Below are 56984 nucleotides of genomic sequence, written 5' to 3'. Positions count from 1 at the left end.
TATAGATCAGTGCGGCATAGCGGGGCATCAAGTCGTCCTTCAGGTGCGCGACTTCACGGTCTAGCGTGATGGATTCGATGGCGCGATGACCGCGCAGCATAATCGTTCCACCCGGTGTTTCGTAGCATCCGCGAGATTTCATACCCACATAGCGGTTCTCCACCAGGTCAAGCCGGCCAACGCCATGCTTGCCGCCAAGCTCGTTCAGTTTGGTCAGCACTTGGGCTGGTGTGAGTTTTTCGCCGTTAATGCCGACAATATCGCCTCGTTCGTATTCCAGATCGACATATTCGGGCGTATCGGGTGCCTGCTCGGGCGAGACCGTCCAGCGCCACATGCTTTCTTCTGCTTCGGCCTTGGGGTCTTCCAGGTGGCGGCCCTCGAAGCTGATATGCAGCAAATTGGCGTCCATGGAATAGGGCGCGCCGCCGTTCTTGTGCTTCATGTCGATTTCAATGCCGGCTTTTTCTGCGTAGGACAGCAACTTTTCGCGGGACAGCAGATCCCACTCGCGCCATGGCGCGATAACCTTGATAGCCGGGTTCAGTGCGTAGTAACCCAGTTCAAAGCGAACCTGATCGTTTCCTTTGCCGGTTGCCCCGTGCGAGACGGAATCGGCGCCTACCTGATTGGCAATTTCAATCTGGCGTTTGGCGATCAGCGGACGGGCAATGGAGGTGCCCAGCAGGTATTCGCCTTCGTAAACGGCGTTGGCGCGAAACATGGGGAACACGAAATCTCGCACGAACTCTTCGCGCAGATCGTCAATAAAGATGTTCTCGGGTTTAATGCCGAATTTCTCGGCCTTGCGACGTGCGGGCTCAAGCTCTTCGCCTTGTCCAATGTCGGCGGTGAATGTAATGACTTCGCACTGATAGGTGTCTTGCAGCCATTTCAGAATGACAGAGGTATCAAGGCCGCCGGAGTAGGCGAGAACAACTTTTTTGACTTCGCTCATTGGGAACTCGTATATTTAGCAGGTTGTAATAGGAATAGCGCTATGGTCTGGACTGACGCCCGCTGCCAAAAGTCGGGCAGCTCGTGACATTGCACCAGGCAGTTGTGGCAGACGAGGCCGTCTTTGCCTGGTGCAGTGGGTGTTCAGATGCGACGCATAGGCGGTATTTTAACGCGTTTAACGGGCGCTGGCAGGTTCAGGCCTGTGCGTCGGGCAATCGCCCCAACAGCAAAAACTCCATGAGGGCTTTTTGCGCGTGCAAACGGTTTTCTGCCTCGTCCCAGACCACACTTTGCGGGCCGTCAATCACATCGCCGGTGACCTCTTCACCACGATGGGCTGGCAGGCAGTGCATGAACAGGGCATCGGGTTGCGCGGCCTGCATGATGGCGGTATTGACCTGCCAGTTCTTGAAGGCGCGTTTGCGTTTTTCGTTCTCTTCTTCATATCCCATGCTGGTCCAGACATCGGTTGTCACCAGACTCGCGCCGCCGCATGCAGCTGCGGGATCGTCAAATTGTTCCAGGACATCGCTGCCAATCCCGGCAATCCGGTCTTGTTCCAGACGATAACCTTTAGGTGCCGAGACATGCATTTTAAATCCGAGCAATTGCGCTGCCTGAATCCAGGTATAGGCCATATTGTTGGCGTCGCCAATCCACGCCACGGTTTTCCCCTGGATCGAGCCGCGATGCTCCATATAGGTCAGAATATCGGCCAGGATCTGGCAGGGATGAAATTCGTTGGTCAGGCCGTTGATCACGGGCACGCGCGAGTGAGCGGCAAAGCGTTCAATGCGAGTTTGCTCGAAGGTGCGAATCATAACAATGTCCACCATCCGGGAAATCACGCGTGCCGTATCTTCTATCGGTTCGGCGCGTCCCAATTGTGAATCGGTGGTGGTCAGGTGAATGACCGATCCGCCCATTTGGTACATACCGGCCTCGAACGAGACGCGGGTACGTGTGCTGGCTTTCTCGAAAACCATGGCAAGCGTGCGGTCGTGTAGCGGCATATGTGGTTCATATCGCTTGAATTTGCTTTTGATGATCAGCGCGCGGTTAAGCACGTAGAGAAGTTCGTCAGAAGTAAAATCTTTGATCTGCAGGAAATGCCGCATCGGGCCGGTCGATTGCAAGGTTGTCATGGCAGGATGGTTCAGTTGCTAACGTAAACGGTAAACAATAGTAAAAAGAAAAAATAGCAAAAATAAGCGGTCCGGCGGCATTCCGTCAGGGATATGCCAAGAGCTTGTCTTGAAATGGATTTGCAGGGGTCCTGTGCCGGGATATATCTGTGATTTCTTTCATATAACCCGGTGAATTTCGGGTGACGCCAGACGCTATCATATACAATTCTGTCTTTAGTATATCTTTGTTCTCTGGCGGTTTTTATTGCAAGAGACTTTTTCTTGAAGATAATTGAAGTGCAACAGTTAATTATCCACGGAGTGACCGAAGAGGGCCAGCGCTTTCGTCCAAGCGACTGGGCAGAAAGGCTCGCCGGCGTGATGTCGCACTTTCGCCCCGGCGGTGTTGCTGGTCCGGGACAGCACATTACCTACTCGCCCTACGTTGTGCCCAATAACATCGACGGCGTCAAATGTGTCATTGTCGACTGTCGCCTGCGCGAACTCGAGCCGCTGGCCTGGAAGTTTGTGGTTGATTTTGCAAAAGATAACAAACTCAAGACGTCCGAGCGGACGCGCTGATTGTCCTCAGCGTTTCTCTTTCTACCCAACCATTTATTGAATCACTGCTACGTTGTCTGTCGCGGAACGCTCCTCGATCTTGTTCGTTGTCGGAATGCGCGCTAACGGTATCCCGATGCGCGGATACGTCCGATGCAGGCGTTATAGTGTTAAAGACACGTCAACCCGAACGTGAACAGAGATTGACGCGCAAGGGTTAGAAGCGGCATGGAGAACAGCGTAGAGGCGGTGGGGAAATAAGGGGGTTCTGGTGCGGCCAGCCTGTGCCAATGCTCGCCAACGTTCTGCCAAAGGCCTGGCGAACAGGATTGCGGTGGATTGGTTAGGCCGTCTATGAGCCGAAATCGACAAAACACAAAGCGCGGCCAAAAGCCACGCTTTGTGATTACCATTGACTCAAACCGTAATGCTTGCCGGTATTTGCGGTACGTAGCGGCATACCCGCACTATCGTTGGCTACCGGCAAGGTATTGCCAGTGCAGCAGATCAGGCGCCGATTGCGCGGATAGCAGCAGACAGGCGGCTTTTATGACGGGCAGCCTTGTTTTTATGGATGATTTTTTTGTCGGCAATGCGGTCAATAACGCTGGTTGTTTTGGCAAACACTTCGTTCGCCTGAGCCTGGTCGCCGGCGGCGATTGCCTGACGTACGCGTTTAACGGACGTGCGCAGCAGTGAACGCAGGCTGGAATTGTGTTTGTTACGAGCAACGGATTGACGTGCACGTTTGCGTGCTTGTGCAGTATTGGCCATGGTAGTTCTTCAATTAAGTTAATTCAGCAAAGTCTGGTAGTTTAGCATATTCGTTGTGTTATGCAAGAAATCTGTGCAAAAACACCGGTTTACGCGGCAATTTTACACAATTGTGCGCTCAAGGCAACAGCGAGCCTGCTTCACTGGCTCGTCATGCCGTGGGTGCGGGCCGTCATGAGCGTTGACCGGATCAGCGACGCCGTGTGAAATCGACAGACCGAAATCCGACCAGCAAGAGCGCGGCAAAGTAAACAAAGGCGCAGGAAATTAGCAACAAGAGCAGGGTGAGCAGGCGTGAAACAGTGAATGTCATCTGCGCCGGTAGCCATTGAACCAGCCCGCTATTGATCCATGCGTTGATGGTGCCCGGCGTCAGCGTAGTCCAGCTCATATGCTGTTGCAGAAACAGGATCCACAACGCCAGTGCGATCACGGCGGGTGTGAGCCTGGCAAAAAAGACCAGCCAACCGGCGCGCGGCTGGTAAATGTTTTTGCGGCGCAGTCCCACCAGCAGGCACAGTGCATTGACCGTTGCGCCCAGTCCAATGGACAGGGCAAGGCCGGCATGCTGGAGGAATGGGACAAAAACCAGGTTCATCATCTGGGTAAAAATCAGTACGCCAACGGCGATTTTTACCGGGGTGCGGATATCCTGCTTTGCGTAGAAACCAGGGGCCAGGATTTTGACTGCCAGAATGCCGATCAGGCCGACAGCATAGGCCATGACCGACAGCCGGGTCTGTTGCACGTCGGCCGCGTTGAAGGCTCCGTAATTGAACAGGGTTGCCACCAGGGCATCGGATGCCAGCGCCAGCCCGAGCGCAGCGGGCAAGCCGAGTAACAGCACCAGTTTTAGCCCCCAATCGAGCAGGTGGCTATATGCCTGTGTGTCCTGCTTGCCATGCGCGGCCGACAGGCTGGGCAACAGCACGGTACCCAGCGCAACGCCCAATAAGGCCGTGGGAAATTCCATCAGCCGATCGGCGAAAGACAGCCATGTCACGCTGCCGGCAGGCAGCCAGGTCGCAATATTGGTATTGATCAGAATGGATATCTGCGCTACCGAAACGCCAAGTGTTGCCGGCCCCATTTGGCGAATAACCCTGCGTACTACCGGATCAGCCCAGGCGCCTTTTATGTTGAGTGAAAGGCGGGGCGTTAAACCCAGTTTGGCCAGGGCCAGCCATTGCACCGACAGTTGCGCAAGGCCGCCAAACATGACGCCCGCCGCCAGTGCGTAAATGGGCGTCGAAAACAGGTCGGTGAGCAACAGGCAGGCGCCAATCATGGATAGATTGAGCAGAATCGGCGTAAATGCCGGAATCGCAAAACGACTCCAGGTATTGAGCACGGCCGAGGCAAACGCAACCAGTGACATGCAGACAATATAGGGAAACATGACCCGGGTCATCCATACCGCCGACTCAAAGGCGGTATCGGTAGAAGCATGGGACATGCCGGTGGCCATCGCAGTGACAACCCAGGGCGCGGCAATAATGCCCAGGACAGTAATCAGCATGACGGCGTAAAGCAGCACAATGAATACGTGATCCAGCAGCGCCTTAACCTTGTCCTGCTCGTGCCGGTTGCGTGCTTCGCCAAGAATCGGCACGAACGCCTGGGAAAAAGCGCCTTCGGCAAACAGGCGACGCAACAGGTTGGGAATCCGGAACGCAACCCAGAACGCGTCGGTAAGCGGACTGGCGCCGAAGGTTCGGGCGACCAGAATATCCCGGGCCAGGCCCGAAATGCGCGAAAGCAACGTAAGGCCGCTGATGGTGGCGGCAGACCGTAAAAGGCTCATGGGCTCGTCAGAAAAAAACAAGGCACGTGAATATTACGCTTTTGGCGAACTCACGTGCCTGTGACGGGGAATAGTCGCAGAAATTATTTTGGTGCGAGCCGGATAGCCCCGTCAAGGCGAATAGTCTCGCCGTTGATCATTTCATTCGTGATAATGCTGTAAACCAGCTTGGCGTAGTCTTGCGGCGTTCCCAGGCGTGATGGAAAGGGGATGCTCTCGGCCAGGGAATCCTGCACTTGCTGGGGCATGCCGAAAATCATGGGCGTGCCGAAAATACCGGGAGCAATGGTATTGCAGCGGATGCCTGAACGGGCCAGGTCGCGGGCGACTGGCAATGTCATGCCAACCACGCCGGCTTTCGAGGCTGCGTACGCAGCTTGACCGATTTGTCCTTCGTAGGCAGCCACGGATGCCGTATTGATGATAACTCCACGCTCGCCAGTGGGCTCCGGCTCGTTGTCGTTCATGGCCGCAGCAGCCAGGCGCAACATATTGAACGAACCAATCAGGTTCACGCCAATGACTTTCTGAAAAAGATCCAGGGGATGCGCGCCGGTTTTGCCAACGGTGCGCGAGGCGGGAGCGATGCCGGCGCAATTGATCAGGCCAGCCAGTTTGCCTGCAGCAGTGGCTGCGTCGATGACGGCACTGGCATCTTCTTCGCGGGTCACGTCGCAGTGCAGGTATTGTAGACCCAGTTCGCTGGCAAGTTGCTGGCCGGGTTCATCCTGCACATCGGCAATAATGACCTGCGCGCCATACTCGACCAGCATACGCGCCGTGCCGGCGCCCAGACCGGATGCGCCGCCAGTGACAATAAAAACTTTACCCTTGATTTCCATGACTGTTCCTTGCGACCTTAGGATTGGCTTAACGCATCTTCGATGCGGCGGGTGATTTCCTCAACCTTGCCTACCCCGGAAATATGGACATATTGCGGTGCTTTGGGATCATGCTGGGCAGCCCAGTCAGAGTAGTACTTGACCAGCGGCCGGGTCTGATTCCGATACACTTCCAGACGCTTTCTGACAGTGTCTTCCTGATCGTCATCACGTTGCACCAGCGTTTCGCCGGTCAGGTCGTCCTTGCCTTCTACCTTGGGCGGATTGAACCGCAGGTGATAGGTGCGACCGCTGGCCGGGTGTACACGACGCCCGCTCATGCGCTCGATGATGTCCTCTTCGGGAACATCAATTTCTATGACGTAGTCCAGACCGATATCAGCGTTCTTCAGGGCATCGGCCTGCGGGATCGTGCGTGGAAAGCCATCAAACAGGTAGCCTTTTTTGCAGTCATCTTCGCGCAGGCGGTCCTTGACCAGCCGGATGATAATGTCATCGGACACCAGTCCGCCATTATCCATCACTGTTTTCGCCTCAATGCCTACAGGAGTTTGGGCTTTGACAGCCGCACGCAACATGTCTCCCGTGGAAATTTGCGGAATACCGTATTTCCGGGTGATGAATGTTGCCTGAGTGCCTTTGCCTGCGCCTGGTGGCCCTAACAAAATGAGACGCATGGATCCCTCCTGGATGTTGTTATGAGTTACTAGTGGAATGCTATTTTATATGATGCATTGCAAAATTAAACCGAGTTGCGATAAAAAAGACGAACTCGTTCGAGATCTTCCTGAGTGTCTACCCCCGGTATAGGCGCGCTGGCGGTAACCAGTACATGGATTCGGAACCCATGCTCCAGGGCCCGGAGCTGCTCGAGCGACTCGAAACTCTCTAGCGGCCCTTGTGTGAGGGACGGGAAAATTTTCAGGAACTCGCTACGATAAGCGTATAAGCCAATATGATGCAATGCGGGAAAACCTGTAGGTAAAGCGGATTGACTCTTGCCCGGTTCCGCGCTGTGCCCTTCAAAATGATTGCGGGCCCACGGGATGGGGGCTCGCGAAAAATACAGGGCGTATTGGTCCGATGAGCAAACTACCTTGACAATATTGGGATTGAAAAAATCCTGGGGATTGGCCAGCGGGTAGGCGCAGGTGGAGATGACCGCGGCGCTGTTTTCAAGCAGATCGCGTGCAGCCAGGTTGATGATTTCCGGTTCGATCATGGGCTCATCGCCCTGAACATTCACGATCACCTGGTCGTCGGGCAAGTCAAGTTGCGCCACGACCTCGGCCAGCCTGTCGGTTCCCGACGGGTGATCCGCCCGTGTGAGCAGCGGGCTGCAGCCGTGCGCCTGTGCAACCTGGGCAATTTGCGGATCGTCGGTGGCAATATAGACTCGGGTGGCGTCCGAGCGGGCTGCCTGCCTGGCAGTACGAACAACCATGGGCAGGCCGCCGATATCGGCCAGCATTTTGCCGGGCAGCCGGGTTGATGCGGCGCGTGCCGGCACAATAACGATAAAGCCTGCCATATTAGGGTCTGCTGCCGGACGTGGAGTCGGAAGCTGAGTCGGAATTTGAGTCGGAATTTGATCCTGACTCGGAACCTGGGCCTGAATCAGTATCGGTATCGGTATCAGTATCGGGAATGGCAGGCTTAGCCTGCCCGGATGCCGTTGCATCACTGTGTCCCCGGTCAGAAGCGGGGGTCGCAGGCGATTCGGGGGAACCGCTGGCCAGAGGGCGTTGTGGCGATGTCGCTGCCTGATTCTGGCGTAGCGACCGCGCCTCTTCCTTCAGCATGACCGGGATGCCGTTTCTGATAGGGTAGGCAAGCTGGTCATGCTGGCAGATCAGTTCTTGCTCGCTCCGGTCATGGCGCAAGGGGATGTTGCACAATGGGCAGACGAGGAGCTTGAGAAATTGCGTGTCCATAATATGAGTCGTGTAATCTGTCGAATGAATCAGTATACCGGTAATGATTTGAGTTTTTTCGCGATATCGTCAAAAAAATCTGGATCGGAAAACCGAGGCGTCACCTCCAGGCTCCACAAACGATCATCCTGCATGGTCAGGCATTTGGCAGCATCCTTTGCTGTCATCAGGATCAGGTCTGCATCAATCGCCTGGATCTCGTCACGGGAATAGGCATGGTGGTCGGCAAATGCGATGGTTTGCTGCGCCACAATGCCGGTATACGCCAGTGTCCTGAAAAATCGAGGCGGATGGCCGATGCCGGCAATTGCTGCGATGCGTTTGCCCCGATATTGCGCCCGCCACTGGTCTGGCGACAGGGATTGTCCGGAAAGCAGATGAACGACCCGGGCAGGAAGCAACTGCATGGTTACCCGCCGCGCTTCGCGCTGCCCCTGGCTTGCACGGGTATGCGCCTGCTGGTCGATCACCGGTTCGTCGGCAGGAATATTGCTGACCAGATAATCAACCGAGTTCAGTCTTGAGGCGGGCTCGCGCAAAGGGCCCGCCGGCAACAGACGACCGTTGCCGATGCCGCGACTGTCCTGCACCGCAATCTCGATATCGCGCCCCAGGGCTCGATGCTGCAGGCCATCGTCCGCGATGATGACGGTGATTTCGGGATATTGCTGTAGCAGGCAACGGGCGGCTCGCGTGCGGTCTGGATGAATCGCAATGGGAGCAGCGCTTGCCAGCATCGAGGGTTCATCACCCAGATAAGCAGCCTGCGCCTGCGCACCATAGCCGTGTCGAGGCTCGTGACCTACGGTGACCCCGTAACCGCGGCTGACAATGCCCGGTTGCCAGCCTCGTTCGCGCAATGCTGCGACCAGGCTCAGGACGAACGGCGTTTTGCCGGTGCCGCCCACAAAGATATTGCCTACGACGATAACCGGAACCGGCATGCGGTTCGGTTGTTTAAGACCTAGCAAGTAGAGTGCTGCGCGCGCGGCCACGACCAGGCGGGTCACCCATGACAGCGGCAACAGTGCGTCGGACAGCAGCCCACCGCTTTGCCATTGGCTCAGCAGGGTGTTGGTCAGAGTAGCGTGTTTATTTTGTACCATTGGCGAAAATGCGCGGCGGCTTACGGTAAAATCCAGACGGTTAGTTTACTTGTTTATTGCATGGCATGATGAGCCAGTCGCCTGAGAGCGGATCGTTATTCAAATGTTGTTGGGCATCAAACCTGCGTTGTTCGGCTAAATTCCCAGACCCCGATAGCCGCCGGGCAGGTATTATTGCAGCAAATGAAGCCTTGGCGTGTTGTTGGCCGGCAGGCTGGCCAATGGCTTTGGACGAGGGCCAATCGCTAGCGTTGAGGTGGGGTCTTGCGGATGTCGCTCTGCACAAGTTCAGCTTAAATTGAAGTGGCAGATCGGGCAAATGTAACTACTCACATTTTCTGTGGATAATTCTGTGAATAAGATGCTGTAATGGCGTATCTACACAAGTGCTGGCCTCGTTTGCTTAATCATTGTGCAATTTAATTGAAATATTTCTTTTTGTTTTAAATCAATAACTTACGGCTTGTTTCTCACAAAGCAATTCAGGAAGTCATTGTAATGGGCCGTAAAAATGCCCAGGCTATTGATTTTTTATTTTTGTGGACAGTTTGGAATTGGAAATTTGGAAAATCTCGAAAATAACGGTGTCTTGTCAAGCGAAAAAATGTTATCGGTCGGGCAGTTGAACCGACGGGTCGGGCGGCTGCTTGAAGAAGGTGTGCCGATGCTCTGGGTGACCGGCGAAATCTCCAATTTTGTCAGGGCCTCGTCAGGCCACTGGTATTTCACGCTGAAAGACGAGCGCGCAGCCGTACGCGCCGTCATGTTCAGGGGTAAAACGGCAATGCTCGATTTTGTGCCGGCTTCAGGCGACCGGATTGACGTGCGAGCCCGTGTGACGTTGTATGAACCCCGTGGAGATTACCAATTGCAGGTGGAGTCGCTGCGCCGGGCCGGGCAGGGCAATCTGTACGAACAGTTTCTCGCTATTCGCGCCCGACTTCAGCAAGAAGGACTGCTGGATGCGTCGCGCAAGCTTCCCCTGCCGGCATTTGCGCATCGCGTTGGCGTCATCACCTCGCTCGGGGCAGCGGCATTACATGATGTGTTAAGTGCGCTCACCCGAAGGGCGCCGCATGTCAGTATTGTGATATATCCGACAGCGGTACAAGGTAGGGATGCGGCCACGGAAATCATGAGCGCGCTGGCGCAGGCTCAGATGCGCAATGAAGTGGATGCGCTACTGTTGGTCCGTGGTGGCGGCAGTATGGAAGACTTGTGGAGCTTTAATGATGAGTCGCTGGCCCGCCTGATTGCCGCCAGTCGAATCCCCATCGTTTCGGGCGTTGGTCACGAGACCGATTTCACGATCGCCGACTTCGTTGCCGACTTGCGTGCGCCTACGCCGACCGCGGCCGCTGAACTGGTGTGTCGGCCCAGGCAGGAGATCATCAATGATATCGTTGGCCTGACGGACCGGCTGTCCCGGCATCAGCAACGCATGCTGGAAAATTACAGCCTGCGACTGGATCGCTTGACCGGCAGGCTTGTGTCTCCGGCGCAGAAAATCCGTAGTGATCGCGTGCGTGTCATCCATGCGTTGCGACAACTTGACAGCAGTATGAACACCGAACTGGCGCATAAAAAAAACCGCGTTGCCCTGCTGAATCAGTCGCTCGAACATGCCGCACCCCAAGTGGCTCACGCCAGAAGTCGGATCGCCGCTGTGCTGGCCCGGCTGGACCGTGCAGCGGACCGTTTTATGAATCAAACGCAGCGTCGTTTCGAGCGCGCACATACACAATTTGAAACCATAAACCCGCGGGCGGTGTTGGGGCGAGGCTACGCCATCGTCTATGATGAAACAGGGCGTGTGCAGCGCGACCCCGCGATTCTGCAGGAAGGACAAGCCCTGACGGTGGAGCTGGAGAAAGGTACGCAGCAAGTCAGGGTCATTCCGAATCGCAGCTAGAATTTAAGGTATCATCGGAGAACCTTTTTTACTTAGACAAGGAGATCTACATGGCACACAGCTTACCGCCGCTTCCCTATGAAATGGATGCACTTGCTCCCACAATATCCAAAGAAACGCTTGAATACCATTATGGCAAACATCATAAGGCCTATGTCGACAAGCTGAACGAACTGATCCCGGGCACCGAGTTTGAAAATGCCAGCCTGGAAGAAATCGTGAAAAAGTCAGACGGCGTGATGTTCAATCAGGCAGCCCAGGTGTGGAATCACACGTTCTACTGGAACTGTTTGACTCCCGGCGGCAGCGAGCCAAAAGGCGCTGTGCTTGAAGGCATCAATAAAAAATGGGGCAGTGTTGACAAATTCAAGGAAGAATTCAACAAATCCGCCGCAGGCAACTTTGGCTCAGGCTGGACCTGGCTGGTGAAAAAGACTGACGGTTCATTCGATATCGTCAACACCAGTAATGCCAAAACACCATTGACGACAGACGACGTTCCACTGCTTACCTGTGACGTCTGGGAGCACGCTTACTATATTGACTATCGTAATGCGCGCCCTAAATATCTGGAATCTTTCTGGAAACTGGCCAACTGGGATTTCGCAAGCAAAAATCTCGGTTGATCACGCCACCGCAAGGACCCGTTCTTGCAAAAAAACCGCCAGTCCACGTTCTGTGGCTGGCGGTTTTTTTGGATATATGCCTTACCAACTCGCAAGTGCAGGGCGCCTGGCGTTGCCCCAATCTGGGGGATGATATCGTGCAAGACTAGAGCTGTCCGGTCAGCGCTTGGCGCCCGGGTAGTACGGCGCTAGCGCATGCATTGCTCAACGATTGTCACGATATCTGCCTGCGTGTCTGGCGCGACCCTCAAGGTCACGCGTGAGCCTGAATTGCCATCAAGCGAGCGCGGCGCGACGCTGATTTTTGCTTTGGGCTCATCCGGCCCCGGTATGCCGCCAAAGTAGTAGTCTGCATCGGACTGCCGCAAGTGGGCTGCGGGATAGGGACCTTTCCAGCCGGTCAGGATGCAGTTGGCCAATTGCTTGGGTTGTACGTCAGAGTTGCGCTCGATAGCGGGTTTGTGATATTCGGGCAGGGTAATGCCTGAGCATCCTGCGAGCAAGCCGATGCAGCTTCCCAGCAGGGTGGTCCAGATTGCTTTCATAAATAACCTTTACTGTTGTGTTGCCGGCAAGCCGTCCCGTGCGATGGGCAGCGAGTCCGGTAGGACGGCCCTGATATTATCACCGACACGGATGCTGTGGCGATGAAACCATCCACGATTGACCTCCAGCGCATAGCGTGCCTGCGCGCCTGAACAGTGAGAGGCTTCGCTCAACGGCTGCATGTCATCCAGCGCGACAATCGTGCCATGCTTATCGATAAAGGCAATGGAAAGCGGAATCAGTGTATTTTTCATCCAGAAACAACGCTGCTGATCGTCTGGAAAGACAAAAAGCATGCCGTGGTCGGGCGCCAGTGTCCGACGGTGCATCAGGCCGCTGGCGCGCAGTGGATCCGTGTCGGCCACTTCAGCCGTGAGTGCGTGTCCCCGGATTTGCAATGCAACATTGGCGACAGCCGAACCGGGCACGGAAACGCGGGCCGCAGTCATTCGTGGGGCCAGCAATAGGCCTGCCAGAATGGTGCAGCCCGCAAGAAATGCTATCCGCAAGAACCTTGATGCGGGCAGGGACATGGACACGCTCTTTCGATATAGGGGCTATGCTGCAGTTATGTTAAGCGCCTGTTGTCCTTTGGGGCCTTGTGCTATCTCAAAAGAGACGCGCTGGCCTTCTTTCAGTGTCTTGAATCCGTTCATCTGGATTGAAGAAAAGTGGGCAAAAAGATCTTCGCCGCCGCCATCGGGTGTAATAAAGCCGAACCCTTTGGCATCGTTAAACCATTTGACGGTCCCGGTCTGCTTGTTGCCGCTTTCCTCGGGGACGGGTGTTTCTGTTGTTTCTGACATTCTTACAGCCTCTGCTCAAGATTTTACCAACCCAAGGCAACAGGCCGATGATGGCCTCTTGCCGAAAAGATACTGAAACAGTTTTGTGGATACTATTTTGCAGTATAAATAAATGATGCGGATTAATATTATGTGAGTCAATAGTGGAAATTACCGATAATTCTGGGGTTCATAAACAACACCACTTGAAATATCGTATAAAGTATCAATATAAAGACTTTCTTAAGCAGGTTCGGTATGGCTCAGCAGTCAGGCATTGTCACTGAAGCGCAAAAGGCGAAATTGGCGCCCCCACCCATGTATCAGGTGTTGCTGTTAAACGATGATTACACCCCGATGGACTTTGTGGTTTCAGTTTTAGAAAAAATATTTTCGAAAACAGAAGAAGAGGCCACGGTGATCATGTTAAAAGTACATCATGATGGCAAGGGCGTTTGTGGTGTTTACACCAGAGACATTGCCGCCACAAAAGTGGCAACGGTTGCGCAGTATGCGCGCGCTCATCAGCACCCACTGCAGTGCGTGATGGAGCCCGTGGATTTGTAATGGTCCTGGCATTTCCAGGGCAGTTGTTTAGACGGAGGAAATTGTGATTTCTCAAGAACTCGAAGTGACACTACATATGGCGTTTGTGGATGCACGTTCGGCACGCCACGAATTTATTACCGTCGAACATCTGTTGCTGGTATTGTTGGATAACGCGGCTGCCAGGGAGGTGCTGACCGCCTGCGATGCCGATATTGAACAGTTGCGCACCAAGCTGCGTACCTTTATTGATGCCAATACGCCGATTGTTGGCGGCTCCGATGAAGTCGATACGCAGCCGACCCTGGGTTTTCAGCGTGTAATCCAACGGGCCATCATGCATGTCTCGTCCAACGGCAACGCCAAAAGCCCTGCAACGGGCGCCAATGTGCTGGTTGCAATCTTCAGCGAGAAAGATTCCCACGCTGTGTTTTATCTGCAAGAGCAGAATGTCACGCGTCTAGATGTGGTCAATTATATTTCCCATGGCATCACCAAATCGGCCGCCCCCTCGCCAGACGAGGGTACAGCCCCGTCCGAGCCGCAGCCTGGCGAGCCCGAAGAGAATAAGTCGCCCCTTGCCCTGTACGCGTCCGATCTGAACGCACTGGCCAAGGCGGGCAAAATTGACCCGCTTATCGGGCGGGACAATGAAATTGAACGCGTGGTACAGATTCTGTGCCGCCGTCGCAAAAACAACCCGCTGTTGGTAGGCGAAGCCGGTGTGGGCAAAACGGCCATCGCTGAAGGCCTGGCGCTGCGGATCTCCACCGGTAACGTTCCCGATATTCTGTCCAAGGCCCGCGTTTATGCGTTGGATATGGGTTCATTGCTTGCAGGAACCAAGTACCGAGGCGATTTCGAGCAGCGGCTCAAGGCCGTGCTCAAGCAGTTGGCCAGTCAGCCCGACGCCGTGCTTTTCATTGATGAAATTCACACCCTGATTGGTGCCGGCTCGGCTTCGGGCGGCACCATGGACGCCTCCAATCTGCTCAAACCCGCCTTGTCTTCCGGGGCGCTGCGCTGCATGGGAGCGACCACCTACAAGGAATACCGCGGCATTTTTGAAAAAGATCACGCGCTATCGCGTCGGTTCCAGAAAATCGATGTCAGCGAGCCAACGGTGGAACAAACCATTCTTATCCTGCGTGGCTTGAAATCCAAATTCGAAGAACATCACCATGTTCGCTATTCGGCGGCGGCCATTACCGCCGCTGCGGAATTGTCTGCCAAACATATCAATGATCGTCACCTGCCTGACAAAGCCATTGACGTTCTCGATGAGAGCGGAGCCGCACAGCGACTGCTGCCCAAATCTCGCCAGAAAAAGGTTATCGGCAAGACCGACATCGAAAACGTGGTGTCCAAAATGGCGCGCATTCCGCCGCAATCGGTCAGCACCGACGATCGCAACAAGCTGGCAACACTGGATCGAGACCTGAAAACTGTCGTTTTCGGTCAGGATGCCGCCATTACGGCATTGGCCTCCGCGATCAAGATGTCGCGTTCAGGCCTTGGCAAGCCCGACAAGCCGATAGGCTCTTTCCTGTTTTCCGGCCCGACCGGCGTGGGCAAGACCGAGGTCGCCAGACAACTGGCCTTCATTCTTGGCGTTGAGTTGATCCGCTTCGATATGTCCGAATATATGGAGCGACACGCGGTCTCGCGTCTCATTGGCGCCCCTCCGGGCTATGTGGGTTTCGACCAGGGCGGCCTGCTGACCGAGGCAGTCAATAAACAGCCGCACAGTGTGTTGCTGCTCGATGAAATTGAAAAGGCCCATCCGGATATTTTCAACATCCTGCTGCAGGTTATGGACCATGGCGTGCTGACAGATAACAACGGGCGCAAGTCTGATTTTCGCAATGTGGTCATTATCATGACCACCAATGCGGGGGCGGAGCTGCTCAATCGCCGCTCCATCGGTTTTGCCGACAGCCGCCAGAGCGGCGACGAGATGGCAGAGATCAAGCGCATGTTCTCGCCTGAATTCCGCAATCGTCTTGATGCCATCATTCCATTTGCTTCGTTGTCGGAAGACATCATTATGCGCGTGGTCGACAAGTTCCTGATCGAACTGGAGCACCAGTTGCAGGCCAAACGGGTGGATGCCACCTTTACCGATGGCCTGCGCCAGCACCTGGCCAAAAAAGGGTTCGATCCTCTGATGGGTGCCCGACCCATGCAACGGCTGATTCAAGACGTTATTCGCCGTGCGCTGGCCGACGAGCTGTTATTTGGCAGACTGGCCAGCGGTGGTTCGGTCTATGTCGATATTGATGACAAGGACGAAGTCACGCTCACTTTCAATGATTCGGATCCGAAGGAAAAAAAGGATTCTGAGGAAGAAGCGCTGGTTTCTTGAGCATGACGGGCATCTACATCGCCTGCCATCATTGCGGGCAACTGCATGAACGAAGCGCGCTGGTCTCGGGCCAGCGCGCTTCTTGCGTTCGATGCGGTACGGTGTTGTGGTCCCAGGGTGTGCTCAACAGTTCTGCCTGGCTGGCAATTGCTCTGACCTCGCTGATCGCGTTCGCAGTGGCCAGCTTTATGCCGGTAGGAACAATCAGCGCAGTCGGCCTCAAAAGCAGTTCGACTTTCCTGGACGCCGTCGCGGCAACCTGGCGGGCTGGCTATCCCAGCGTTGCCATCATGTGCTTTGCCACCGGTTTTCTAATGCCCTTGCTTGACGTCCTCATTCTCATCTGGCTGCTGGCGTTTTCCCGCCAGAGCCGGCGGGCGCCGGGACTGAACCAACTGAGCCGATGGCTGCATCTGGTGCGTCCATGGGCGATGATTCCGGTATTTATGCTGGGAGCGCTGGTGGCCATCGTAAAACTGGCCGATATGGCCTCGCTTACGCCAGGCGCGGGCCTGTGGGCTTATGCGGCGCTTACCTTCCTGCTTACCGGCCTGAGCAAGCTCAATTCCGAACGCGTGTGGTTGCTGGCAGAACAGGATGGCGCCGTCAAGCCCCTGCCGGTTACCCTTGACCAGGAACATGTGCCGCTAGATTGCGAGATCTGCGGCCAGGTCACCATGAGTCGGGAGCATGAGGGAACATGCCAGCGCTGCCATAATCATGTGCATTTTCGCAAACCGGCGCACAAAACACGGGCCCTGGCCATTTTGCTTGCCGCCGTTATTCTGTATCTTCCGGCCAATCTCTATCCGGTCATGATCAATACCACCGTCCTTGGTGGCACCGCTGCCCATACCATTCTGGGAGGAATCCTGGAGTTGTGGAATCTGGGCTCCTGGGATCTGGCCCTGATTGTCTTTGTGGCCAGCTTTGTCGTGCCGCTAACTAAAATTGTCATTCTGGCCATTTTGATCGGTCGTTCGGCAAAAGGCCGTCGTGATACGATGATGCATTACACGAGGATGTATCAGACAGTGGAACTGATTGGCCAATGGTCAATGCTGGATGTTTTCGTGGTGATCCTGCTCACTTCCCTGGTCAACTTCGGATCATTGATGTCGGTGCGACCCGATATTGGCGCCGCTGCCTTTGGTATGGTAGTTGTGGTCACTATGTTTGCCACTATGAATTTTGATATACGCAAAGGTTGGGATGAGGTGGACGACGATATCGAGCAGCCTGATTACCAGCCAGCGCCCACTGCGCCCACCTTTTCTTAGTGGGCCCAGGCCCAGGACAACAGGGACGGATTACCGTTTAATCGATAGTATGTATAGTTTACTGAATCAGCAGTCGGCAGGAGCGTCATATGTCTGAAAACGATCGGCCACCAGCGGACCCATCCAAGCGCGCTCCCGAAGACGGGACGGCGCCGGAGCGGCATTCTTCTGCGTCCGGCGACACGGAAAATACGGCAGCGCAAAGTGGGGGTGCAGATACGAAAGACACCGCTGCCAACCAGCCCAATCCGGTCATCGCCAAGACACCGGTCATTACCCAGAAGAAAAACAAAAATATCTCCTGGATCTGGCTTGTACCGGTGATTGCAGCCATCATCGGGCTCTCGTTGCTGGTGCGCGACTATATGCAACAGGGGCCGGTGGCTACGGTCACCTTCAAAACGGCAGAAGGACTGGAAATCGACAAGACCCAGGTGCGCTACAAGGATGTCGTGGTCGGCACTGTCTCCGATATTACATTGACCGAAGATCATAATTCAGTGCTGGTGAAGGTATCCTTCAAGCAGGGCGTTGACTTTCTCTTGCACGAGGGCGCCCGGTTTTGGGTCGTCAAGCCGCGACTGGCGGCCAGTGGCGTCTCGGGTCTGGGCACATTGGTATCGGGCGCCTATATCGGCGTAGATATCGACGACTCTCAGCAAAACAAAGGCAAGTACCGCGATGAATTCGTCGGGCTGGAAAAACCGCCGGAATTGATCAGTGGCCGGCCTGGCAAGCGATTTACTATTACCGCGCCCAGCCTGAACTCGCTGGATCTTGGCTCGCCGGTTCTGTACCGGCGCCTTGAGGTTGGACAGGTCATCAATTACAACCTGAGCAAGGACGGCAAGGGGGTCGAGGTCCAAATATTCATTGACGCCCCATACGACCGCTTTGTCACCGAAAACAGCCGCTTCTGGAATGCCAGCGGCGTCGACCTGTCGCTGAATGCGGGCGGCCTGAATTTGAAAACACAGTCGCTGGTTTCGGTGTTGGCGGGAGGGATTTCTTTCGGGCAATTGCCGCTGAACAATGAATCCCCACCGCCCAAGCCGGCGCCTGACGGGACGCGATTCGTTCTGAACCCCTCGGAAGACAAGGCTCTGGCCAAACCCGACGGCCTGGCGTTTCCAATCCGCATGAAGTTCGACAAATCGGTCAGGGGATTGCAGACCGGTTCGGCCATTGATTTCAAGGGCATTCTTCTGGGCGAAGTCAAAGACATTTCCATGGAGTTTGATATTGCCACGAAGAAAACCACGGTGATTGTCGATGGCGTGATTTACGAAAACCGGCTGGGCGCGGCCATACCTGCGGCGCAGCGGGCCAACAGCAACGACGAGGCGCTTCATGACGTGGCACTCAAGGAGTTTGTCACCAGTGGCATTCGGGCCCAATTGCGTTTTGCCAACATTTTTACCGGGCAGCTTTATGTGGCGTTGGACTATTTCCCGGAAATCGCCGGCAAGCCGCCCACGCCTGACGTCAGTAAGCAGCCGGTGCTAATCGCGACGGTGCCGGGCAGCTTTGATGAGCTGCAGCAACAGCTCAATGTCATTGTCGAAAAACTGAAAAACCTGCCGATAGATTCGATTGGCCATTCGCTTGACGACACCCTGCAAAGCATCTCGAAACTGGCCAGGACACTGGATACGACCATGGTTCCTGCGCTGACGACAACGGTGCGACAGGCCGGGCGCTCGCTCGACGGCGTCAATAAAACCATGGGCACGGTTCGCGGCGTTGTGGGCGACGAGAGTCCTGTTATGCTGCAGCTTAACGGCATGATCAAGGAAATGTCGCGGGCTGCCAAATCAATCCGCAGCCTGGGCGACTATCTGCAGGCCGAGCCCAGCTCGCTGATACGAGGCCGCTCCAAAGACAATATCCCGTTCAAGGAAAGTCAATGATTACGCGTAAATTGTCCAAAGCCTTGCGTCCGATGGCGCTGACGGCCGTGGCCGCCATACTCAGTGCCTGCGCCTCGGCACCCACGCAATATTACACGCTGGCAGCCAGCGACCCGGCCAGCGTGCAGGGCACTGCCCGCTTCGGTGTCAATCTGCACGATGTGACGGTCCCTGACGTTGTCGACAAGCCGCAGCTGATGATTCGCAGTTCTGCTGATTCATCCGCCGTGGTGCCGCTCAACGGATCGCGCTGGGCGGGCTCTTTACAGGACGAAATCCAGAAAACCTTGTCCGCCAATCTGGTTAGTCGTCTGGGCGCGATTAATATTCAGGGCATCAGCGGCAGTGAGCAGAAACTGCCGATCTGGTTGATAGAGACCACTTTTCATCGCTTTGACATGATTCTGAATAAGGCTGCCGTCATTGACGCTACCTGGCGCATTAAGCCAGTACGCATGACAGGCCAGTCCGGACGCGTTTGCCAGACCAGGATTGAAGTGGCGGCCGGCACCGGCGTAGATGCCTTGGTGCAAAGTCAGTCGCAGGCGCTGGCCCTGTTATCGGATGTGATTGCCGGTGCCATTGACGGTCGCACCCAGGCGCGCACCGCTGAAGGAGCGAGCATTCAGTCGCTCGGATGTCATTCGGGTTAGAATGCGCCTCTTGCGTTGCCTACCGGGGTTTGTTGCACGAACCCCGACACCGCAGGACATATTGTTTCTCCAGAGGGGCTTATCCATGCTATTTAAGAACACCTTTCTCGCCGGCCTGCTTGCCGCGATTTTGACACCACCGGCTTTTGCGGACGTGACGGTGGGTGTTGTGCTTTCCAGTACAGGGCCGGCGGCAGCCATTGGCATCCAGTCGCGCAACGCGATTGACTTGTGGCCCAAAACGCTGGGGGGCGAGCCTGCCAGATACATTGTGCTGGACGATGGCACGGATGTCAGCAAGGCGGTGCGTAATGCCCGCAAGCTGACTTCGGAAGACAAGATCGATATCCTGGTCGGACCCAACACGACGGCGGCGGCATTGGCGATTCTGGATGTGCTCAAAGAAACGAAAACGCCAATGATCGCGCTGGCGGCCTCGGCAGCCATAGTGACGCCACCGAATGATCCGGGCCGCCACTGGGCCTTCAAAATGCCGCAGAATGACAGTCTGATGGCCCAGGTTCTGGTCGAGGACATGGTAAAAAAAGGATTCAAGAAAATCGCCTTTATTGGCTATGCGGATTCTTACGGCGAAAACTGGTGGAAGGAATTTTCCAGCCTGGCGGCAGGAAAAGTGGATGTGGTTGCCCGCGAATCATACCAGCGGACAGACTCCTCAGTAACCGGCCAGGTTCTCAAGCTGATGGCCGCCAGGCCCGACGCTATTCTGATCGCCGGATCGGGCACGCCCGCCGTCTTGCCTGGCAAGACCCTCAAGCAACGTGGCTACAAAGGCGTGATCTACCAAACCCACGGTATTGGTACACTGGAGGTGTTGCAGGTGGGTGGGAAAGATGTCGAGGGCACGCTGTTCCCGACGGGCCCGGGTGTTGTGGCCAAGGGGTTACCGGATTCCAACCCGGTCAAGAAAATCGCCAGCGAATTTACAGAAAAGTATGAAGCCAAATACGGCGCCAATTCGGCCACTCAGTTTGCCGGCGATGCCTGGGGCGCCTATATGGTTATGGACAACGCCGTCAGCCAGGCATTGCAGAAAGACGCCCGGCCCGGTACGCCGGCGTTTCGCAGCGCCTTGCGTGATGCCATTGAATCAACACGGGAGCTGATCGTGCCCAATGGCGTGCTCAATATCTCCGCAAAGGACCACCAGGGTTTTGATGAGCGCGCCCGTGTCATGGGAAAAATTGAGGACGGCCGCTTTCAGTACGCACCTGAAAAATAAATCATGGGCGTTTAAACGGAACTCGGCCTCACAGATGCCTGAATGGCAGGTGTGAGGCCGGATTTGGAATTGCGATGGCGATTGCCGAATAGGAACTGCCTTAGCGATGTCGAATAGAAACGGTCGAGCGATGGAGAATCGGCATAGCATTTGCGATTGTCGGATCGCAGTTGCATTGGCGATTGCTCCAAGTGACTGGCAAAATGCTAACGGGCTTTACTGGGCCGATGCACCCGAGATTTTGACAATGTCTTTGTATTTTGCCATTTCGGTTTTGACCTTTGCCGCAAATTCCTCGGAAGAGGACGGTTTGGTGTCCGAACCCATGTTCAGCAGTTGTTTCTTGACCGCTTCGTCCTGCATGGCGGCTGCAAAGGCCTCATGCAAGGTGTTGACTACCTCGTTGGGCGTGCCGCCAGTTGCGAAGATGCCAAACCAGGTGCTGATATCAAAATCCGGGATGCCGGCAGACTCCATGGTGGGCACGTCTTTCATGATGTCAGATGTTGCTTTGGTCGTCAGCGCCAGGGCACGCACCTTGCCATCTTTGACCATGGGCAGGGCAGAGGCCAGATTATCAAACATGAACTGGGTTTGGTCTGACAACAGCGACAGCTTTGCCGGGCTGGCGCCCTGGTAGGGGACGTGCACGGCGTCAATGCCGGTGCGCTGCTTGATCAGTTCGCCGGCAAGATGGCCGGCGCTGCCATTGCCCCCCGAGGCATAATTCAGCTTGCCGGGATTGCTTTTGGCATATTCGATCAACGACGCAACATCCGTGATTTTATTTTTATCTGAGAATGCGGTGCTGACCACCAGAACATTGGGCACTTCCGATACCAGCAGAATGGGTTCAAAATCCTTGACTGGATCGTAATTCAGATTTTTGTATAGCCACGGGTTGATGGCATGTGTGGCGACTGCGCCCATGACGATTGAATAACCGTCAGGCTTGGCGCGGGCGACCATGCCTGCGCCGATATTGCCGCCAGCACCGGGTTTGTTTTCCACAATAATGGTTTGTTTCAGCGTTTTTCCAGCGTGTTCGGCCAGCAAACGCGCTACGCCGTCCAGTGGGCCGCCTGGAGAATAGGGCACGACAAAGGTAATCGGTTTGGTCGGATATGATGCTTCCTGAGCCATGACCGGTTGCAGCAGGGCGGCGCCCATTAGGGTGGCCAGTGCGCTTTTTAGCAGCGTTCGTTTTGTCTGATTCATTACTTTTTCCTGAATAATTAAAAATATCGGCGTGGGCCCACCCTATGGGGCCAGCATGTTCACGGGCAGTCTGCATTCGTACTTTGAAAACGATGGTCGTCCCCGGTGCAGGCCGTTGCCGAAGCCGTATCAGCGGCTGCCGGTACTGCCAAAACCGCCTACGCCGCGCTCGCTCTGTGTAAACTCCTCAACCACATTGAACGCGACCTGCATGACGGGTACAACGACCAGTTGCGCAATGCGCTCCATGGGTGTTAAAACAAAAGGCGTCTGACTGCGATTCCAGACGGAAACCATTAGCGGCCCCTGATAGTCGGCGTCAATCAGGCCGACCAGATTTCCCAATACGATTCCATTCTTGTGTCCTAGGCCTGAGCGTGGCAGGATCATGGCGGCATAACGCGGGTCCTGCAGATAAATGGAAATACCGGTTGGCACCAGCAGCGATGCGCCAGGGGCCAGTGTCTGTTCCTGTTCAAGGCAGGCGCGCAAGTCCAGCCCGGCCGATCCGCTAGTGGCATAGGTAGGCAGTTGGTCGCGCATGCGTTCGTCTAGAATTTTGACATCAAGTTTCATATTTGTTTCTTAGTGGTAACCGAAGTGGGAAATCGTTTTGCGGCGTTCCGAATCCGCTTGTAAATGATGAACAGGACCACCAGAATAAAGATCAGTGGACCGCCCATCCCGTCAAGATCGAGCCTGCGGCCATTGGTCTCGAATGCATTGATCAATATAAAAAGGACAACGGCAACGAGTCCGAGCACAAGAGAAACCGGGAAAGACCGCGGTTTTTTCTGACTCTGCGCGACAGGCCGTGTTTCAAACCCGGTGTGCTGTTTGCCGCTGGGTGGCACCGGAAAGCCAATATCGGCTGTCGGTTGATTCGCTGCCTGCTTTTGTTTGCTGCTTGCCGGCGCGCCGGAGGCCGCCGTCGCACGATTGCCTTGGCTCGTTGTGTCGATCAGCTTTGATGGAAAACCCGAGGAAAAATCCGGGTTCACTGCCTGTTCCTTCATATCAAAATGACGACTCAGTTCTTCTACATAACTGGCAAAATCGCCGTTTCTGGGTTCGCGGTAGTCCATATTCATTGTTGAGCTCCATTGGGCGTCACTGCGCGGATCGCGGTATGCGTATCCACAGTCGTCAGCGTTTTTTTTGCGCCTGACGCAGCGCACGCCTTCGTCTAGCCAAGATAACGATAATACATACCACGGCCAATGCTGCTAATATGGCCAGGCTTGCTGTTGGCCCCAATGCGTCGGCGCCGTGTACGCCGAGATAGCCCGGCATCAGAAGCCAGGGGAACCAAATCATGCCCGAGAGCACATTGGCAAGCTGAAATTTCCCCTGCGGCATGTTCATTATGCCAGCCATGCCCGGGATAAGCGAGCGGAAAGCGCCCATGAAGCGCCCCGCGAAAACGGACAGAAAGCCGTAACGGTAAAATAATAGTCGGGCACGCGCCACGCTGCGCCGGCGTTTCTGCAGCATATCGGTTTTAAGCAGCGCCGGGCCATAGGCGCTGCCTATCCAATAGGAAACGGCGTCGCCCGCGATGGCGCCGGCTATGCCCCACAGCAGCACGCTGGTCAGTTCCAGCGTTCCGTTGGCAATTAATACGCCGGTCAGCGGCAACAGCACGGTGGCAGGCACAAACAGCCCCACGATCAACAAAGACTCGCCAAAGGAAATCAGGCCGATAACCGGCCCTGCCCAGTGTTGGTGCTGGGTAATAAATGCAAGAATTTGATCAATATAAATTTGCATCGGAGGTTGGAATTACGCAGCCGTGGCCGCAGATCAATTACCTCTGGACGCGTTCGGTTTGTCGCTGCGTTTGACGATCTCGGTAATCAGCCGGCGCGCCGCCGCCAGCTTATCCTGAACGGGCAGGGGATGACTGCCTTGCTCGTCAAATAGCACCATCCGCGACTGGTCCGCCTCCATCGTTTCCTGGGCCAGATTGCCTACCAGCAGGGGGATTTTTTTTCGCTTGCGCTTGGCTTCGGCAAAGTCGTGCAAATGCTCTGTTTCTGCGGCAAATCCCACGCACCAGGGGCCCTTGTCCAGGGCAGCCACGTCGGCCAGAATATCCGGATTTTCTGTCAACGCCAGATCCAGGCCGCCTTGCGTGCCGGTTTTCTTGACTTTCTGCTCTTGTGCGTTACTCACCCGCCAGTCGGCCACGGCAGCTACAGCGATGAATATGTCCTGTTCAGGCGCCAATTGCATCACATGAGCATGCATTTGGCGCGCCGTTTTGACGTTGATTCTGTCAACGCCGTAAGGGGCATCCAGCGCGGTGGGCCCAGACACGAGCGTAACCCGCGCACCGGCCTCCCAGGCTGCGCGAGCAATCGCGTAACCCATTTTTCCCGAAGAGCGATTGCTGATAAAACGCACCGGGTCAATGTCTTCCTGCGTCGGCCCGGCAGTGACCAGAACGCTTTTGCCGGCCAGCGCTTTGCCCTGGAAAAAAGCAAGGGCTTCGAAGATGATTTGCTCCGGCTCCAGCATGCGACCCTCGCCCACCTCGTTGCAGGCCTGCGAGCCGCTTGCCGGACCCCAGAGCCTGACGCCGTCATTGCGCAATTGCGCCGCGTTGCGTTGGGTAGCAGGATGTCCCCACATCTCACGATTCATGGCCGGCACCACCACCAGGGGGCACAGGCCGCGGGCGAGGCACACCGTGGAAAGCAGATCGTCGGCCAGGCCGTGCGTCAGCTTGGCCATGAAATCGGCGCTGGCCGGCACGATCAGGATCAGGTCGGCCTGGCGACTTAAATTGATATGTGCCATGCTGTTGTCCATCCGATCGTCCAGCGTTTCAGTGTAGACCGGATTGCCCGAGAGCGCCTGGAACGTGGTGGGGGTAACAAACTGGGTCGCTGCGTGCGTCATGGCAACGGTAATGACTGCGCCATGATCCTGCAGGCGCCGTACCAGCTCGGCCGTCTTGTAGCAGGCAATGCCTCCGGTGAGGCCAATCAGGATGCGTTTGCCGCAAAGCGGACTCATGTCTGTTGCTCCCTTTTCCTGTCGCGCAGATAGCGCCGCAGCTCATCAAGTATCAGCAAAATAGCGCCGATGGTAATGAAAGTGTCGGCCAGATTAAAGGCCGGAAAATAAGCGTCGTTCCAGTAAAACAGCAAAAAATCGATCACATGCCCATATAACGTTCTGTCGATCACGTTGCCGATGGCACCGGCAAGAATGAGCGCCAACGCCAGGCAGAAAAGCGGTTGCTCGCGGTGCTTGCGCAGCAGATACAGAATAAATGCAGAAGCGGCCAGGCCCAGCGCCAGGAAAAACCATCGCTGCCATCCGGCGCCGTCGGCCAGCAGGCTGAAGGCTGCACCCTGATTGTAGATCAGAATAAAATCGAAGACGGGCAGCACATTCACGCGTTGCAAATACTCGAAATTCTGTTCAAAGTACTGTTTGCTAAGCTGGTCTGCGCCGATCAGCAGCAGGGCCAGCGCGAGCCACGTCATGTACGGAATAACGCGTGTTGCCGGCGTCACCCCTTTATGCATAGTGCCTGTCCTCGCCACCGTGGTGCAGATTATCATCGCAGCGTGAGCAGATATCCGGGTGGTCCGCGATGCTGCCCACTTCTTCACGGTAATGCCAGCAGCGTTCACATTTGCGATGTTCGGATGGCGTGATGGTGAAATTGACGCCTTCGCCGGGCGCGCCTGCGTGTACTGCGGCACGCGAGACAATAAATACAAAACGCAGGTCATCGTTCAGGCTCTGCAGGTAGGCCAGATCCAGTCCGTCGGCGAAAACATCCACCTCGGCCTGCAACGCAGAGCCGATCCGCCCCGCACTGCGTACGTCTTCCAGTTGCTTGTTCAGGTCGGCGCGAATCTGCAGAATGCGTTCCCATTTTTTACTGAGGGCGGCGTGATCGGCGACCTCGGGCAGGCTGTGGAACACTTCGGTAAAAATCGTGACCGTGTCTGCGCTGTCCGTGTTTTTCAGCGTTGATTTCTGAAGTTCCTGCCAGGCTTCTTCGGCAGTAAAAGACAACACCGGCGCCAGCAGTTTGATCAGGCTTAGCGTGATGTGCAGCAGGGCCGTTTGCGCCGAACGCCTTGCCAGGCTGTCGCGCCCTGTTACGTAGAGGCGGTCCTTGAGTATATCCAGATAGAACGAGCCCAGATCTTCTGAGCAGAAAATCTGCAGGCGTGCCATGGCCGGATGAAAATTGAATTCGTCATAGTAGGCCATCACTTCATTTTGCATGTCCCGCGTCAATGCAAGCGCGTACTGGTCAACTTCGAACAGTTCGCCGGTTTGCACCATATCGGTTGCGGCATCAAAGTCATTCAGATTGCCCAGCAGGAAGCACAAGGTATTGCGGATACGACGATACCCCTCAACGACGCGCTTGAGAATCTGGTCCGAAATGGACAGTTCACCCGAATAATCGGTTGAGGCAGTCCAGAGCCGGATGATTTCTGCGCCCAGCGAGTCGGATACCTTCTGTGGCGCAATCACGTTGCCCATCGACTTGCTCATCTTGCGTCCCTGGCCATCGACCACAAAGCCGTGGGTCAGCAGATTGCGGTAGGGCGGCTCTCCGAACAGCATGGACGAAGTCAGCAGCGACGAATGGAACCAGCCGCGGTGTTGATCCGATCCTTCCAGATACAGATCTGCGGGCCAGCGCAGCGTATCTGAATGCGAGCCGGTGGTTGCCTGCTCTTTGCCGCCCAGCACGGTAAAATGCGTGGTTCCCGAGTCGAACCAGACATCCAGTGTGTCGCGGTTTTTCTCGTATTGTGCGGCTTCGTCACCCAGCAGTTCTGCCGGGTCCAACGCCTGCCAGGCTTCAATGCCCTGTTTCTCAACGCGTTGCGCAATCTGTTCAAGCAGTTGAACGGTGCGCGGATGCAACTGACCTGTTTCTTTGTGTACAAAAAATGCCATGGGCACGCCCCATTGGCGCTGGCGCGACAAGGTCCAGTCAGGACGATTGGCAATCATGGCATGCAGGCGAGCTCGCCCCCAGGTCGGATAAAAGCCGGTGGCGTCAATGCCGGTCAGCGCTTTTTCACGCAAGGTACCGGTTTGATCTTCGGGCTGGCGATCCATGCCGGCGAACCACTGGCTGGTGGCGCGATAAATAATGGGCGTTTTATGGCGCCAGCAATGCATATAACTGTGCTTGTAGCTTTCCACATGCACCAGCGTGCCAGCTTGCTGCATGGCCTTGACAATGTCGGGGTTCGCTTCCCAGATTGTCTTGCCGCCGAACAATGGTAGAGAGGGCACATATTTGCCGTCTGCCATCACCGGGCTGATGATGTCGGTGTCTGCCATGCCATTGGCCTTGCAGGACTGGAAGTCTTCTACACCATACGCGGGCGCCGAGTGAACAATACCGGTTCCGGTATCGACCGTGACATAGTCGCCCAGGTAGACCGGTGACAGCCGGTCGTAGCCCGCATCGGCAGCTGCCAGCGGATGGCGGAACGCAATGTGGTCCAGCGCCTGTCCGGTACATTCGGCAATCACAGTGCCTTCCAGCTGCCAGTGTTCAAGACAGGCCTGTACCCGATCCTTGGCCAGCAACAGCAATGGGCCGGTAGGTAGCGGCTCGCTCAGGCGCACCAGGGCATAAACGACCTCCGGGTGCACGTTCAGGGCCTGGTTCGACGGAATCGTCCAGGGTGTTGTGGTCCAGATAACGACTGCACCGTCCTGCACGCTGTCTACGCCGAAGGCGGCTGCCAGCTTGTCTTTCTGGGCAAAGGTAAAGGCCACGTCAATGGCCGGGTCCTTGCGGTCCGCATATTCCACTTCGGCTTCGGCCAGCGCAGAGCCGCAATCGAAACACCAGTTCACCGGTTTGAGGCCGCGGAACACGTAGCCTTTTTCCATGATGCGCGCCAGCGCGCGCAACTCATTGGCCTCATTGCCATAATTCATGGTCAGATACGGGTTTTCCCAATCGCCCAGTACGCCCAGGCGTTTGAAGTCGGCACGCTGACGGTCAATCTGCTCCAGTGCGTAGGCGCGGGCCTTGGACTGGACCTCTGCCACCGGCAGGTTCTTGCCGTATTTCTTTTCGATCTGGATTTCAATGGGCATGCCGTGACAGTCCCAGCCAGGCACGTAGGGCGCGTCAAAGCCCGCCATTGTGCGACTTTTGAGGATAATGTCCTTGAGAATCTTGTTGACCGCATGGCCAATATGAATATCACCGTTTGCATAGGGCGGGCCATCATGCAGGATATACGTGGGGCGACCGGCGCAGGCCTTGCGGATCGCCTGGTAGACTTTTTTTTGCTCCCACTCTTGAACCCAGCCGGGTTCGCGTTTTGGCAAATTTCCCCGCATCGGGAAGGGGGTTTCAGGCAGATTCAGGGTGTTCTTATAATCCATGGACAGCAAAGTAGTTGCGAGCAACGTCCGCATCGTGGCGGATGGCGTCAGTCAGAGTTTGTAAATCGGGGAATTTTTCTTCGTCCCGCACGGCGTGCAAAAAGCTTATTGTAATAAGTTTACCGTATGCCGATACGTTTTTATCGAGAATATGCACTTCCAGCAGGACTTGTCCGTCCTCTTCAACAGTTGGGCGAACGCCAAGGCTGGCGATTGCCGGCAGCGGCCCGGCCTGCAGTCCATCGACCTTGACCACATAAATACCCGAGCGCAACGCGCAGCGCGGCATGGCGCGGAGGTTGAGTGTCGGAAAGCCGATGGTCCGGCCCAGTTTTCGCCCGTGTATCACATGTCCGCTGATTTGATAGGCGTGGCCAAGAAATTCGCGGGCCCGCTCAATGTCTGCGTAGGCCAGTGCTTGGCGCAATTCGGAACTGGAGTATCGGACGCCGCTCGTGTCCAGCACGTCATGCAAGGTCTCTACTTCAAAGCCAAACCGAGCGCCCGCTTCGCGCAATAGGGCGATATCGCCGCGCCGTTTGCTGCCGAAACGAAAGTCTTCACCAACATAAAGCCACTTGACGGCCAACTGGCGCACCAGAATGTCTTCGATGAATTGCTCCGGCGACTGCTGGGCAAAGGCCTGGTCAAAGCGACGGATATGAATGTGCCGGATGCCGCAACAGGACAGTGCACGGACTTTGTCGCGCAGGGTTGAAATCCGGGTCGGGGCCAGTTCGGGACGTTGTTCACGAAGGGCAAAGTATTCACGCGGATGTGGTACGAATGTCATAACCGACGGCACCAGCGCTTTGGCTGCGGCGGTTCGGACAACGTGCGAGAGCAATTGCTGGTGGCCCAGGTGGACGCCATCGAAATTGCCAATGGTAAGGGCGCTGCCGGTTTGGGCAGCCGAGGCAAAAGCCTGACGGGAGATTTGGAGAGGATTTTTCACGCCATACAGTTTACAATTTTAAACTTGCAAGTAATACGGAAGTGTTCAGTTGAAACCAACAAATCCTGCGGCAGCCCGGGTCGTCATTCTCATTTCCGGGCGCGGCTCGAATATGCAAGCCTTAGTGCGTGCTGCAAGTCAAATTACAAATGTCAATATCACGGCAGTCATTTCGCACAGTCCGTGCAGTGAAGGATTGGCCTGGGCGCAAGCTCAGGGAATAACAACAGAGCAACTGGTGTATGATGCGGCTGGCGGCCAGACTCGCGCGCAATATGACCAGGCGCTGGCCGAGCGCATTGATCGCTATCGGCCCGATCTGGTGTTGCTTGCCGGTTTCATGCGCATTCTGAGCGATGACTTCGTGCGGCATTACACCGGCAGACTGGTCAATATCCATCCGTCGCTATTGCCGCTGTTTCCCGGCCTGCATACTCATCAGCAGGCACTGGATGCCGGTGTGCGGGTTCATGGCTGTAGTGTGCATTTTGTCATTCCCGCGCTGGATCAGGGGCCGATTATCGCCCAGGCTGTCGTACCCGTCGTTGCAGGTGATACTGCGCAAAGCCTCGCCCAGCGGGTGCTCGTAATGGAGCACCGGCTTTATCCCCAGGTATTGCAATGGCTGGTGGAAAAAGATGTTTATCTGGACGAGCATGGCAAAGTCGGCTTAACAAGAGCGCTGCCGTTACAGCAGTTTTACGCAGATACGGAATATGTCAGCTGATCCGTCGCATATAGCGTCTATGGATTACGCTTATATCAGCGCCGGATATTTCAATATCGATAACCACATTTGACATAACGTTCAATCAGCCATAACGTTCAATCAGGCCAAAATTATGACAATCAAATCCGCTAGAAAAGATACAGGGCGCCGTTCTGCGAAACCCGATTTTACCCGTCGCACGCCCCGGCCCGCCGCGGCCGGCGCACGCCAACGTGGCGTCTATACAGTACGCCTGGGCCAGATCCGCGATGTATTGAACGAAGTGCTAAAGTGGAAACACCCAGCCGACGCCGTGCTTTCGGCCTGGTTCCGGGCCAATAAATCTCTGGGCGGGCGCGACCGCAATGAAGTGGCCGAGGCCGTTTTCGATGTGCTGCGCCACCTGCGTCGTTATCGTCAATACGCTGAAAGCGGAACCGGACCGGCGCTGGAGCGCCTGGCCATTCTGGGACTTGCCTCGGTGGTAGGTAAGGACACGGTTGCGGCTCAGCTTTCCGAAGAAGAAAAAAGCTGGCTGGTGCGTGTCGAGGCCATTGACCTGGCTTCGCTGGCTCCGGAAATACGTGGCAGCCTGCCCGACTGGCTGTATGAGCACATGAGCCAGATGGACGAGTTTGAAAGCCTGATCGCAGCGCTCAATACGAAGGCGCCGCTCGATCTGCGTGTGAACCCTTTCAAAATCGACAGAGATACGGTGTTGGCCCAAATGCAGGATAGTCCGGTCGCCGAGTTCGATCCGCAGCCCACGCCTTATTCTCCGTGGGGCATTCGGCTTAACGGTAAACCGGCAATTTCCCGCTGGACCCTGTTTGAAAACGGCTCGCTGGAAGTGCAGGATGAAGGCAGCCAGTTGCTGGCGTTGCTGGTAGGGCCAAAACGCACCGACATGGTGATTGATTTTTGCGCTGGGGCTGGCGGTAAAACCCTGTTGCTTGGCGCTCTTATGCGCTCGGCCGGGCGTCTGTATGCCTTCGATGTATCGGCCGCTCGTCTGGCCAAGGCCAAGCCCCGAATCGCCCGTAGCGGACTGTCGAATGTGACACCCATTGCCATATCAAACGAAAACGATGCCCGTGTGAAACGACTTGCCGGCAAAGCCGACAAGGTGCTGGTTGATGCGCCATGTACCGGTGTCGGCACACTGCGCCGCAATCCAGATCTCAAGTGGCGCCAGTCTCTGGCCAGCGTGCAGGAGTTAACTCAGTTGCAGACGCGTATTCTGAACAGTGCCGCGCGCTGTGTGGCGCCGGGCGGCCGTCTGGTGTATTCCACCTGCAGCGTACTGCCGCAGGAAAACGAACAACAGGTCGATGCCTTCCTGGCAGCCCATCCCGAGTTCACTCTGCTCAATTCCCAGGAAGTTTTGGGCGACCGATGTCCGGAATTGGGCATGAAGACGCCTTATCTGAAGTTGCGCCCCGATGTTCATGGCACCGACGGTTTTTTTGCCGCAGTGCTGGAGCGCAGCAAATAAATTTACCGGAAAAAATTCCTATTAAAAGGAACCACCTGTTGCCAAAATGGTCTTAAAATAGAGAAATAAGCGGCTAAAACCCGTTAATCTGTCCAGGAATGTGCGTTTGTAACCTTGCGCAACACAATACGGGTAACAATACGCATGGCGTCCAGGCAATAGGGCTATATTCAAGAAAAGAGCAGGTACTGTGTCAGAATAATGACATTCTGCTCACGACTTGACTAAAATCAAGAAAAAACACCGCTAAATTTTTTCTTAGTGAAATCATGGTGTTATAATTCCTGCGCGATTTGATATCGTTCAGCATCCGGCCCGAATTAGGGCACACTGTCCGCCGCAGCGGGCCAATGCCCGGCAACCAAGGGCATCTCAGGAGACCTTAAAGGGTATATGGATACAATTCTCAGTTTTATTACCGGTGGCTTTTTGCAACTTGCCTGGTGGCAGGTCGTTCTTGTCACGCTGGTGCTTACGCACATCACCATTGCGGCAGTTACTATTTATCTGCACCGCAGTCAGGCTCACCGGGGGCTGGATCTGCATCCAGCCGTTTCGCATTTCTTTCGCTTCTGGCTTTGGCTGACCACAGGCATGGTCACGCGCGAGTGGGTGGCTATCCACCGCAAGCATCATGCCAAATGCGAACGTGAAGGCGATCCCCACTCGCCCGTGATTTACGGTATCGACCGGGTCTTGTGGAAAGGCGCAGAACTGTATCGTGAAGAGGCCGCCAACGAAGAAACCGTCAAGCGTTTCAGCCACGGTACGCCCGACGACTGGATGGAGCGCAACGTTTACTCCCGCCACACCACGCTGGGTATTTTTACTATGCTCGCGATCGACCTGCTGTTGTTCGGCGCACTGGGTCTGACCGTGTGGGCGGTGCAAATGGCATGGATTCCATTCTGGGCGGCCGGCGTGGTCAACGGTCTGGGTCACTATATCGGCTACCGTAATTTTTCCAGTCCCGACACCAGTACCAATTTGTTTCCCATTGGCATCATCATCGGCGGCGAAGAGTTGCACAACAATCACCATGCTTATGGCACATCGGCCAAGTTCTCCAGCAAGTGGTATGAGTTTGATATTGGGTGGGGCTATATCCGGATTTTGCAGGCATTGCGCCTGGCCCAGGTCAAGAAGGTTGCACCCAAGCTCAAGCTGGTCCGCGAAAAGTCCGATTCTGTGACCGAGCAGACCCTGCAAGGCGTGATTACGCACCGTTATGAAATCATGGCACGTTACGCCAGTATGCTGCGCCAGTCAGTCCAGTCTGAAATAAAACGCCTGACGCAGGCTGGCGTCAATGACCAGGAACGTGAACTGCTGCAAAAAGTGCAGTCCCGGCTTGGTCAGGCTGATCTGGCCCTGAACCCGCAGGAAAAACTGGAGCTGGATAACATGCTGTCTCAGAACACCGTGCTGGCCAAACTGGTGCACATGCGGGACGAGCTCTATCGCGTTTGGACCAGCTCCACCGCCAGTAGTGAGCAATTGCTCAGCGACCTGCAGCAGTGGTGCCAGCATGCCCAGCAAAGCGGCATCCAGAGCCTCGAACAGTTCGCCATGCGTCTGCGCCGCTATGCCGCATGATCCAGCAGTTAAATCCTGAGCAACTGGCGGCAGTTACCACAGCAAGTCAGCATACGCTTGTGCTGGCTGGCGCAGGCAGCGGCAAAACGAAGGTTCTGACCACACGTATGGCCTGGCTAATCCAGAACGGAAAAGTCAGTCCTTACGGTGTGCTTGCGGTCACCTTTACCAATAAAGCGGCGCGTGAAATGCTCACGCGCCTGACCGCCATGCTACCTGTGGATACACGGGGCATGTGGGTCGGTACGTTTCATGGTCTGTGCAACCGGCTTTTGCGCGCGCATTATCGCGATGCCGGTTTGCCTCAGAATTTCCAGATCCTTGATATCGCCGATCAACTAGCCGCCATCAAGCGCCTGATCAAGTCCAACGATATCGACGACGAAAAATTCCCGCCCAGGGATGTGCAGCGTTTCATCAATAACGCCAAGGAAAATGGCGAGCGGCCCGAACATATTGAAATCTGGGACGCCCATCGCAAGCGTCTGGCGGAAATTTATCAGCTATACCAGGAGCAATGCCAGCGTGAGGGCGTCGTGGATTTCGCCGAACTGTTGTTGCGCGCTTATGAATTGTTATCGCGTAATACACCGGTGCGCGAGCATTACCAGCGACGCTTTCGCTATATCCTGATCGACGAATTCCAGGACACCAATACATTGCAGTATAAATGGCTGTGTCTGCTGGCGGGCGGCGATGCGTCGCTGTTTGCCGTGGGTGACGATGACCAGTCCATCTACGCCTTTCGTGGCGCCAATGTCGGCAATATGTCAGCATTCGAACGCGACTATGCCGGCGACAATATTATCCGCCTGGAACAGAACTACCGCTCTTTCGGTCATATCCTGGATGCGGCCAACGCACTGATTGAACACAATACCGAGCGACTTGGCAAAAATCTGTGGACCGACAGGGGCGAGGGGGAGCTGCTGCGGGTTGTTGAACAGCCTAGCGACCTGCTTGAGGCCCAGTGGGTGGTCGATGAGATTCGCGCGCAAATCAACGAGGGTCGCATGCGCAGCGAAATTGCCGTCCTGTATCGCAGCAATGCACAGTCCCGGCCTATCGAGCACGCTTTGTTTTCCGCGCACATCCCTTACAAAGTCTATGGTGGTCTGCGCTTTTTCGAGCGCCAGGAAATCAAACATGTATTGGCCTACCTTCGGTTGGTGGCCAGCGGCGACGATGACACATCGTTCATGCGCGTGGTTAATTTTCCGACTCGCGGTATTGGCGCCAGAACGCTGGAAAATCTTACCGACTCGGCGCGTCAGATCGGTTGCAATCTGATCCATGCCGTCGGTGCAGTATCCGGGCGCAGCGGCGGCAAGCTGCTGGCTTTCGCCAAATTAATTGAAACCTTGCGTGAAGCTGCGCAAACCCTTAGCCTGCCTGAGCTGATCAAGCATGTCAATGATATTTCCGGCCTGACAACGCATTACGAAGCGGAGCGTGAAGGTGCCGAGCGCCTGGAGAACCTGGGCGAACTGATCAATGCGGCCACGGCGTTCTGTGTCGAAGAAAATTTGGAAGGCAAGGCTGCAATGGCGCTGGTAGAACGCTCTGTCGCGCCTGATGATCCGGACGCGCCGTTTGCCCGGGAGCAAACCACACCGCTGGCCCTTTTTCTGTCTCACGCTTCGCTTGAAGCAGGAGATAATCAGGCGCAAGCGGGCGAAGACGCGATTCAGCTCATGACGATTCATGCTGCCAAGGGACTGGAGTTTGACTCGGTCTTTATCACCGGTGTGGAAGAAGGCCTGTTTCCCCATGAAAACAGTATGATGGCCGAAGACGGATTGCAGGAAGAGCGTCGTCTCATGTATGTCGCTATTACGCGCGCCAAGGAAAGGCTGACCATCAGCCTGGCACATTCACGCATGCTGCATGGCCAAACGCGTTACTCCATGCGTTCGCGCTTTTTGGATGAATTGCCCGAGGATCACCTTAAGTGGCTGACCCCGCGCGCCCGTGAACAGGCCGAGCCTTCCTGGGGTATGCGGCTGCACGTTGATGCACATGCGCGTCCCTCCACAGGCAAGATTGAGCCGCGCGCACCGCGCAGCACCAGTTCGGGTGTGAGTGTCAGCGGCAAACAATATCGGATAGGCCAGGGTGTGCATCATGCGCGCTTCGGAGATGGTACGATTATCCGATTAAGCGGGCAGGGTGCAGATGCCCAGGCCGAAATCGTATTTAGGGACGCAGGCGCGAAAACCCTGGCACTGGCGGTCGCCAAACTGGACATCATTGCAGCCTGAACGCACAGACCCATTTTTTCGAAACCGGGCAGACCAAGGAAATGTTATGAAAGCGCTCATGTATACTCTCGCCCTTATCGTAGGGGCCGGTTTATTCAGTGGTTGTGCCGGCAATGCGGACAATAGCCGTAGCGGCAGCAAAGTCCAGGTTTATGGCACCATGGACACCGGCATCGGCTATCAATCCAGACGCATTTCCCGTGATTGAGACAAACAGAAGAAATTGTTTTACTTTGCTATTGAAGTGGTAGACAAATCAGACGATACAGTGGTAGAATTCTTTTCTTTCCTGAAGGCGGTTAGCTCAGTTGGTTAGAGCGCTACGTTGACATCGTAGAGGTCGCTGGTTCGAATCCAGTACTGCCTACCAGTTCTCATACTGGTTATTGAACTGATTTTATCGGTTTCAGACTATCGATATTTTCTTATCGATTCTTCTCTTCCTAGTGCTCTCCTTCTGGTATTTTTCCTCCAGTATTTTCTCCTTAAGATCCCCCTCATTTAGTATTTACTTCCAGTATTTCCTCTCTGGTATTTGCCTTCTGGTATTTCCCAACTGGTATGCCTTGTGCAGAATCCCTTCTCCAGAATCCCCGCTCTGGCATTCATTCGCCTGTATTCGTTCCCCAGGACTCCCTCTTTACTGTCCTGACTCGCACTTCTTCTCTAGAATTTTTCGCTCGCTAAATTTTTGTTATTCGTCGCGTTTTGGACTATGGCATTGCAATACTCGTTATTGCTACACCTTTATGTTGCGGTCCCGCCGGTACCCGCGAGGGTTAGACAGACATCGGCTTGGCACGAGGGCAACGCCCGTGCCGCAGATGTCAAGGCTGAAAATGAAGAAGCGACAAGAGTGGGAGCGGCAGCACACCCATCTTAGATGCAGTAGCGGCCAGCCACGCGTGCAACGATAAAGGAGGCTTATCTGCCTGCTCGGAATGCGCGAATTAAGTCACGGGCCTGGAGCATGTAACCTTTTGCCACGTTTCGATTGCCACTGGAACGGGCGTCTTTGTACTTGCTGACCGCCTTTCGGATCAGGCCGATGTGGACCTGCTGGTATGCTGCGTTCATAGACATCTCCAAGCGAATTTACACTGAGTTTACAGTTCTATTACAAGTTGATGCATTCAGTGAAAACCACTATGTTGCTGTATGTCCACAGCAGGGGTAGGCCAGTAATGCAGCAGGCAAAAAAAAAGCCAGCTGTAATAGCTGGCGAGTTCACCCAAAAGCAAGACGTTTTAGCGATTATAGGCGGCGGTGCTTGCAATCACAATTTAAGAAGTGTCAAGATTTTCCGGCATTGAATTTGCATCAGCTTCGCGCGGACTCCGTATCGTGTGTTGTCAGTAAAGCAGCAGCAAGCCCAGTCTGGCCACTGCATAGAATCCGATTGCGGCAGCAAAAATGCAGACTATGTATGGTGGCACGCTGAGCCAGGGTCGTCGGCCGACAATAAAGCGGCTGATACCACCAGCAAACGCCAAGCTATAGAGCACGCAGGCAATATGCAGCACTGTCGAGTTCGATTGTGAAAACCCAAGCATGAACAGCGCGGTGCCTATCATGAACGAGGGCAGCGCGACCGCAAAGCTGGCAGCGCGGTACATGGCTGCACCGTCAATTTCCCAGTCGGGATTATCTTCTTGCGGCTTTGATTCCGGTGAATCAGTAGGTGGTCGTTTCGTACCGGTCATTTTCGGTCTACTTTTCGAAGGGGTGTATCAATCATTGTCATCGTTGTCGGTCCCATATCCAGAATATGTCGCATCAGCGCAAGCACATAGGCCGGCAACTGTTCGCTGTCGCGCACGCATAGCATCAGGTTGCGACGGGCCCAGTCGTTCGAAAGTGCAATGATGTTCAGTCGCAGCGCCTGCTGATGGCGCGTGGCGGCTGTCAGCGGGACAATCGCAATGCCGACTCCGTTGCCTACCATTTTGCATACCGCGTCAATACTGCGCACGCGAACACGATAGTGCAGATGCTTGCCTGCCTGGCGACTATGGGTCGCAATATGTTCCTGCAGGGCGCTGCCGGCCATCAGTCCGACAAAATCCAGGTGGCTGATTTGAACCAGACTGACCGGATTCGGGATAGCTTGCGCAAAGTCGGCACAAGTGATGACGACCAGGGGGTCTGCCGCTATCGGAAATGCCTGTAGCGCGTCCAGCTCCGCCGAGTCCGCAACCAGCCCGATATCTGCCATGCCCTGACGGATCAGCTCGGTAATGGCGGTACTGGTGCGTTCTTCCAAATCGATTGAAATATCCGGATGCTGCTGCAGAAACGTACCCAGCAGCGCTGGCAGATATTCGTTGCAGGCCGAGGTGTTGCCCAGTAGCCTGACATGTCCTTTGACGCCGCTGCCGTACTGTCCAAGGTCACTATGCATGCGCGCCATTTGCTGTACCACAACACTGGCGTGATGCAGCAGCGTGCGGCCGGCGGGCGTCACTTGGACGCCTTTGTGGCGGCGATTGAGCAAAAGCACGCCCAGCACGGCTTCCATGCCTTTTATGCGCTCGCTGGCCGAAGCTGTCGTGATATGACAGCGGCGCGCAGCTTCGGTGATCGTGCCCGATTCGTGCACGTTCAAAAACAGGCGAAGGTCGGTAAGGTCAAATCGCATTTGCGCAGTATAGCAGCCTGCTTAAGGAAATTCCTTAAGATGTAGCCACTATTTCCCGATTTTCAAATAAAAACCAAGTGCCTACAATCGGACTATCAATACGCACAAGCCAGTTGTTTTTATTGAACGTAGCGATATTGCCTGGTTTGTGACGTCCGCCTTCGCCGCTATGATCGAGTCAGTGCTTGGTATCAGGTATTTCCTGATGCATCGCGATAATTTTTTGATCTTTATGACTTATCTGCTTGTGAAATTCGCCACTGCGGGGAGGGCGCAAAGATTGCGCATCAGGTATGTCGTGATTCATGGCGATATTGCTGCTGTTTTCGTTGACCTTTTCTATGTGCAAATCATGAATTTACTGACTGAATATTTCTCCTTTTTTGAGCCATTGCCAGCAAATACCTTCGGTCTGCTGGCGCTGATCACGGCGATTTTCGTTCTCGCTGGCGCCGTCAAGGGCGTGGTAGGGCTGGGGCTGCCAACTATCTCCATGGCGTTGCTGGCGCTGCTGATGTCGCCAGCGCAGGCGGCCGCGCTGTTGGTCATCCCGTCGTTGCTGACCAATGTTTGGCAAATGCGACCTTTTTGGACTTTGCCAGACCTGCTACGCAGCATCGGTCCAATGCAGATTGGCATATTCATCGGTACGCTCCTGGGAGCATGGCTATGGGGCGCGCCCGCAGGCCGTGCGGCGGGTGCGGCACTGGGTATGGCGTTGGTCGTCTATGCGTGCTGGGGCTTACTTGGCCATCCGGTCAATATATCGCCCCAAGTGCGGGCCTGGCTGGGTCCGCTTGCCGGGTTTACGACCGGGCTTGTCACGGCGGCGACCGGTGTTTTTGTGGTGCCGGCTGTTCCTTATTTGCAGGCGCTACAGCTGTCTCGTGATGCCCTTATCCAGACGATGGGGGTATGTTTTACCGTTTCAACGATCGCATTGGCGCTGGGCTTGTGGTTGAATCAAAGCTATTCGATTGAAGCGGCCGGTGTCTCGCTGCTGATGCTGGTTCCCGCACTTGTTGGTATGTCACTGGGTCAGTCGCTCAGGCAACGACTGCCGGTGCCTTTGTTCAGAAAAGTTTTCTTTTTCAGTCTGATTGTATTGGGCGTTTATCAATTGGCCGCCAGCATTTGAGTGGATGAGCCGTAAGCCTTCACAGATTTGTGCCACGTTTTTCAAACGGCCTATAATACGTAGGCATATAATAGGTAAAAACCATAAATCATACGACTCCTTTTCATGCATGCCCAAAGCAACGGGCTGCCTCACATATGCCGCTTAGATACACCCGGACGTTGACCGATTCGGTCAGAACTCAGAAAGCCGACAAACAGGTTGGCACGCTACTGGCCTTTGTCGCCGGCGCCATCAATGCAGGCGGGTTCCTCGCAGTTCATCAATATACTTCGCATATGACCGGCATTGTGTCATCCATGGCCGATCAGCTCATTCTTGGCGCTTTCGATCTGGTGCTGGCTGGCGTCGCAGCATTGATTTGTTTTCTTTGTGGCAGCATCTGCACCACCATGATGGTCAATTATGCCAGGATACATCGATTGCGCAGTGAGTACGCGCTGCCACTCCTGCTCGAAGCGGTGCTGCTTTTGTGTTTTGGCATGTTGGGCGCGCAAATTGCCCAGTTGCATGGGCTTTTCGTGCCCATCACCGTCATGATTCTGGCCTTTCTGATGGGGCTGCAAAACGCCTTGATTACCAAACTGTCGCGGTCGGTCATCCGTACCACCCATGTGACGGGGATTGTTACCGATATTGGTATTGAGCTGGGCAAACTGTTTTATTGGAATCGGGGCCGCGCGCGCGAGCACAGGCAATTTGTCGTGGCTGATCGCAGCCGTCTGCGCCTGCATTGCGCGCTGCTGCTTGCTTTCTTTTCCGGCGGGACAATGGGCGCCTGGGGCTTCAGTCATATCGGCTATGCTGCAACGGTTCCGCTGGCTTGTCTGCTGGTATTGATCTCCAGTATTCCCGCTTTTGATGATATCCGCGCCTGGCTGGTTAACCGCAAGCATCGGCCGGCCGAATAAGCAAACTGCTGCGAAAGCGGTAGTATACCCTTGGCGGCTGCCGGGCCGCCATGCCTGCGCAATTGCAACATCGGGTGGACGTTGGCGACACGGCACCCCAGAATAGTGTATAAATGCTGTATAAATTTACAGTAATCTAATCGCCCCATGTCCACTTCCGCTTATATCCCAGAGAAGCCTTTCACCCTAGAGAAGCCTTTCGCTTTTGTCGATGTCGAAACCACCGGCGGATCCGCGTCGACCGATAGACTGACGGAAATTGCCATCATTCGCTATGACGGACACACCGTCAGCGCATGGCAGAGCCTGATCAATCCGGAATGCCGAATTCCGGGCTACATCGAGAGCCTGACCGGGATTACGAGCGACATGGTGGCCGATGCGCCCACTTTCGCCGAACTGGCAGAGCATGTTCAGCAACTGCTGGCGGGCCATATCTTCGTTGCCCATAACGCCCGGTTTGATTACGGGTTTATCAAGAATGCATTTCGGCGGCTGGGGCAGGATCTGAAGGCAAGTATGCTTTGCACCGTCAAGCTTTCCCGCAGGCTGTATCCGCAACACAGGCGTCACGGCCTGGATCAGCTGATTGCCCGGCACGGCCTGAAGATGCAGGACCGGCACCGTGCTTATGATGACGCCTACGCATTGCTGCAGTTCTGGCAGAGAGTCTGTGATGATCATGATCATCAAACCGTTCATGATACCGTTAGGGCGCTGGTGGCGCGGCCATCGCTGTCGGCGCATATTGACCCGGCCGTCATCGATGCGCTGCCCAATAGTTTCGGTGTCTATGTGTTTTATGGTGAGAACGAGTTGCCGATCTACATCGGCAAAAGCAATCGCTTGCGTCAGCGGGTTCTGTCGCATTTTGCCAGTGACCACACCGCGCCCAGGGAGATGAAAATTTCCATGCAAATCCGGCGAATCGAACACATTTGTTGTGCGGGCGAGGTCGATGCGCTACTGACAGAATCGCGATTGATTAAAGCCCGCATGCCCACGTTGAATCGCCAATTGCGCAGACAGAAAGATATTTTCACCTGGCAATTGGTCGAAAAATCTCCCGGGCTCTGGCTTCCGGTGCTCTTGGGCGGCAACGATATTGCAATCGGACAGGGCCGGCATTTATACGGCCTGTTCTCATCGGCGCGTGATGCGCGCGAATCCTTGCTGGCCATCATTAAAAGCGAAAAGCTTTGCAAGGCCACGCTCGGTCTGGAAAAAGTCAACAAAGGCAGCCCGTGTTTTGCCCGCCAACTGAAATCCTGCGCCGGTGCATGTACCGGCGAAGAATCTCCTATTGTCCATTCGGCACGCCTGATGACCGCATTATCCGCATTGAAACTGCGTGACTGGCCATTCGAAGGCGCTGCACTGCTGCGTGAAGGCGGTCTGGTGCATGTCATTCATCATTGGTGCTACCTGGGCACGGCCAGGGATGACGATGAGCTTGACGCGTTGATTGCCAGTGGCACCGGCGATTTCTCCAGAGATACGTACCGCATACTGGTCAAGCATCGGGATAAATTGCTGGATGCCAGAGAAGCCAGCCTGAGGCTGGAGTAAAGGCTAAAGCGCCGTATAATCGGACCCAGCCGGCGCAATGGTGTGCAGTGGCGATAGAATGAACGCAGCAATCGGGACCGGACAGCCACAGGGCAGCTCATCAGGTTGCCTGCGCCGGGAGCAGAAAGAACATGGAAATTTGGGTGGATGCCGATGCGTGCCCGGTCGTAATAAAGAATATTCTGTTCAGAGCCGCTGTGCGATGGCAAGTGAAAACAACGTTGGTAGCCAATCAGATGTTGCATGTGCCCCCGTCGGTCTATATTCAGTCACGGCAGGTACCACGCGGCTTTGACATCGCTGATGCCTATATCAGCCAGCATGCCCGGCCAGGCGACCTGGTGATCACTGCGGATATCCCGCTGGTTGCCGAAGTGCTGGAAAAGGGCGTACAGGCTTTGAACCCGCGTGGCGAGCTGTATTCGAAAGAAACGATACGTGAGCGGCTGGCGATTCGCGACATGATGGAGGAGCTGCGTAGCGCCGGTATCGAGACCGGCGGCCCCAAGGCTTTTGATCAGGCAGACACGCGTGCGTTCGCCGGCCAACTGGACAAACTGCTGGCGCGCTACGCCAGCACGCCATGAGCGGGTGCCGGCGCCGTATTTGCTGTTAGCAGATACTGAATGGTGTCATAAACGCTGCGAATTTGCGGACCAAACGGCAGCGGATCCTTGCCCCGAAAAAACAGGCCCTTGCGTACATCGCCATTGAAGGCGTCGGTCAGGCGCTGGTCAATGCAAAACTGGCCGATCTTCGATATGCCGTCGCGCAGCCCGCATACTTGCAGACAATTCATGCTTTGAACGCAGCGCCGAGGATCGGCCTTGGCCGATGCCTGAAGTTTTTGCTCGTTTTGCAGATATTTGCGCAAATAGGGCGTCATGACCGCTCTTGCCGGAAGCCCGGCCACGGATATGAATTCAACGATATCCTCGTCATGGGCACCAGCCAGCACCTGCTTGAAATTCTCATGTGCGTCGCCTTCGCGGGTAACGGCGAAAGCCGTGCCGATTTGCACAGCAGCCGCTCCCCATTCCAGAAGTGCCGTTCTGATTTTTCGGAAATTGGCCATGCCACCGGCCAGAATGAGTGGGATTTTTTCGCTCTCCAGCTCCAATTGCCGGAATACCTGTGCAGTCTCTTGCAGTACCCGGGAAAAAGAGAAGCGGGCGCTACCCAAATCGTCTATTGTTACTGCGCCCAAATGGCCGCCGGCATGGTTGGGATGCTCAATCACAATCGCATCGGGCAAACGGTTTTTTTTCATCCAGCGCTTGAGCACAATCTGTATGCCACGAGACTCGGACAAAATGGGAATAAGCGCGATATCGGGATGATCTTTTGTCAGGTCGGGCAATTCCAGTGGTAAGCCGGCCCCCATGACAATGGCCTGGGCACCTGATTCGCAGGCCTGCCGCACGAGCGCCGCGTGGTCACTGACCGCCTTCATGACGTTGACGGCAATCATCCCGCGGCCATCAGCCTGTTTCAACGCCTTTTTGATTTCCCGATCCAGGGCGATCCGGTTCAGTCTGTCATAGTGTTCCTGGCTGGCCAGTTTTTTGGACTCTTCCAGCAGATCGGGGTATAGATGACGCAAATCAATGCTGGCAATGGTTCCCAGGGCGTTTTCCCGTGCGACCGCAGCAGACAGTCTGCTGGCGGAAATGCCGACTCCCATGCCACCCTGTACAATGGGCAAGAGCGTGTGATCCTTAATTCGTAGGGGCGGGTAGGAATGCATGTGAAAGTCCAGGTTCGATTGTGCACCAAAGCACCGCGGCCCGCATTCGATATATTGATCGATGTGTGCCGGGGTTTGCGAATTTGTCATTGTGCGTGGTCTGCGCGCTGTCGCCGTTGACAAAAATCAATATCAATTGAAATAAACCATGGGCCGCAGGGCAAAACTGGCGGACAGCATTTACAACATTGCCTGCTAGCATTTACACGAGTACTGGGCAGCACTTACATCATTGCAGCCAGCATTGATAACAATAAATCGAATGGCCTGCTATTGCGGTAGAAAGTCCCTGGCAGGGTGTACCGACAGAGAAATCATCCTTTTGAAACTGATCGAAATCGAGCCAGCGGCGACTGGAAATCCCGCGAAACCCCAGTCATATTTGGTAATAGCAATTGCGATGGCAGGTCATTAATATCGAACCATGTTTTTAGTTTTTCATACACAAGGTTCCGGCATCAACAGGGATGTCGTCAAAAAGGAGTATGACTATGGTCTCCATCAAAAAACGGCTTGCCATCGTGCTTGTCACGCTGACTTTGGGTGTAGCAGGTTCTGCCAGCGCAAGTGATCGTTCGCATGAGGCTCGCTACAGCAGCCATCCCAATTCAATACAGGTTGACCACCGCCATCACGCAGACCGTCATTTACGCAGGGGCCATCCGCGCTACCGTCATCCTGGCTGGCGTAAAAAGCCGCATTATTACAGTGATCATCGCAGGTATGGCAGCCATCATCGCTGGAACCGCCGCCACGACTCGCAGCGACGGTATTATCGTCATCGCGACGTGTGGTAATATTGAATCGCAGTGTTTATCAGGCAAATGGTCAATACCGGCAGTGCCCGATTTCAGTTGAATTACAGATCGCTATACGCAAATGAAGATGCACTACGGGCCTGCGGTTTAAATATCAAGAACTAACAATTTAGCGGGAGAAGCCTATGTTGCACTATGCTGTTGTTTTTTTCATTATTGCCATCATCGCCGCTGTTCTGGGCTTTGGCGGTATCGCGGCCGGCGCCGCGTCCATTGCCAAAATCCTCTTCGTCGTCTTTATTGTCCTGGCCATTTTATCGCTGGTTTTCGGCGGTAGATTCAAGTGAAGCTGTAATGCGGCTTTAACTGGCTACGAGCGGGTGGCATCAGGTTCGGCGGTCTTGCTCATTTGTCGCAAAAGCAATGCTGCGGCAACCAGCATGACCATCCCGGTCATCACGAAGACCGCCGTAAAGCCGGCCTGATTGGCGACCCATCCGCCGGCCAATGGACCTAATACGAGGCCGGCATATTGGGTTGACGTGGCATAGCCGAGCACACCGCCGGCGGTATCGGCCGGCACATTATGCCGGATCATGGCAGTAAGCGCAGGCATAATGCCGCAAAGCGTCATGCCCATCAGAAAACGCAAGGCGATAAATTGCCAGTCTGTCTGGGCAAACCCTTGTAACAGCAACAAAACAGCCGTGGCGACAAAGCTTGCCATGAGCATTTTAAGATGTCCGTGCCTGTCTCCCCAGCGTCCCGCCCTTGACGAAAACAACATGCTGCCAAAGGCCGTAGCCGACATGGCAATGCCGGCCAAGAGCGGAATCTGGTCGGTCAGCGTGTGCAGCGAGGCGAGATACAGCGTGATAATGGGTTCTACCGACATATTGGCAAACATCAATAAAGTCCCGGCCAGCAGCATAAGCAATACCAAATTGCGTTGCGCGCCTGATCGCCAAAAGGAGTAAGTTGTCTCGTTCTTTTGTGCGGGTTTGCGTGGCTTGTGAGTTTCGCTGATCATGAACGCCGTGCAGAAAAACGCGATCAGAATAAAGCCGGCGGCAACAAAAAAGGTTAGGCGGATTCCCAATAGCGCAGGCACGATGCCGCCCACCAGCGGGCCCAGCAGGTTACCGGCAAGGGTGCCCGAGGCCAGCACGCCCACCGCCCAGCCGGTATGCTCGCGCGGCGTCTGGGTGGCCACCAGAATGGTGGCGCCCGATGCGTAGCCTCCCAACAGCCCCACCAGCAGGCGCAACCAGAACAGTTGCCATACTGTTTGAGCGCAACCGATCAGCGCAATGCCAATCGCCATGCCCAGACTGGCGCGAATCAGGATGAGTTTTCTGCCATACCGGTCGGCAAACCGCCCCCATAGCGGCGCCATAATGCCCGCCGCCAGAAAGGTAATGCTGAAAATCCAACCGGACCAGCTCACCACGGCTTGCGGATCGGTCACGCCCAGGTTTTGTATGTATACCGGCAGGATGGGCAGGATCAGCGTCATCGCCAATATGGTCGTGAAGGAGCCGAAAAGACAGACATACAGATTTTTTTTCCAGGCTGCGTGCGGGGCAAGATCTTCGGGCGTATTTGGCAGGGTTGTCATAAAAGGCACATCGTCAGGGATGCAGCGTGTGAACGGTCGGGTGCATGACTCAGTCCAGACTAGCATGCGTATTGTCGCAGGATGCCCCGGGCATAACGCAAACTGGGCGCGCATACCTGGTGCACAGGGGCAAGAGTCACACTTTAAACACAAATACGATAATGCGGCTTAAAAATCTCTGAAAAATAGCGGTTTATGGCAAATATGTGAAGAACCGGTATAGAAGCGGCAGCGTGTACTGATCAGATGTCTTATTTTTACGACGTCGTTTTATTCATCCGAGATCAAAATTCCGGAGCTCCATTTTCCTTGCTGGTCAAAAGCATGCGCGTTGTCCGGTAAATCGGAATCCCCATTTCCCGCTATTTCGCAATCCGCTATGGTGGGGATTTCAAAAGCGATTTTGCGTGGAATGTCGAAATCCGTATTCCCGGGGAATTCGAAACGTCGATTGCCCACTATTTTTCTGTGGATGCTCACAGGCCACAGAAGCCACAGAAGCCACAGAAGCCATAGAAGCAACGGCAGCAGCCGGTGCGTCACCATTTGCTGTTGGCGGCTGACGGCCCGGCAATCGTTGGTACAATTCATTTTTTCATTGACCAATACGGCGCCTGGCGCCGACAAACCATATGACTGAAGACGTCCAGAGCTGGGCCGACGCTATCGGAGCAGAAAAGCAGAAGCCTTATTTCATCTCATTGCGAGAGCGTGTCCTGCAGGCGCGGCAAAGCGGGCAGACGATTTATCCCGTCGAGCGAGATACCTTCAGCGCCTTGCGCCTGACACCCCTGGATAAAGTCAAGGTTGTCATTCTGGGGCAGGATCCCTATCATGGGCCGGACCAGGCCCACGGTCTGGCATTTTCAGTCAAGCCGTCCGTACGCATTCCGCCATCGCTTTTGAATATCTACAAAGAGCTCAAAACCGATATTCCGGGCTTTACCATGCCGGACCATGGTTATCTGGAAAAATGGGCGCAGCAGGGCGTGCTGCTTCTGAACACGGTTTTGACCGTTCAGGCCGGCATGGCCCACTCACATGCTTCGTGGGGTTGGGAAACATTTACGGACCAGGTGATTCAAGCACTGAACGACAAGCGCGAGCACTTGGTGTTTATGCTATGGGGCAACCACGCCAAAAAGAAAGGTCAATTTATAGACAAAAAGCGACACTTGGTTCTGACTGGCGTGCACCCCTCGCCCTTGTCCGCAAGCCGCGGATTTTTCGGGTGTCGGCATTTTTCTAAAGCTAATGAATATCTGGTAGCCCACGGTCAATCGCCAATTGATTGGCAAATCTAAACAAAAATTGATCGAAATGATACGAATTTCTTGACTTGTATCAAAATATTTTTCTGCTAATACTCTCAAAATAGCGCTTATTCGTATTAAAAGGATTAAGCCAATGGTCGGAGGTTGTCTATCTGTTTATGATTTCCTGGCTCGCTTGCCCATGTTCGATGGCTTGTCACCAACAGCAATCAAGACGATAGCGTTGTCAGTCACCCAGCGTTCTTTTTACAAGGGTGCACTAATCCATGACATCGTAGAAAAAGGCGCCGCCCGCAAAGGATTTCATATCGTAGTCAACGGCAGCGCTAAGCTGCTGTTCGTCGCACCCAACGGCGGCGAAAAAGTGGTACGCACGCTGGGACCCGGCGACAGCTTCGGGGAAGAGAGCGTCTTTCTGGACAACATGGAAAGCCTCGTGTCGGCGCAGGCCACCAGCAATATATTCCTGCTGCATATCTCAAAAGAAAGCATGCTGGATCTGATCGAACGTGAGCCGGCGTTTGCCATGCGCATGCTCAGCAACATGAGCCGGCGCGTGTATTCATTGCTCAAGGATGTTGAATCATACACGCTCAAATCGGCCACGCAGCGGGTGGTCGATTACTTTCTCAAACACGCAAACGGCCAGGGCGGCCAATATCGTTTTAATACCAACAAGGCGCTTGTCGCTTCACTGCTGAACATCACGCCAGAGCATTTTTCACGTATTTTGCGAGAGCTGTGCGCGCAACAACTGATAGCGGTAGAGGGCAAAGACGTCTACATTCCTGATCCGGCAAGACTGGAAACCTACGAAAGCTAAAAAATCCTTCGGTGCCTATTTTGGTCGTGTAACCGCGAACGCCGCCAGGAACCGGCGATCTGTCTATTTGCGGCTGTGAGTCTGCGTGGCACTTGGGTGTTTTTGCTGTCGCGCTGCCGGGCAGTTGTGAAACAGGCAAAACCATTGACAAAAAAACCATATATTTTTCTCTTGATATATACGCTGATGGTCGTGAAAAAGCAATATCTGCAACATAGGGCTTTTCTTCGGGAGAAAGTGCAATCCCATGATATTTACCCCTATGATCTGACGATTCTCAGAACGCTATGCTCATATCCCGAATTCTTCAAAGCCATTGAGCTCGCGCTCCATCAACTGAGGTCCCACGCCGATCCACGACAGCGTTGCGTAAATGTCGCGCGGTTTTAGCCTATCTTCCATCGTCCTGCGCATTTGAAATTTTGCTGGTTATCACACAAGCGGGTTGTAGCCGGGTTAATGTCACTGAAAGCGTTGTGGCCAATATCGTTGCGGACTTTTTGGTGGTTTTTTTCTGCAATGCAGACTCTCGTCTGGAACAAGGTTGTGACAGGTCTTTTCCCGTCAGGGAATCTCAACTGAAATTATCGTCGCTTATCGCTCATGTTGTATCACCCATGTCGATAGGGTGTTGCATCAAGTGTCATGGGGCGGCTTTCGCCGTGGGTTATACGCGAACGTGAGTCTGGCCATGGCTTGGCTCAAAGACAAGATATCGAGCATGCAATTGTCGCCGTCGGAATCTGCGAATTGCCGCTGTTGCCGGAGCGCGGCACACTGTCTGCCTCATTAATCACGCGAGGGACAGTTATGAAAGACCATATAAAAATGCAGCAAGGGCGCAATTTGAAATTCCAGCAAGGGCAGGGCATGACGGAGTACATTATTGTGGTTGCCCTGGTAGCTATTTCTGCGATAGCCGTGTTTCAGTTATTTGGCCAGACCCTGCGCTCGCAGACCGCGGCCATTGCCAGGGAACTGGCCGGAGAAGACGGCTCGACCGAATCCCAGGCGGCACGCACCGCGTCTGAACTGGCAGCGGGTCAGACCGCCGCCAAATCACTGAAAAGCTTTACCGGCAACGCAGAGGCTGCGGGCGGCGGCTCAACCGGGCAGTAAGTGCATTTGTCATGAATCGGGCGTATTTGATGAAACACCGCCAGTACCGCCAATGCACGCCGCTTGGTACCCAGCGGGGCCAGGCATTGGTCTTGGGACTTTTCCTGGCCATGCTGCTTGCGGTGGCGCTTATTTATCAGTTTGGCGTGGGGCAGGTCGTAGGACGCAAAGCGAGGCTGATGCATGCCACAGATGCCGCTGCCTATTCGGGTGCGCTGATCCAGGCGCGGGCGCTTAATATGCAGGCCTACATTAATCTGACCCAGACCGCGCATCAGGTGGCGATGGCACACTTGGTGACACTCGGCTCCTGGAGTCTTTTTGCGGCGGCACAAGGGCAGCAACTGGCAAAATTCAATCCGCCCGCTCATGTGATTGGCATGATGTTCGGCGCGCGTCACCTGACTGGGTATACAGCCTCTTCCAGTGCCATGGCGCTACGCAACATGGCCCGGTCAGGGGGTAAGCTGCCGCGTCTGTTCGCCGAACATGATCGAATCGTTCGCCATGTGCTGCAGTCGGCATCTCATGCCATACATCAAAGCATGCAAAGCACACGGGATCGTGCAATTACACAAGTGCTCGAGCAGAACTTTCCCGACAGTACTGTGACGCAACTGTTGCTCCCACGACAGGACACCACCGCCCACGGCCAGACAAGAACTGCCGTGCCAGTCAGTTACCCGCCGGACCGTTCCGCGCCAGTGTCCTGGTCGGCCCGTAACCATCTTGAAAAGTCGTATACGGCGCTTCACAAGCCTGGCGCAGGATACCGCCGCTTTCTTGAAGACGTGGTGGCGCTTTATGACTTTCTTGGTGTGCGCGACCACGTGACGCGCAACGGCTGGATGGTGCATTATCAATGCCCGCATCTGCGTCACGAACTACGCAGGCGTGGACGAACCGTGTTGGATAGCAATGGCAACTGGCAGTCTACCGATACCCTGTCGTATCACGCACTTAGAAGCAATCAATATATTGGTTGTTACTACCGTGAATATCCCATGGGCTGGGGCTGGATAACGGCCCGTGAGGGCAAACCCGGTGCAGATATGCCGTACTCGGAAGAGGCGCCCGGGAATTTCGGTGACATCGATTTCTGGCGTTGGGTAACTCAGGCCACAAGCTGGGACATTTTTACCGGTCGCGCCAATCCGCTGGCAAATTCATATGCAGTGGCCGGCACGCCGCAATGGAAGGGTGGCGGTCTGATTCCGTATTACGATTTGCGTCAAGAACATCGTCATCGCCCATTGGGTTTCACGATCAATGTCACTCAACATTTTTCTGACCAGCCTGCGCTGACTGTAGTCGCATCGGCCGAAACGTTTTACGAGCTGGCCAGCCAGAACAGGCAGTATCGCACTGAACTTGCCGGTATGTGGCATCCGTTCTGGCAGGCGCATCTTGTTGCTAATCCGCCAGCCAGGGAGAACTAATATGCGAAACCAGCAGGGACAGGCAATGGCCGAAGGATTGGTGGTGCTTCTATGCCTGCTTACTTTTTTCTCAGCCATCACATGGCTTGGGCGACTGCAGGATATTGCGCTTTATGAACAGCATGCCAGCCGGTTTGGCGCGTTCGAACTTGCCAGGGCGGCCAATCTGGACCATGCAAAGTTCTCATCACGATTTGTCCACGGACATCATGCGACATGGCGCAATAGGCAAGGTAATGCGCTGGTCGCTGACGAATCGGTTCACGTGACGCTCAACAGGCAAGCCCGGCTGGATTCGGCCGGTCAGCCTGGCGCAACAGAGCGCAATGCGACCCAATTGCGAAAAGAATGGAAGGTGCAAGATAACGGCATCGCTAACGTAGCCATGACGATTCGTCCACTGGTTGTTCCGCAAGCGGCACACGCTCAAAACGCTTCCGGTCTGGCAGCTCATGCTGTGAGCTTTACCGAGAATCTGGCGTTGTTTTTGCGCAGGCATACCGCGATTCTGATCGGGGCGAGCCATGCCACAGATGCCCGTTCCGCACATGATCGCGCCGCCGGCTCAGACACCGCCTGGCGTCGGGTCGCGCGGGCGTCGTATGCCGCCGGAAAACAAATCTCTGCAGTCGCTTCTCGTGTAGATGCGCCGTGGCAGCGGACTGATCCCGTCTTTGACTGGTTCATGCCCTGGGCCGGAAAAAAGCCATAACGTCTGTTTTTTGCATGAAATTTCTCTGGATCATTGTATGCAGATTCTTGTATTCAAACTTATTTTTGTTCTTGTGTCGTTGGTGCTGTATGCCAATGCGGCAGCAACAATGACTGAAAAAAATTTGGCCGCGGCAGCATTGCATGAGGTATGCCGGCAGTTGAAGGTGTGCACGGGCGAGCCGGCGGTATCCTTTGAGCTATTCGGTATGTCCTCAGCCTTCATGATACTGAAACTACAGGAGCCACCCAGGCGATTCATGCAGCGCCTGCACGACATGGCTTCCCCGTTTTCGCAGTTTACACGCGTGGGCAAACAGGTGTTCTACAGTGCTGCGCGGGAGCAAATCAGCCTGCAACTGGTTGTCGATGTTCTCGGAAAGAACACGACCGAGGCACTGCTCAGTGCAATCATTTTTGATCTTGCGCAGATAGGGACAAGCCTCAAAACAGGCGCCTTTCCGCCATCGGAATATCGAGTGCTGCCGCTGTTGCCTGGTGGCGCCAGGCTGCTCATGGACATCTGTTATCCGAATGGTGATCAAACCTGCCATCAGGTCTATGTCTACAGAAACTTGAATGAGCATCAACTTGCCTCTGCAGTGAAAGCGGAACTGGCGGCTGCCAAATGGGTGCCCCAAGGCACAGAGCAGGGTATTGCCACGTGGAATCGGCAAGGCAGAACACTTCGGTATTTCCTGGTCAATGCTCATGGCAACACCATGCTCTATATAATCGCGCCCGCAATATTGTGGTAGGAAAAGGAGCACAAAAATGCAGATTTTCAGACCAAGTCGTCACGCTTTTCTGCTGCTTGCTGCCATCCTGGCAGGTCTGGTCGCTGCCTGGTTTGCACGACGTTATATTCAGGATCATATTCGTGCGCTGGATGAACAGGCCAAAGTGCGTACCGTCAGCCGCATTGTTGCCGACTTCGATCTGCCCGAGGGCTTGAGGCTTGAGCGCCTGCACCTGGCTGTCATGCAGGTACCGGCAAGCTGGGTTCCCAGCGGCAGCATTGCGCCCGAAGATGTGACAAGCATTGAAGGCAAAGTGGTTACTACGGCGCTGCGCAAAGGAGATATTGTGCTACGGGCGAACCTGGCGTCGGCGCAACATCAGGCATTCTCGCAGAAGGTGCGGCCCGGCAGGCGGGCCGTGACTATGCCGGTAGACGCGATCAATTCAGTCTCAGGCATGCTGGTCCCTGGCGACCTGATCGATCTTTATGTGTCGTTCGAGTATCGCAGAAAGCGCATAACGGCGCCGCTATTGCAGGGTGTGCTGGTGCTGGCCACTGGCGGTGAAAGCCAGCCGGGTAACCCGGACAACGAACCCGTTCAGAGCTCGAATTTTTCAACAGTAACGCTCGATACGTCGCCCGAAGAAGCGGCCCGTCTGGTCGCTGCCCGGCAGGCAGGCACTATTACCGCCTTATTGCGACATCCGGACGACGCAAAGGCAACCAACAAGGGCGTACAGGGCGACCTGGCCACAATGCTGGGTATTGCAAAACCGCAGCCGGTTTCGCGTTCCCGACCTTCCGTCATATACGGCAATCAGCCACAACACCGGCTGCCGGCGCTAATCAGCGAGTCCAGATCACAAGTGCGTGATCAATCCAAAGGGATGTTCGAATTGCCCGAGAGCGAAGACATTGTCAGTGCATGGATCAATTCCCTTCCCCGGGGTGCAAGATCGGGTGGTGCCGATCAATTTGAACCAACCAGGGCAAACAATGAGCATCCGATCTCAGTGGATACCGCTTCCGAGAGCAGATCCGACAGTTCCGACACAGGCCCCACCGGTCCTCAAACGGGGCCCGGGCAGGCCATTGCCGCACCTCTCAATTTGCAGGAGACACCATGAAGTTTAATCAGGCTTTTTCCTTTCTGGCTGCGCTCGGATTGGGAATCACGCAATCTTGCGCGTATGCACAGGCTGCCTCGCAAATCACCTTGCAGGTTGGAGACGTCAAGGTATTGCCGTTGTCCGGCCTGGCCCGCGTGGCCGTTGGTAATGGAAACATCCTCAATGCCGTGACCGATGCCGAGAATGAGCTGGTGCTCTTTGCCCGGGAACCGGGTCAGACCGTGCTGAACGTCTGGGATAAAACGAATCAGAGCCAGCAGTTCCACATCCATGTGCGCGCTGCAGGCGAGCAGAAACTCCAACATGAAATACAACGCATGCTTGGCACGATCGGGCATGTTAAGACAACGCAGATCGGAGACAAAATTATTGTCGAAGGCGACAATCTGAGCGATGCCGATCGCGAACGCCTGTTGGTGCTTGTCCGGCATTTTCCGCAAATTGTCGATATGACCAGCCAGATCGGCTGGGATCAAATGGTGTTGCTCGATGTCCAGATTCTGGAGTTACCCCGTAATGTTCTGCAAGAGCTTGGCGTTAAATGGGGCGTTCATACCGGCGGTCTCTCCATGGGCGCCGTCTGGGACACAGGTTCCTCGCGCCTGCAAGCCAGACCGGGCGAGAGCGTGTTGCAGATTCCCTTCAAAGCAGTGGCACCTGTGGGCTATTTTGGTCTGAATGCGCTGCTGTCGGCCTCACTGCAGACGCTTGCCCAGGAAGGGCATGCCGTCGTATTGGCTCAGCCGCAACTGATGGCGCGCAGCGGAGCCACTGCCGAGTTTCTTGCCGGTGGCGAGGTTCCCTATGTGACAACCGACAAGAACGGGCAAAACCAGACGGTATTCAAGCCTTATGGGGTGAGTCTGCACATTACGCCACGCATTCAGAAAAATGGCAACGTACGGTCAAAAATTGAAGTAGAAGTCAGTTCGGTCGATTCGTCAATGGCGCTCAACGGCGGTCCCGCCCTGAAAACACGACGTACTTCGACGGAGTTTAATGTGCAGTCGGGCCAGACCCTGGTATTGGCTGGTTTTATCTCCCGCGACCAATTTCGCAATGCTGATAAATTGCCAGGGATCGGCGATTTGCCCATTCTTGGCGCGCTTTTTCGATCAAACCGGTTTCAGCGCAACGAAACGGAGCTGGCAATCTTCGTGCGACCGGTGGTCGTCTCTGCCGACAATCGCGACTTGCAGACGCGTGCGGCGCGTTCCCGCGCCATTATTAACAATACTTTCCGGGCCGATCCGATACTGAATACACCGGTCGCCGCCGATGAGTCCCACGAAACCCAGCCGGCATCTCCAACAACAAAACGTCACTATCCCATTTGGATACCAGCAGGTCAGCCATGGCGATATTCGCGCACATTGCCAGCGGCACCGCGGTCCGAAGAAGTAGCGGGAGCATACCGGACAGATCGAGAAAAGCGAGCAGATCGCGCAAAATGGGTAGACCGAGCCGACCGAGAAAGTCGAGAAAGGCGAGAAAGGCGAGAAAAAGAGGCCGACAAAGTAAATCGCTCAAAGCGTGATGCCGGGCGCTTGCGAGAACAACGTAGCGCGCCTATACAGGTGCGAAAGTCGCGGTGGAAACCGGTTCTGCGCTTGCGCCGACCCGCAGTAGAGCAACGTTTCTGAAGGTGGAACCGATGATTGTCATCGATATGCATTTTGAAGACGGAACAGTGGTAAAACGTCAATACGTCTTGCCAGCCATTGTCGGGAGGCACAAGGATTGCCCAATCAGCTTGCGCAGTTGGCGGGTGGCCCGTCAGCATGCGCGCCTGGTGCGCCGACAGGCGGGTGTGTTTGTTGAAGACCTGGGAACGCTTGCTGGTACGCTGGTCAATGGCTTGCGCATAACCGAGTACGGACCCCTGGCCATTGCAGATGAAATATTAATCGGCCCCTGCCGCATGGTGGTCATTGACTTGTCCATGGTGGGTCCTCTGCATGGAAATGGGCATGGAAATGCGGGTGCGAACCCGGACCTGAAACCCGATGCGGAGATCGGACACGATTGCGCGCAACCGGCAACAGATAGCGTTTCTTTAAATTTTCAACCAGGGCACGGCGTGTCGGATACACGTAGTGTTCAGGAGCCCCGTATAGATAGGCCTGTGCTCGTCCCTCGGTCCGAATCGGAGGGCCAGTCGGATCACAAACGCGATAGAAAATACCCAAGTACAGATCAAACCAATTGCACACGTTATCAGCAGTGGCAATTGCAACTGCATTCGAGTCTGCTGCAGGCGCTCGACCTGCGCCGCAAGGATGTATCGCAAATGACAGATGCGGCGCTGCGTCTGGAGGCTGCCGGTATGCTTGACCGAATTGTGGCAGAAAACCTCACCTTGCCCGCCGACGTGGACCGTGAACGACTAAAGCGAGATGTGCTCGACGAGGCGATCGGGCTCGGACCGCTGGAACCGTTATTGGCGGATCCGGCCATCACTGAAATCATGGTCAACCGTTATGACGAGGTGTTTGTCGAGAAAGCGGGGCGACTGTTTCGTTATGACGGTGCATTCAGCAGTGAGAAATCCGTGCTTGGGGTGATTGAGCGCATTGTCACACCGTTAGGGCGTCGGGTCGATGAAAGCTCGCCAATGGTAGATGCGCGTCTGAAAGACGGTTCGCGGGTCAATGCCGTCATTCCGCCCATCGCCTTGCGCGGCGCAAGCCTGACAATTCGCAAATTCCCCGACTTTCGACCGGGTATGCAGGATTTGCTTCGGCTGGGCTCGCTTGATACCGCCATGCAGCAATTTCTCGCCCTGTGTGTGCGGCATCGCAGAAACATGATTGTTTCGGGCGGCACCGGTTCTGGTAAAACCACGCTGCTCAATATTCTGTCCAACTGCATTCCCGAGCATGAACGGATTATCACGATCGAAGATGCCGCAGAGTTGCGGCTGGATCATGACCATCTGGTATCACTGGAAGCCCGCCCGGCCAACCTTGAGGGCAAAGGTCAGGTGCTGATACGCGATCTGGTCAGAAACGCGCTACGCATGCGTCCGGACAGAATCGTGGTCGGCGAGTGCCGGGGCGCGGAGGCATTTGATATGCTCGCAGCCATGAACACGGGCCACGAAGGATCTTTGACCACCTTACACGCAAATACGCCAAGGGATGCACTGGTGCGGCTGGAAACCATGATTCTGATGGCAGGAATGGACCTGCCGCTAGCCGCGGTGCGCGAACATATCGCCGGTAGTATCGACTTCATTGTTCAGCAAAGTCGCCTGCCTTGTGGTCGACGCGTCATCACTTCAATCACAGAAGTATGTGGACTGGAAAGTGGCATCATCAAGTCACAGGAAATTTTTCGCTTTGATCGCAAGGGCACCGGCGCGTTTATGGGCATGGGTATTGCGCCCGATTGCTTTGATGCTTTGCGTGCTCAGGGCGTGTCTATTGATATGCAAATGTTTAGCCAATATACTCCAGCCCCGTCCGGCGCCAAGGCGTTTGTTGCGAGGGGCAGGCAATGTGCATCGCAGCGGGAGCAGTTGCAGGAGCGTGCCTGATGATCTGGATATTTCTGCTGTTTGTCGTTATTTTTATTGCACTTGCATTTGTTCTGCTACAGCGCTTACTTGGTCAGGTATTGAAAATCTGGGAAGTTCGCATGAAGTCAGATACAAGCCGCAGGCTACAGGATTTTTTTCTATTTATCGATCCGTCAGCACTGTGGTCCGGCAACATCGTGCTGTCGGTCTCACTGGCGCTGATCACCTGGTTGCTAAGCG

At 55.0% G+C, this 56984-nt stretch carries 54 protein-coding genes, 1 tRNA gene and 1 pseudogene (2 of these 56 running past the window's edge); 31 read left to right on the top strand and 25 right to left on the bottom strand.

The genetic code is table 11. The features are described from left to right. Positions 1-958, bottom strand: the 5' portion of a protein-coding gene (locus tag CAP48_RS13685; RefSeq protein ID WP_100697637.1) for an argininosuccinate synthase. The gene continues 263 nt to the left of window position 1, outside the view; 958 of the gene's 1221 nt are visible here — the first part of the coding sequence; the start codon lies at positions 956-958; its stop codon lies off the left edge, out of view. A 196-nt stretch (positions 959-1154) separates the two neighbouring features. Then, entirely contained in the window at positions 1155-2105 is a 951-nt protein-coding gene (gene argF / locus CAP48_RS13680; protein ID WP_100697635.1) for an ornithine carbamoyltransferase, read from the bottom strand. A 264-nt stretch (positions 2106-2369) separates the two neighbouring features. Here argF and CAP48_RS13675 point away from each other — a divergent pair, with 264 nt between their 5' ends. Continuing rightward, positions 2370-2669, top strand: coding sequence for a DUF3579 domain-containing protein (locus CAP48_RS13675; RefSeq protein WP_192871336.1), 300 nt, complete (start codon positions 2370-2372; stop codon positions 2667-2669). Positions 2670-3155: 486 nt separating this feature from the next. On the opposite strand, the gene rpsT is transcribed toward CAP48_RS13675, so the two are convergent. The 7 genes and pseudogenes from rpsT to lpxK form a co-directional block, all read right to left on the bottom strand. Then, positions 3156-3422 (bottom strand): 30S ribosomal protein S20, encoded by a 267-nt coding sequence (gene rpsT / locus CAP48_RS13670; RefSeq protein ID WP_100697633.1) that lies wholly within the window; start codon positions 3420-3422, stop codon positions 3156-3158. A 190-nt stretch (positions 3423-3612) separates the two neighbouring features. After that, positions 3613-5226, bottom strand: a complete 1614-nt coding sequence (gene murJ, locus CAP48_RS13665; protein ID WP_100697727.1) for a murein biosynthesis integral membrane protein MurJ — start codon at positions 5224-5226, stop codon at positions 3613-3615. Positions 5227-5309: 83 nt separating this feature from the next. Further along, a complete protein-coding gene (locus CAP48_RS13660) occupies positions 5310-6068 on the bottom strand; it encodes a 3-hydroxyacyl-CoA dehydrogenase (RefSeq protein ID WP_100697631.1) in 759 nt (252 codons plus the stop codon). A gap of 17 nt (positions 6069-6085) precedes the next feature. Continuing rightward, entirely contained in the window at positions 6086-6745 is a 660-nt protein-coding gene (gene adk / locus CAP48_RS13655) for an adenylate kinase (RefSeq protein WP_100697629.1), read from the bottom strand. Between the two features lie 65 nt (positions 6746-6810). Beyond that, positions 6811-7599 carry a 3-deoxy-manno-octulosonate cytidylyltransferase gene (gene kdsB / locus CAP48_RS13650; protein WP_100697627.1) on the bottom strand — a complete coding sequence of 263 codons (789 nt, stop codon included), beginning with the start codon at positions 7597-7599 and terminating at the stop codon, positions 6811-6813. 163 nt (positions 7600-7762) lie between these two features. Further along, positions 7763-8002, bottom strand: a pseudogene (locus tag CAP48_RS20660) (Trm112 family protein); the annotation flags it as partial. A 29-nt stretch (positions 8003-8031) separates the two neighbouring features. Beyond that, a complete protein-coding gene (gene lpxK, locus CAP48_RS13640; RefSeq protein ID WP_100697623.1) occupies positions 8032-9108 on the bottom strand; it encodes a tetraacyldisaccharide 4'-kinase in 1077 nt (358 codons plus the stop codon). Between the two features lie 604 nt (positions 9109-9712). On the opposite strand from lpxK, the gene xseA reads away from it, so the two are divergent. Both xseA and CAP48_RS13630 read left to right on the top strand, forming a co-directional pair. Next, on the top strand, positions 9713-11020 hold the full coding sequence (xseA, locus tag CAP48_RS13635; RefSeq protein ID WP_369806357.1) for an exodeoxyribonuclease VII large subunit: 1308 nt from the start codon (positions 9713-9715) through the stop codon (positions 11018-11020). A 50-nt stretch (positions 11021-11070) separates the two neighbouring features. Then, on the top strand, positions 11071-11646 hold the full coding sequence (locus tag CAP48_RS13630) for a superoxide dismutase (RefSeq protein ID WP_100697619.1): 576 nt from the start codon (positions 11071-11073) through the stop codon (positions 11644-11646). A 188-nt stretch (positions 11647-11834) separates the two neighbouring features. Here the strand turns inward: CAP48_RS13630 and CAP48_RS13625 are convergent, their stop codons facing one another. The 3 genes from CAP48_RS13625 to CAP48_RS13615 are packed head-to-tail and all read right to left on the bottom strand — an operon-like array spanning position 11835 to position 12998. Then, positions 11835-12191 (bottom strand): hypothetical protein, encoded by a 357-nt coding sequence (locus CAP48_RS13625; RefSeq protein ID WP_100697617.1) that lies wholly within the window; start codon positions 12189-12191, stop codon positions 11835-11837. Positions 12192-12200: 9 nt separating this feature from the next. Further along, entirely contained in the window at positions 12201-12725 is a 525-nt protein-coding gene (locus CAP48_RS13620) for a DUF192 domain-containing protein (protein ID WP_197707275.1), read from the bottom strand. A gap of 24 nt (positions 12726-12749) precedes the next feature. Then, a complete protein-coding gene (locus CAP48_RS13615; RefSeq protein ID WP_100697615.1) occupies positions 12750-12998 on the bottom strand; it encodes a cold-shock protein in 249 nt (82 codons plus the stop codon). A gap of 237 nt (positions 12999-13235) precedes the next feature. Here CAP48_RS13615 and clpS point away from each other — a divergent pair, with 237 nt between their 5' ends. The 6 genes from clpS (at position 13236) to CAP48_RS13585 (ending at position 20974) form a co-directional block, all read left to right on the top strand. After that, positions 13236-13544 carry an ATP-dependent Clp protease adapter ClpS gene (gene clpS, locus CAP48_RS13610; protein WP_100697613.1) on the top strand — a complete coding sequence of 103 codons (309 nt, stop codon included), beginning with the start codon at positions 13236-13238 and terminating at the stop codon, positions 13542-13544. 43 nt (positions 13545-13587) lie between these two features. After that, positions 13588-15888, top strand: coding sequence for an ATP-dependent Clp protease ATP-binding subunit ClpA (clpA, locus tag CAP48_RS13605; protein WP_100697611.1), 2301 nt, complete (start codon positions 13588-13590; stop codon positions 15886-15888). A 2-nt stretch (positions 15889-15890) separates the two neighbouring features. Further along, complete coding sequence (locus CAP48_RS13600; protein ID WP_100697609.1) at positions 15891-17168, top strand: paraquat-inducible protein A; 1278 nt, start codon at positions 15891-15893, stop codon at positions 17166-17168. 89 nt (positions 17169-17257) lie between these two features. Then, positions 17258-19078, top strand: a complete 1821-nt coding sequence (locus tag CAP48_RS13595; protein WP_100697607.1) for an intermembrane transport protein PqiB — start codon at positions 17258-17260, stop codon at positions 19076-19078. Beyond that, positions 19075-19731 carry a membrane integrity-associated transporter subunit PqiC gene (locus CAP48_RS13590; RefSeq protein WP_100697605.1) on the top strand — a complete coding sequence of 219 codons (657 nt, stop codon included), beginning with the start codon at positions 19075-19077 and terminating at the stop codon, positions 19729-19731. The genes CAP48_RS13595 and CAP48_RS13590 overlap by 4 nt, the downstream gene beginning before the upstream one ends. Before the next feature lie 85 nt (positions 19732-19816). Continuing rightward, positions 19817-20974, top strand: coding sequence for an ABC transporter substrate-binding protein (locus CAP48_RS13585; RefSeq protein WP_100697603.1), 1158 nt, complete (start codon positions 19817-19819; stop codon positions 20972-20974). A gap of 216 nt (positions 20975-21190) precedes the next feature. Here the strand turns inward: CAP48_RS13585 and CAP48_RS13580 are convergent, their stop codons facing one another. The 8 genes from CAP48_RS13580 to CAP48_RS13545 all read right to left on the bottom strand — a co-directional run bounded on the left by CAP48_RS13580 (position 21191) and on the right by CAP48_RS13545 (position 29546). Next, entirely contained in the window at positions 21191-22192 is a 1002-nt protein-coding gene (locus CAP48_RS13580; RefSeq protein ID WP_100697601.1) for a tripartite tricarboxylate transporter substrate binding protein, read from the bottom strand. Positions 22193-22321: 129 nt separating this feature from the next. Beyond that, positions 22322-22768 carry a dUTP diphosphatase gene (gene dut, locus CAP48_RS13575; protein WP_100697599.1) on the bottom strand — a complete coding sequence of 149 codons (447 nt, stop codon included), beginning with the start codon at positions 22766-22768 and terminating at the stop codon, positions 22322-22324. After that, entirely contained in the window at positions 22765-23283 is a 519-nt protein-coding gene (locus tag CAP48_RS13570; protein ID WP_100697597.1) for a hypothetical protein, read from the bottom strand. The genes dut and CAP48_RS13570 overlap by 4 nt, the downstream gene beginning before the upstream one ends. Positions 23284-23338: 55 nt before the next feature. Next, complete coding sequence (locus CAP48_RS13565; protein ID WP_100697595.1) at positions 23339-23962, bottom strand: DedA family protein; 624 nt, start codon at positions 23960-23962, stop codon at positions 23339-23341. 33 nt (positions 23963-23995) lie between these two features. Continuing rightward, positions 23996-25213: a bifunctional phosphopantothenoylcysteine decarboxylase/phosphopantothenate--cysteine ligase CoaBC gene (gene coaBC / locus CAP48_RS13560; protein ID WP_100697593.1), complete on the bottom strand. Its 1218-nt coding sequence runs from the start codon at positions 25211-25213 to the stop codon at positions 23996-23998. Further along, positions 25210-25731: a signal peptidase II gene (gene lspA / locus CAP48_RS13555; RefSeq protein WP_100697591.1), complete on the bottom strand. Its 522-nt coding sequence runs from the start codon at positions 25729-25731 to the stop codon at positions 25210-25212. Before lspA ends, coaBC begins: the two co-directional genes overlap by 4 nt. Next, positions 25724-28591 carry an isoleucine--tRNA ligase gene (gene ileS, locus CAP48_RS13550; RefSeq protein WP_100697589.1) on the bottom strand — a complete coding sequence of 956 codons (2868 nt, stop codon included), beginning with the start codon at positions 28589-28591 and terminating at the stop codon, positions 25724-25726. Before ileS ends, lspA begins: the two co-directional genes overlap by 8 nt. Next, positions 28581-29546, bottom strand: coding sequence for a bifunctional riboflavin kinase/FAD synthetase (locus tag CAP48_RS13545; protein WP_100697587.1), 966 nt, complete (start codon positions 29544-29546; stop codon positions 28581-28583). Before CAP48_RS13545 ends, ileS begins: the two co-directional genes overlap by 11 nt. A gap of 49 nt (positions 29547-29595) precedes the next feature. Between CAP48_RS13545 and purN the strand changes: the two genes are divergently transcribed. The 6 genes from purN (at position 29596) to CAP48_RS13520 (ending at position 35977) form a co-directional block, all read left to right on the top strand. Further along, the gene (gene purN / locus CAP48_RS13540; protein ID WP_100697585.1) at positions 29596-30273 is read left to right on the top strand and encodes a phosphoribosylglycinamide formyltransferase; all 678 of its coding nucleotides are present in this window, start codon (positions 29596-29598) and stop codon (positions 30271-30273) included. Positions 30274-30388: 115 nt separating this feature from the next. Continuing rightward, complete coding sequence (locus CAP48_RS13535) at positions 30389-31750, top strand: RsmB/NOP family class I SAM-dependent RNA methyltransferase (RefSeq protein WP_100697583.1); 1362 nt, start codon at positions 30389-30391, stop codon at positions 31748-31750. A 393-nt stretch (positions 31751-32143) separates the two neighbouring features. Continuing rightward, positions 32144-33346, top strand: a complete 1203-nt coding sequence (locus CAP48_RS13530) for a fatty acid desaturase (RefSeq protein WP_100697581.1) — start codon at positions 32144-32146, stop codon at positions 33344-33346. Next, entirely contained in the window at positions 33343-35607 is a 2265-nt protein-coding gene (locus CAP48_RS13525) for a UvrD-helicase domain-containing protein (protein ID WP_100697579.1), read from the top strand. Before CAP48_RS13530 ends, CAP48_RS13525 begins: the two co-directional genes overlap by 4 nt. A 46-nt stretch (positions 35608-35653) precedes the next feature. After that, positions 35654-35815, top strand: coding sequence for a hypothetical protein (locus CAP48_RS20255; RefSeq protein ID WP_161495264.1), 162 nt, complete (start codon positions 35654-35656; stop codon positions 35813-35815). Between the two features lie 85 nt (positions 35816-35900). Beyond that, a tRNA-Val gene (locus CAP48_RS13520) sits at positions 35901-35977 on the top strand. A 982-nt stretch (positions 35978-36959) separates the two neighbouring features. Here CAP48_RS13520 and CAP48_RS13515 read toward each other — a convergent pair. Together CAP48_RS13515 and CAP48_RS13510 are read right to left on the bottom strand one after the other, a co-directional pair. Beyond that, positions 36960-37310: a hypothetical protein gene (locus CAP48_RS13515; protein WP_100697577.1), complete on the bottom strand. Its 351-nt coding sequence runs from the start codon at positions 37308-37310 to the stop codon at positions 36960-36962. Continuing rightward, positions 37307-38245, bottom strand: a complete 939-nt coding sequence (locus CAP48_RS13510) for a LysR family transcriptional regulator (RefSeq protein ID WP_100697575.1) — start codon at positions 38243-38245, stop codon at positions 37307-37309. Before CAP48_RS13510 ends, CAP48_RS13515 begins: the two co-directional genes overlap by 4 nt. 352 nt (positions 38246-38597) lie before the next feature. Between CAP48_RS13510 and CAP48_RS13505 the strand changes: the two genes are divergently transcribed. From CAP48_RS13505 to CAP48_RS13490, 4 genes are all read left to right on the top strand, one after another. Next, positions 38598-39383 carry a sulfite exporter TauE/SafE family protein gene (locus CAP48_RS13505; RefSeq protein WP_100697723.1) on the top strand — a complete coding sequence of 262 codons (786 nt, stop codon included), beginning with the start codon at positions 38598-38600 and terminating at the stop codon, positions 39381-39383. Between the two features lie 137 nt (positions 39384-39520). Continuing rightward, on the top strand, positions 39521-40294 hold the full coding sequence (locus CAP48_RS13500; RefSeq protein ID WP_100697573.1) for a YoaK family protein: 774 nt from the start codon (positions 39521-39523) through the stop codon (positions 40292-40294). Between the two features lie 147 nt (positions 40295-40441). Then, entirely contained in the window at positions 40442-41863 is a 1422-nt protein-coding gene (locus CAP48_RS13495) for a 3'-5' exonuclease family protein (RefSeq protein WP_100697571.1), read from the top strand. Between the two features lie 131 nt (positions 41864-41994). Next, positions 41995-42450 carry a YaiI/YqxD family protein gene (locus tag CAP48_RS13490; protein ID WP_100697569.1) on the top strand — a complete coding sequence of 152 codons (456 nt, stop codon included), beginning with the start codon at positions 41995-41997 and terminating at the stop codon, positions 42448-42450. On the opposite strand, the gene CAP48_RS13485 is transcribed toward CAP48_RS13490, so the two are convergent. Then, positions 42432-43610, bottom strand: coding sequence for a nitronate monooxygenase family protein (locus CAP48_RS13485; RefSeq protein ID WP_100697720.1), 1179 nt, complete (start codon positions 43608-43610; stop codon positions 42432-42434). The genes CAP48_RS13490 and CAP48_RS13485 overlap by 19 nt on opposite strands. A gap of 491 nt (positions 43611-44101) precedes the next feature. On the opposite strand from CAP48_RS13485, the gene CAP48_RS20090 reads away from it, so the two are divergent. Together CAP48_RS20090 and CAP48_RS13475 are read left to right on the top strand one after the other, a co-directional pair. Then, positions 44102-44407: a hypothetical protein gene (locus tag CAP48_RS20090; protein ID WP_153045706.1), complete on the top strand. Its 306-nt coding sequence runs from the start codon at positions 44102-44104 to the stop codon at positions 44405-44407. 146 nt (positions 44408-44553) lie between these two features. Then, positions 44554-44715 carry a DUF1328 domain-containing protein gene (locus tag CAP48_RS13475; protein ID WP_024006252.1) on the top strand — a complete coding sequence of 54 codons (162 nt, stop codon included), beginning with the start codon at positions 44554-44556 and terminating at the stop codon, positions 44713-44715. 23 nt (positions 44716-44738) lie between these two features. Here the strand turns inward: CAP48_RS13475 and CAP48_RS13470 are convergent, their stop codons facing one another. Beyond that, positions 44739-45986: an MFS transporter gene (locus CAP48_RS13470; RefSeq protein ID WP_100697565.1), complete on the bottom strand. Its 1248-nt coding sequence runs from the start codon at positions 45984-45986 to the stop codon at positions 44739-44741. A gap of 270 nt (positions 45987-46256) precedes the next feature. After that, positions 46257-46592 (bottom strand): hypothetical protein, encoded by a 336-nt coding sequence (locus tag CAP48_RS13465; protein WP_100697563.1) that lies wholly within the window; start codon positions 46590-46592, stop codon positions 46257-46259. A 26-nt stretch (positions 46593-46618) separates the two neighbouring features. Here CAP48_RS13465 and ung point away from each other — a divergent pair, with 26 nt between their 5' ends. The 10 genes from ung to CAP48_RS13410 all read left to right on the top strand — a co-directional run. After that, positions 46619-47290, top strand: a complete 672-nt coding sequence (gene ung, locus CAP48_RS13460; protein ID WP_100697561.1) for a uracil-DNA glycosylase — start codon at positions 46619-46621, stop codon at positions 47288-47290. A gap of 103 nt (positions 47291-47393) precedes the next feature. Beyond that, complete coding sequence (locus tag CAP48_RS13455; RefSeq protein ID WP_100697559.1) at positions 47394-48083, top strand: Crp/Fnr family transcriptional regulator; 690 nt, start codon at positions 47394-47396, stop codon at positions 48081-48083. 810 nt (positions 48084-48893) lie between these two features. Next, the gene (locus tag CAP48_RS13445; protein ID WP_242444488.1) at positions 48894-49202 is read left to right on the top strand and encodes a Flp family type IVb pilin; all 309 of its coding nucleotides are present in this window, start codon (positions 48894-48896) and stop codon (positions 49200-49202) included. A gap of 29 nt (positions 49203-49231) precedes the next feature. Further along, on the top strand, positions 49232-50641 hold the full coding sequence (locus tag CAP48_RS13440) for a Tad domain-containing protein (protein WP_100697555.1): 1410 nt from the start codon (positions 49232-49234) through the stop codon (positions 50639-50641). A gap of 1 nt (position 50642) precedes the next feature. After that, positions 50643-51353 carry a hypothetical protein gene (locus CAP48_RS13435; RefSeq protein ID WP_100697553.1) on the top strand — a complete coding sequence of 237 codons (711 nt, stop codon included), beginning with the start codon at positions 50643-50645 and terminating at the stop codon, positions 51351-51353. Between the two features lie 37 nt (positions 51354-51390). Beyond that, positions 51391-52110, top strand: a complete 720-nt coding sequence (locus CAP48_RS13430; RefSeq protein ID WP_100697551.1) for a hypothetical protein — start codon at positions 51391-51393, stop codon at positions 52108-52110. A 16-nt stretch (positions 52111-52126) separates the two neighbouring features. Then, on the top strand, positions 52127-53221 hold the full coding sequence (cpaB, locus tag CAP48_RS13425) for a Flp pilus assembly protein CpaB (RefSeq protein WP_242444487.1): 1095 nt from the start codon (positions 52127-52129) through the stop codon (positions 53219-53221). Then, on the top strand, positions 53218-54867 hold the full coding sequence (locus CAP48_RS13420; RefSeq protein ID WP_100697549.1) for a type II and III secretion system protein family protein: 1650 nt from the start codon (positions 53218-53220) through the stop codon (positions 54865-54867). The genes cpaB and CAP48_RS13420 overlap by 4 nt, the downstream gene beginning before the upstream one ends. Then, on the top strand, positions 54816-56762 hold the full coding sequence (locus CAP48_RS13415; RefSeq protein ID WP_242444486.1) for an ATPase, T2SS/T4P/T4SS family: 1947 nt from the start codon (positions 54816-54818) through the stop codon (positions 56760-56762). The genes CAP48_RS13420 and CAP48_RS13415 overlap by 52 nt, the downstream gene beginning before the upstream one ends. Further along, positions 56762-56984, top strand: the beginning of a protein-coding gene (locus tag CAP48_RS13410; protein WP_100697547.1) for a type II secretion system F family protein. Its footprint extends 623 nt past the window's final position; only the first 223 of its 846 coding nucleotides appear in the window; its start codon is at positions 56762-56764; its stop codon lies beyond the right edge, outside the window. The genes CAP48_RS13415 and CAP48_RS13410 overlap by 1 nt, the downstream gene beginning before the upstream one ends.

This window comes from Advenella sp. S44 (assembly GCF_002810445.1).
GTDB lineage: Bacteria > Pseudomonadota > Gammaproteobacteria > Burkholderiales > Burkholderiaceae_B > Advenella.
The sequence above is the reverse complement of the archived record's forward strand: the minus strand, read 5'-3'. Positions and strand labels throughout refer to the sequence as shown.

Excerpts from the sequence above, each read along its gene's own strand:
- argF (WP_100697635.1), bottom strand. The coding sequence starts at position 2,105 with ATGACAACCTTGCAATCGACCGGCCCGATGCGGCATTTCCTGCAGATC.
- rpsT (WP_100697633.1), bottom strand. The coding sequence starts at position 3,422 with ATGGCCAATACTGCACAAGCACGCAAACGTGCACGTCAATCCGTTGCT.
- murJ (WP_100697727.1), bottom strand. The coding sequence starts at position 5,226 with ATGAGCCTTTTACGGTCTGCCGCCACCATCAGCGGCCTTACGTTGCTT.
- CAP48_RS13660 (WP_100697631.1), bottom strand. The coding sequence starts at position 6,068 with ATGGAAATCAAGGGTAAAGTTTTTATTGTCACTGGCGGCGCATCCGGT.
- adk (WP_100697629.1), bottom strand. The coding sequence starts at position 6,745 with ATGCGTCTCATTTTGTTAGGGCCACCAGGCGCAGGCAAAGGCACTCAG.
- kdsB (WP_100697627.1), bottom strand. The coding sequence starts at position 7,599 with ATGGCAGGCTTTATCGTTATTGTGCCGGCACGCGCCGCATCAACCCGG.
- lpxK (WP_100697623.1), bottom strand. The coding sequence starts at position 9,108 with ATGGTACAAAATAAACACGCTACTCTGACCAACACCCTGCTGAGCCAA.
- xseA (WP_369806357.1), top strand. The coding sequence starts at position 9,713 with ATGTTATCGGTCGGGCAGTTGAACCGACGGGTCGGGCGGCTGCTTGAA.
- CAP48_RS13630 (WP_100697619.1), top strand. The coding sequence starts at position 11,071 with ATGGCACACAGCTTACCGCCGCTTCCCTATGAAATGGATGCACTTGCT.
- CAP48_RS13625 (WP_100697617.1), bottom strand. The coding sequence starts at position 12,191 with ATGAAAGCAATCTGGACCACCCTGCTGGGAAGCTGCATCGGCTTGCTC.
- CAP48_RS13620 (WP_197707275.1), bottom strand. The coding sequence starts at position 12,725 with ATGTCCCTGCCCGCATCAAGGTTCTTGCGGATAGCATTTCTTGCGGGC.
- CAP48_RS13615 (WP_100697615.1), bottom strand. The coding sequence starts at position 12,998 with ATGTCAGAAACAACAGAAACACCCGTCCCCGAGGAAAGCGGCAACAAG.
- clpS (WP_100697613.1), top strand. The coding sequence starts at position 13,236 with ATGGCTCAGCAGTCAGGCATTGTCACTGAAGCGCAAAAGGCGAAATTG.
- CAP48_RS13600 (WP_100697609.1), top strand. The coding sequence starts at position 15,891 with ATGACGGGCATCTACATCGCCTGCCATCATTGCGGGCAACTGCATGAA.
- CAP48_RS13595 (WP_100697607.1), top strand. The coding sequence starts at position 17,258 with ATGTCTGAAAACGATCGGCCACCAGCGGACCCATCCAAGCGCGCTCCC.
- CAP48_RS13590 (WP_100697605.1), top strand. The coding sequence starts at position 19,075 with ATGATTACGCGTAAATTGTCCAAAGCCTTGCGTCCGATGGCGCTGACG.
- CAP48_RS13585 (WP_100697603.1), top strand. The coding sequence starts at position 19,817 with ATGCTATTTAAGAACACCTTTCTCGCCGGCCTGCTTGCCGCGATTTTG.
- CAP48_RS13580 (WP_100697601.1), bottom strand. The coding sequence starts at position 22,192 with ATGAATCAGACAAAACGAACGCTGCTAAAAAGCGCACTGGCCACCCTA.
- dut (WP_100697599.1), bottom strand. The coding sequence starts at position 22,768 with ATGAAACTTGATGTCAAAATTCTAGACGAACGCATGCGCGACCAACTG.
- CAP48_RS13570 (WP_100697597.1), bottom strand. The coding sequence starts at position 23,283 with ATGAATATGGACTACCGCGAACCCAGAAACGGCGATTTTGCCAGTTAT.
- CAP48_RS13565 (WP_100697595.1), bottom strand. The coding sequence starts at position 23,962 with ATGCAAATTTATATTGATCAAATTCTTGCATTTATTACCCAGCACCAA.
- coaBC (WP_100697593.1), bottom strand. The coding sequence starts at position 25,213 with ATGAGTCCGCTTTGCGGCAAACGCATCCTGATTGGCCTCACCGGAGGC.
- lspA (WP_100697591.1), bottom strand. The coding sequence starts at position 25,731 with ATGCATAAAGGGGTGACGCCGGCAACACGCGTTATTCCGTACATGACG.
- ileS (WP_100697589.1), bottom strand. The coding sequence starts at position 28,591 with ATGGATTATAAGAACACCCTGAATCTGCCTGAAACCCCCTTCCCGATG.
- CAP48_RS13535 (WP_100697583.1), top strand. The coding sequence starts at position 30,389 with ATGACAATCAAATCCGCTAGAAAAGATACAGGGCGCCGTTCTGCGAAA.
- CAP48_RS13530 (WP_100697581.1), top strand. The coding sequence starts at position 32,144 with ATGGATACAATTCTCAGTTTTATTACCGGTGGCTTTTTGCAACTTGCC.
- CAP48_RS13525 (WP_100697579.1), top strand. The coding sequence starts at position 33,343 with ATGATCCAGCAGTTAAATCCTGAGCAACTGGCGGCAGTTACCACAGCA.
- CAP48_RS20255 (WP_161495264.1), top strand. The coding sequence starts at position 35,654 with ATGAAAGCGCTCATGTATACTCTCGCCCTTATCGTAGGGGCCGGTTTA.
- CAP48_RS13515 (WP_100697577.1), bottom strand. The coding sequence starts at position 37,310 with ATGACCGGTACGAAACGACCACCTACTGATTCACCGGAATCAAAGCCG.
- CAP48_RS13510 (WP_100697575.1), bottom strand. The coding sequence starts at position 38,245 with ATGCGATTTGACCTTACCGACCTTCGCCTGTTTTTGAACGTGCACGAA.
- CAP48_RS13505 (WP_100697723.1), top strand. The coding sequence starts at position 38,598 with ATGAATTTACTGACTGAATATTTCTCCTTTTTTGAGCCATTGCCAGCA.
- CAP48_RS13500 (WP_100697573.1), top strand. The coding sequence starts at position 39,521 with ATGCCGCTTAGATACACCCGGACGTTGACCGATTCGGTCAGAACTCAG.
- CAP48_RS13495 (WP_100697571.1), top strand. The coding sequence starts at position 40,442 with ATGTCCACTTCCGCTTATATCCCAGAGAAGCCTTTCACCCTAGAGAAG.
- CAP48_RS13490 (WP_100697569.1), top strand. The coding sequence starts at position 41,995 with ATGGAAATTTGGGTGGATGCCGATGCGTGCCCGGTCGTAATAAAGAAT.
- CAP48_RS13485 (WP_100697720.1), bottom strand. The coding sequence starts at position 43,610 with ATGCATTCCTACCCGCCCCTACGAATTAAGGATCACACGCTCTTGCCC.
- CAP48_RS20090 (WP_153045706.1), top strand. The coding sequence starts at position 44,102 with ATGGTCTCCATCAAAAAACGGCTTGCCATCGTGCTTGTCACGCTGACT.
- CAP48_RS13475 (WP_024006252.1), top strand. The coding sequence starts at position 44,554 with ATGTTGCACTATGCTGTTGTTTTTTTCATTATTGCCATCATCGCCGCT.
- CAP48_RS13470 (WP_100697565.1), bottom strand. The coding sequence starts at position 45,986 with ATGACAACCCTGCCAAATACGCCCGAAGATCTTGCCCCGCACGCAGCC.
- ung (WP_100697561.1), top strand. The coding sequence starts at position 46,619 with ATGACTGAAGACGTCCAGAGCTGGGCCGACGCTATCGGAGCAGAAAAG.
- CAP48_RS13455 (WP_100697559.1), top strand. The coding sequence starts at position 47,394 with ATGGTCGGAGGTTGTCTATCTGTTTATGATTTCCTGGCTCGCTTGCCC.
- CAP48_RS13445 (WP_242444488.1), top strand. The coding sequence starts at position 48,894 with ATGAAAGACCATATAAAAATGCAGCAAGGGCGCAATTTGAAATTCCAG.
- CAP48_RS13440 (WP_100697555.1), top strand. The coding sequence starts at position 49,232 with ATGAAACACCGCCAGTACCGCCAATGCACGCCGCTTGGTACCCAGCGG.
- CAP48_RS13435 (WP_100697553.1), top strand. The coding sequence starts at position 50,643 with ATGCGAAACCAGCAGGGACAGGCAATGGCCGAAGGATTGGTGGTGCTT.
- CAP48_RS13430 (WP_100697551.1), top strand. The coding sequence starts at position 51,391 with ATGCAGATTCTTGTATTCAAACTTATTTTTGTTCTTGTGTCGTTGGTG.
- cpaB (WP_242444487.1), top strand. The coding sequence starts at position 52,127 with ATGCAGATTTTCAGACCAAGTCGTCACGCTTTTCTGCTGCTTGCTGCC.
- CAP48_RS13420 (WP_100697549.1), top strand. The coding sequence starts at position 53,218 with ATGAAGTTTAATCAGGCTTTTTCCTTTCTGGCTGCGCTCGGATTGGGA.